Below are 57671 nucleotides of genomic sequence, written 5' to 3' on the forward strand. Positions count from 1 at the left end.
CGCGAGATCGTCGAGATTGCCTGCGTGCAGAACCACTACAACCTGGTGCATCGCGTTGACGACCCGCTCATCGACGTCCTGGCCAAGGACGGCATCGCCTACGTCCCGTTCTTTCCGCTGGGCGGATTCAACCCACTGCAATCGGCAACCCTGACCCGAGTCGCTACTGACCTTGGAGCGACGCCGCTGCAGGTCGCTCTGGCGTGGCTGCTGCAACGCTCGCCCAACATCCTGTTGATCCCCGGCACTTCCTCGGTCGCCCATCTGCACGAAAACCTCGCGATCGCTGCACTGGATTTGCCGGACGATGCGGTCGCTGCGCTGGACGGCATCTCGTCGGTTCAGTCATCGGGTATGGAACACGATACGTGACGCAGGAGATGACAATGAACAGTTGCAACAAGACAGGCACGGTTGACTTGAGCCAATGGGTGGGCCGGGGGGAATTGAGTGCCGACCGCATCGATCAACGTGTCGCCCAGGCGCTGGCCGCCACGCTCGATCTGGATCCCGATGGTTTGGTAGAGGGTGCCGAGTTGCCGCCCTTGTGGCACTGGGTGTACTTCACGCCAAACGCCCGAGCCTGCGAAATCGGCACCGATGGCCATCCGAAACGCGGGGGATTCCTGCCGCCGGTGGACCTGCCCAACCGTATGTGGGCAGGCGGTCGCCTGAGTTTCGAGCAGCCATTGCGGATTGGCGAGGCCGTCACGCGGATTTCCCGCATCGCCCGCTGCGAGCGCAAAACCGGACGCAATGGCGAACTGGTGTTCGTGACCGTGGAGCACACGGTCTCGGGTGAGCGTGGTGTCTGCCTGGTTGAGGAACAGGACATCGTCTACCGCCAGCCTGCGCCGAAAGGTGCGCCCCTGACCAGCGCGCCAGTTGAGGGCTGTGCCGAGTTTCGCCAGTCCGTTAACCCCGACCCGGTCTTGCTGTTCCGTTATTCGGCGCTGACGTTCAACGGCCATCGCATTCACTACGACCAGCCTTACGCGATTGAGGAAGAAGGTTATCCGGGGCTCGTGGTGCAGGGGCCGCTGGCCGCCACGCTGCTGCTCGAAGCCTATCGGACCCGACATCCGGCCAAACGCATTCGACGCTTTGCGTTTCGTGGGGTGGGTCCGCTTTTCGAAACGGCGGATTTTGATCTGTGCGGCCAGATCACCGGCCCGGACACCGCTGACTTGTGGACGGAATGCGCTGGCCGGCTGGCGATGAAGGCTGAAGTCACCGTCGACTGACCGGCTAACCAACCAAAACGATTCAACAAAAGGTGCCTCTGTGCAGAGGTGCCAAGGGCACTGCTGTGCCGCAATTGCCTTAGACAGGCCAGGAAACCGCCATGACCATGCTCTATACCCCTGACGAACACCAGGAAATCCGCGATGCAGTACGTGCCCTATGCAGTGAGTTTCCGGACGAATATTTCCGCAAGATCGACGAACAGCGTGCCTACCCGGAGGCGTTTGTCGACGCCTTGATCGGTGCCGGCTGGCTTTCCGCGATGATCCCCGAAGAGTACGGCGGCTCGGGCCTGGGGCTCACCGAGGCGTCCGTGATCATGGAGGAGATCAACCGCTCGGGCGGCAACTCCGGCGCCGTTCACGGCCAGATGTACAACATGAGCACGCTGCTGCGTAACGGCAGCCGGGCGCAGAAGGAAAAATACCTGCCGAAGATTGCTTCAGGCGAATTGCGCATCCAGTCGATGGCGGTCACCGAGCCGACTACCGGCACTGACACCACCAAGATCAAGACCAACGCGGTGAAGAAAGACGGCCGCTACGTCGTCAACGGCCAAAAAGTGTGGATCTCGCGGGTGCAGCATTCGGACCTGATGATCCTGCTGGCGCGCACCACGCCGCTGACCGAAGTGAAAAGAAAGTCCGAGGGCATGTCGATCTTCATCGTCGACCTCAAAGACTCGATCGGCAAAGGCCTCACCGTGCAGCCGATCCCCAACATGGTGAACCACGAGACCAACGAGCTGTTCTTCGACAACCTCGAGATTCCCGAGGAGAACCTGATCGGCGAGGAGGGCAAGGGTTTCAAATACATCCTCGACGGGCTCAACGCCGAACGCACGTTGATTGCCGCCGAATGCATCGGCGACGGTTACTGGTTCATGGAACGCGCGGTCAAGTACGCCAACGAGCGCGTGGTGTTCGACCGTCCGATCGGTCAGAACCAAGGGGTGCAATTCCCGATCGCCGACGCTTTCATCGAGATCGAGGCGGCCAATCTGATGCGCTTCAAGGCGTGCCAGTTGTTCGACGCCAACCAACCCTGTGGTGCCCAGGCCAACATGGCCAAATACCTGGCGGCCAAGGCTTCGTGGGAGGCAGCCAACGTCTGCCTGCAAACCCACGGCGGCTTCGGCTTTGCCAACGAATACGACATCGAGCGCAAGTTCCGTGAGACCCGGCTGTACCAGGTCGCGCCGATCTCCACCAACTTGATCTACTCCTACGTCGCCGAGCACCTGCTCGGGCTGCCGCGCTCTTTCTGAGGAATCTGCCATGGTGACCAGTAACCCGGGACTTCCACTTGACGGTGTAACGGTGATCTCGCTCGAACACGCAATCGCAGCGCCCCTGGCGACGCGCCATCTCGCCGATCTGGGTGCTCGCGTGATCAAGGTCGAACGCCCTGGCAGCGGCGACTTTGCTCGCGCCTATGACGCCCGCGTGGATGGCCTTGCCTCGCATTTCGTCTGGGTCAACCGCTCGAAAGAAAGCCTCGCTCTGGACCTGAAGCAACCCGAGGCTCAGGAGATTCTCATGAAGCTTCTGGGCGAGGCCGATGTGCTTGTACAGAACCTCGCGCCCGGCGCTGCTGCTCGTTTGGGACTGTCATTCGAGGCGCTCTCGGAGAAAAACCCGAAGCTGATCGTGTGCGATATCTCGGGGTACGGCGAGGGTGGCCCGTACACCGAGAAGAAAGCCTATGACTTGCTGATTCAGAGCGAGGCGGGCTTTCTGTCGATCACTGGCACGCCCGAGGAGCAGGTCAAGGCTGGCATCTCCATCGCCGACATTGCGGCGGGGATGTACGCCTACACCAATATCCTCGCCGCGCTGATCGAGCGTGGCAAAACCGGGCGTGGCCGCCGCATCGAGATTGCAATGATCGACGCGATGGTCGAGTGGATGGGCTTCCCCATGTACTACGCCTACGACGGTCAAGAGCCGCCGCGGCGTACTGGAGCATCCCACTCGACGATTTACCCCTATGGGCCGTTCCGCGCCGGCGACGGTCGCACTGTCATGCTCGGCCTGCAGAACGAGCGGGAGTGGGCCGTGTTTTGCGACAAGTTGTTGGGCGACGCCGCCCTCGCTACTGATGAAAGGTTCGCCAGCAACGCCCGGCGCACCGCCAACCGGGATGCCTTGAGCCAACTGATTGAGCAGAGCTTCGCCAATTTCACCGCCGAACAGATCATGACTCGCCTCGATGCCGCCGATATTGCCAACGCAAACGTCAGCACGATGAACGACATATGGAACCACCCGCAACTTGAGGCGCGCAAACGCTGGACCAGTGTGGACACGCCGACAGGCCCCGTGCCTGCACTGCAGCCGCCAGGCATGGGCGGTGACCGTCCCGCGCGTATGGGCCCGGTGCCGGCACTGGGCGAGCATACCGCTGCGATCCTTCGCGAACTCGGCTACACCGACCGCGCCGATGATCTGTGCGATAGGAAGGTGGTGTGATGGCGACCCGTCAATTGAATCTGGCTCGCGCGCGAACCTTTCTTTTCGTGCCCGCTAACCGACCGGAACGTATTGCCAAGGCGTTGTCCAGCGGCACTGACGTTGTGGTCGTCGATCTTGAGGACGCGGTGGCACCTGTCGACAAGCCGGCAGCGCGGATGGCGCTGACGACCTGGCTGGATGCCCACCCGGATGAGCGGGTCACCGTGCGCATCAATGCCGCAGATACGGCGTGGCATGAAGATGATCTGGCGGCCTGTCGCCATACCGGCATCGCCGCCGTGATGCTGCCTAAGGCGGACAGCGCTGCGCAGGTCGAGCACGCCCATGGCGCCAGTGGTAAACCGGTGTTGTGCATTGTCGAAACCGTGCAGGGCATCGACGCGTTAACGCATATCGCCGGTGCGCCGGGTTGCGCCCGCTTGATGTTTGGCAAGCTGGATCTGGCTGTCGAACTCGATCTGATACCCGACGAGTCAGACCCTGAGGAACTGGTGTTCCTGCCGTGGCGCGCAATGCTGGTGCTCGCCAGCAAGCGGGCAGGATTGCCGGCACCAGTCGACGGGGTATTCACCGCGATCGGCGACGAGGCGGGCCTAGCCCGTTACGCCGCCCGTGCGCGCCGGCACGGCTTCAGTGGGCAGTTGCTGATCCATCCCAGTCAGGTCAGCGAGGCGGCTGCGGCATTCACGCCCTCGGCACAGGACATCGAATGGGCGCAGGCCGTCTGCCGTCTGGCTGATAGTGCTGGCGGCGGTGTCGTTGTACTCGATGGCCGCATGATCGATGCGCCGGTGATGGCGCGGGCGAGGAACATTCTCGCGTTGGCGGCAGAGTATGGCCTCTGAGGTCGGCGGCTCTTTTCTATTTTGGAACAGCTCTTGGTCCAAATGACAAATTCTTAAAACCTGCCTCTCTCAATACTATCGAGGCGTGGAAACAGCAGCCGAATTTTACTGGCGGCGGTCATCCCGCCTCAGGCCAAACGTTACAAATGCAGGAGCAGTACCCATGGAAAATAACGCGAACAAAAAATCAACTGCCATGAGTGGAGCCCGGGTCGGCGTACGCAGCGGAGCTGACTACATCGACTCTCTCAAAGATGGTCGCTCCGTATGGATCGATGGCGAGCGCATTAAGGACGTGACAGAGGATCGCCGCTTCCGCGGCGCGGTCCAGTCCATCGCTGATCTATATGACATTCAGAGCGATCCGGCCTTGCAAGACAAGATGACCTTTGTCTCGCCGACTTCCGGTGCGCGCGTCGGGCGCTCGTTCATGCTGCCGCGCTCTGCCGACGACCTGCGCCTGCGCCGGGACATGATGAAGACCTGGATGGACGCCGTGGGCGGCATGATGGGACGCACCCCCGACTTCCTGAACGTCATGGTCAGCGCCCATGCCTCGGCCCATGAACTGTTTGCCGCCGGTGGCGCGCAGTTCGGCCAGAACATCCTGAAATACCATGAGTTCATTCGCGAAAATGACCTCGCACTGACTCACTCGCTGGTGTCGCCGGACATCGACAAGCGCCTGCAGATGTTCGAACAGCCAGGCGACATGGTGATGCGCGTCGTGCGCGAATCCGATGCCGGCATCTATGTTTCCGGCGCGCGTTCGGTGGCCACTCTCGGCCCCCTGGCCAATGAAGTACTGATCATGCCGGCGGCGGCGAAATTCCCTCTGGTGGCGGATGCTGAGGCCTACGCGGTCGGGTTTGCCTGCCCCATCGATACTCCCGGGATGAAGATGATCTGCCGTCCCTCGTTCCCCACCACGGGTCGCTTTGCTAATGACCCCCTCTCGGCGCGGATGGATGAGATGGATGCCGTGCTGTGGTTTGACGAAGCGTTCATTCCGTGGGAACGCGTGTTCATGTACCGCAGCATCAAAGCCGTGGAGTCGGCGATGAAGTCGCCTTCCGGCCCCCACGGCTCACACCAGTCGGCCACGCGCTCGCTGGCGAAAATGGAATTCCTGCTGGGCATTGCCTACAACCTGACGGAAGTGAACCACAGCCGCTTTCCTAACGTGATGGTTCAGCTGTCCGAGCTGGTGGCCTATGTCGAGACCCTGCGCGCCCTGATTCGCGTGGCCGAAATCGACTGCATTCCAGGCCCCGGCGGCACCGTTGTGCCCTATGAGCAGCCACTCAATGTGGTGCGCGCCCAGTACCCGGCGATGCACGCTCGGGCCCTGGAGATCCTGCAACTGCTCGGCGCCGGTAACGTGGTGGTGGCGCCAACGGTCGAGGATCTCTACAGCGAGAACGGTCCTGCTATCGAACGTTACTGCGCCGGCGCCGACATTCCGGCCGAACGCAAGATGCAGCTGTTGCGCCTGGCCTGGGATGCCTCCTGCTCGTCCTTTGCCGGTCGGCAGAATCTCTACGAGAAGTTCTTCTCCGGCGATCCATGGCGCAATGCGCAGATGCGCGGCGAGCGGTATCCGGGTGCCCGGGAGGCACAAGACCGGGTGTGGGCGTTCCTTGATCGCAATGGTGAGTGGGACCAGCGCATCAACGGCCAGTAATCCCAGGGTGCCGCAGTCGTGCTGCGGCAGCCGACATCCAACAATAATGTGCGGAGTTCCCTATGCCTCGTATTCACCTGCCAACCCCGGACGAAGAACCCGAAGCCTTTGCACTGCTTCGGGAAAAGCGCGGTCACGCACCCAACGCGCAGATCTTTCGGACCCTGGCCACATGCCCCGACATCCTAGAGGTGTTCATTCCCATGGCCGACGCCGTTCGCCAAGGCCAGGGCATCGACCCCAAGTTGCGCGAGATGGCCATTGTCATGGCATGCCAGACCATGGGCACCCACTACGAACACGATCCCCACTGGAATCGTGCGATCAAGGAGGGCGTCTCTAAGGAGCAAATGCTCGCGCTTTGGGATTTTGAAAAGAGCCCGCTGTTTTCAGAGCTCGAGAAGGCGGTTCTGCGTCTAGCTCGGGACGCTACCCGGGCGCCGGCGCAAGTCAGCACCGAAGTTTGGGAAGCCGTTTTCCACGGGTTGGGGCAAAAGCAGAGCGTCGCGCTGCTGTTCAATATTGGTTGGTACAACATGACCGGTCGGTTGACTGGCCCCCTCGAGTTGAGCAACGAGGCCGATTTCACTCGGCTCTGAATAGACACCAGGAGACTCACCATGCCACTGCCAAAACCGGTCTACTACCCACCGTTTAATATCACCCGCTCGAGCCACGCGGTCATCACCTCCCGCGACCTGGAAGCCAGTCGCGATTTCTACGAACAGGTCATTGGCCTGGTCCTGACCGAACGCGATGCCGACACCTTGTATTTCCGTGGTCTGGAGGAGGTGTGCCACCACAGTCTGGTGCTCAAGCGCCACAACGGCGAGCACCAGGCTGAGGCGATCGGGTTTCGGGTTTACACCGAAGAAGAACTGGACAAGGCGGAGCACTTTTACAGGTCCAAAGGCCTGCCTGCACGCTGGATCGAAGTGCCACACCAAGGGCGAACGCTGCTGGTCAACGACCCGGCCGGAACCCCCGTGCAACTCTGCGCCACCATGACCACCACGCCACGTGTGTACACGCAGTTCCAGGACTTCAAGGGCGGCGCGGCCATGCGCTTCGACCATTACCAGATCCAGGTTCCAAATGTGCAGGAGCAGACCGATTTCTATGCGGAAATGGGCTTCCGCATTTCCGAATACATGGCGCTGGACGAGAAGTTGATTGCGACGTTCATGTTCCGTAAACCCGGGACCCAGGACATCGTGTTCCTGGAAAATCCAGGCCCGCGCCTGCACCACTTTGCCTACACCGTGTCCGATTCCCACAGCATCCTGCGCGCCTGTGACATTGCCGGCAATCTGGGCATGGGCGATGTAGTGGAGCGGGGGCCTGGCCGGCATGGCCCGGCGGGGGTGTTGTTCGTTTATCTGCGCGATCCCGATGGCCATCGGGTGGAGTTGTTCTGCGATCACTACCTGCTGATCGATATCGAGGTCGAACCTGTCGCATGGGATGTGCGCAAGCCTGGCTTGTCGCTGCGCTGGGGCCTGCCTCCGCAGGAAGCCTGGTTCAACGAGACGACGGCGTTCAGCGGTATTGCGACCAAGGAGCTGGACCACGAGCGTGGTCCGTTGGTGACGCTTGAGACTTACCTGGCGGACAAGGCACGCGCCAGGGCCGCCAATAAGTAGCAGAGCAGGGGCCACTGCGGTGGCCCCTCGCGAAGGCGGTATCGATAACAAGAAGACTGGAGGTATTCGACATGACCACACAGACAGCAACCCAGACAGACCCTGCCAAAGCCAGCCCAGCCTTCGACGGCCGTGCCTTGCGTGACGCTTTCGGCTCGTTCGCCACCGGCGTGACCATTGTCACCACCGCCGGCCCAGGCGGCGTGGACATCGGTTTGACCGCCAACAGCTTTTCCTCGGTATCGCTGGATCCGCCGATGGTGCTCTGGAGCCTGGCGCGGACCTCCTTGAACATGGATGCTTTTCGCAACAGCGGGCATTTCGCCGTGCATATCCTCTCGGCCGATCAAGAGGCACTTTCGGGTCGCTTTGCGAGCAAAGGCATCGACCGTTTCGAGGGGCTGGCGCTTGATCGCGGACCGGACGGTATTCCAATGCTGAAGGAGTGCATGGCCCGCTTCGCCTGCAAGCTGGCGTATCAATACGAAGGTGGGGATCACGTCATCTTCGTCGGCGAGATTGTCGATTTCAGTCATTCCGCGCGTAAACCCCTGGTCTTCCACGGCGGGCGCTATGGCATGTTGTTACCTAAACAGCCTGTTACCTCGGCTGATGAGTTCAGCAACCTCACACCCGATGATTTGCTGTATCAGGTCTCCAACGCCTACTTCCAGACCCGGCAGACCGTGATTGAAAAACTTCAATCCCGGCAGTGGACTGCAGAAGAGTACGCCGTGCTCAGCATCATTGGCCGTGAGGACGGCTTGTGCGTGCCGGAGATCGTTGCACGCAGCGAAAAAGTCCGCGGCCAGGGGATTTCCGCGGCGATTGTGCAAAAGCTCATCGAGCGTGGGTTGCTGCATGAGGTCGACTCCAGCGATGGGCAAGTGGCAATCAGGTTGACCCCTGAGGGCCGTCTTGCGGTGCTGGAGCTGATCGCCATCCGCAAGTCGAGCGAGGCCGATGTCCAGGGCAACCTGGACCCGAGTGAAGTGCAACTGCTCAAGCACCTGCTGGCAAGGCTCGACGCATGAAAATTGCACGATACCAATCCGCCGCGGGGCCCGAGCGGCTCGGCATCGTCAGCTCAGTATCGGGCCGTGAGCTGCTCGTCGATGTGGCCAAGGCTGCCGCTGTTCGTGGCGTCCCAGGTACACCCGCGTCGGTAATGGCCCTGATCGAGGGCGGCGCACTGGCGATGGACGCCACGCGCGAGTTGCTCTCCTGGGCCGCGGAACGCCAGGACCCCATCTGGATGGAGGATCCGGCTTGCGTTGAGTGGCTGACGCCTGTGCCAGCGAAGTCGATGTTCTGTGCAGGCCGCAACTTTGGCCGGCACAAGCTGGAGTCGATGAAGGGCTATACCGCCAACGCCAGCAAGCTGCACAGTGACTTCCCGACCGGCTTCGTCAAGCTCGGGCGTACCCTGGTCCCGCACAAAAGCCAGGTGAAGCGGCCCGACGACGTGCAGGATTTCGACTACGAAGTCGAGATCGCCCTGGTGTTGGGCAAAACAATTGATGCCCACAGCGACATCGATCCCGCCAGCGCGATCTTCGGCTACACCATTTTCAACGACCTGTCGGCGCGGGAGTGGCAGCTTCGCGAAATGCAGAACGGCATGATCATGCTGGGGAAGAACTTCCCTGGCTTCGGCCCGATCGGCCCCTACATCCTCACCGCCGATGCCGTGCCCGACCCCACTGGCCTGGTGCTGTGGCTGAAGGTCAATGGCGAACTGCGCCAGCATTCCGACTGCCGGGACCTGATTTTTGGTTTTCCCGAGATGGTCGCGTTCTGGTCGCGGTTCGGCTTGGTCCCCGGTGACCTGATCAGCACCGGTACGCCTGAAGGTGTGGCCTTGCACCACAAGCCCGATCCACGCCAGTGGTATCTCAAGCCTGGCGACCGGGTGGAAGCGGGCGTGGACGGTATCGGTGTGCTGGAAACCTTCATCGCTTGAGCAACCCATTCCCCATCACTTCTGGAGTGTTTTATGAAATTGTATTTTTTGCCCGGTGCCTGCCAGATCGGTATCCACGCCTTGCTCGCTGAAATTGGCCGGCCGTTCGAGATCGAGAAGGCCGCCCGCCCGGGAACACCAGAGTTCGAGGCGTACACGCAGATCAATCCCAAGGGCAAAGTGCCGGCGCTGATTCGCGATGACGGATCGCTGCTCACCGAGTTCCCGGTGATCGCGCTCTATCTGGCGCGCACGAATCCCGAAAGAGAGCTGATCCCGACGGATATCGAAGGCGAGATTCGCGTGTTGGAAATGCTCGAATATTTGGTATCTACCGTGCACATGCAAGGCTACACTCGCGCTCGCCGGCCGGAGAAATTCACGCCGAGCGAATCAGACCACGTGGCTGTAAGGGCGCAGGGCCTGAAAACATTCCAGGCCGGTCTCGACCGCGCCGAACGACAGATCAACGGCAAAGACTGGTTATTCGAAAAAATGACCATCGCGGACTTCGCACTTTTCTATCTCGAGCACTGGTGTGTGCTCAATGGAATCGGCTCGCTGGGTCCAGGTTGCCAGGCACACCACGACCGCCTGTGGTCGAAGGTCGAAATCCGTCGCGCCGTCGAGTCTGAACTCATCACTTGATTCCGAGCGCTGCACCATGGACATGCTGTTGAAGCTGAAGGCTTTCGTCGTGACCGCCGACACCGGTAATTTTTCTGCCGCCGCGCGGACGTTGCATACTTCGCCCTCAGTCATCATGAAGCGGGTCGACGAACTCGAATGGGATTTCAAGACGACCTTCTTCGACCGCTCGACCCGCCGATTGACGCTGACCGACACGGGGCAGAGTTATCTTACCCACGCACGGCAACTGCTGCGGTCCTACAGCGACATGGTCAGCGGAGCAATCCTCAATCCCGGAAGCATCGAAGGCCCGATCAGGATCAAGGCCCCGGCCGTTCTTATCCGCCAGGGCCTAGGTGATCTGTTCATCCGTTACCGCGCCGAGCATCCGCTGGTCCAGCTCGAGATCATCGCGTCTGATCGGGGCGGCAATCCAGCGGAGGAGGGTTTTGATATCTCCGTCGGGATGGATCAGATGGCTTATTCAGAAGTTGTCGAGCAGGTCATCCGGCCCTTTCCGCGATTGCTATGCGCAGCACCTGCCTATCTTTCCCGCAGTGAAGCCTTGTTGCATCCGCGCGATCTGATCCATCACCCGTGCCTGACGTTTTCCCTGGCCGGCTCCATCTGGGGGTTCAATTCACCAGAGGGGCGCATAGAGGTGGACGTGCGCCCGGTCCTCATCACCAACGACGAGGGCTATCTGTGCGCCGCCGCCCGGGATGGCCACGGGATTGTCCAACTGGCGCTGCCGATTGTTGCCGACGCCCTGCAGACGGGGCAACTGGTGCCTGTGTTGGCGGAATTCTCCCTGGTGGAACGCTGGGTGAAAATCATGGTGCCGACTGCCCGACTGGAACTGACGCGGGTAAAGCTGTTGTTCGACAAAATGGCGATGCACCTGACTTCTGGTCGTGACGAAGGGTTAGTCCCGGAAGATCGTTGATGTTTGTCGCGTGCGTCGTACCTATCCGTTCATTCAACGCCTTCGGTGTTGACTCCTGCACCTGCGAATTGCACCCGGTCTGGTGACGCTGCAATGGCGCACTGGACTCACGCGCACGCCCATATTTCCCACCGCAATCCTTCCCATTAATACGCCAATCAGGCGGGCTCAGACGTGGATTTTTACTTCTCCCCCTGCCGAACACGCGGCCTGACTTGACCATCAGTTTTCTGGCTGCGGTGTAGCGGCTTTTATCATTGTTCAGGCCGAAAAGGGGCTGCATATACTCGGGCCAACACAGAAACACAGTCAGGGCTGAGGATAAGAAATCAATCTCAAACCGCGACTCTGTGTTGCCTGCACAACGATCCGCTCGTGCATGAATCAATCCGGTGCCACACATCATGGGAGGTATTTCTTGTGGGTCGCTGTGACTGGCCGATTCATGCAACCGGGCAGATCAGCAACCGGAGTTCATGCGTCACACAATCTCTCTAGGTAGCAATAATGCAAATAATAAAAATAAGATTTGCAGTACCGCACGACGTCTCTTACCACCAAAGCCTTCGGTCCATGGTGGTTGCGACCAGCCTGCTGGCTGCTGGCTCTTCACTGGCGGCGCCTATTGATCTCGGTAATCCCGATTTCAAACTGCGCTGGGACAACACGGTCAAGTACTCCGCCGGTATGCGTGTCGAGGGCCAGTCTGACAGGCTCACTCAGTTCGCGCCCCCACCTCCAGGTGGCGCAGGTGGTCCCGCGGCGTTGAACGGCGATGACGGCGACCGTAACTTCAAGAGTGGCCGGCTGATCTCCAACCGACTTGATTTACTGTCGGAAATGGACTTGGTTTTTCGCGACGATTACGGCATGCGGATCAGTGGTGCGGCCTGGTATGACGACGTCTACAACCACGATAATCAAAACAATTCCCCGGCGACCAACAACTCGCTGTCGGTGCCCTACAACGAATTCACCGATGACACCCGCGACCTGCACGGCCGCAAGGCCGAGATTCTGGATGCGTTCGTCTTTGGCGGCACGGACGTTGGCACAGCCCGCGTAAGCGGTCGCCTGGGTCAGCACACCGTGCTCTGGGGCGAGAGTCTGTTCTTCGGCTCCAACGCCATTGCCGGCACCCAGTCGCCGGTGGATGCGGTCAAGGCGTCTTCGGTACCAGGATCGACCACCAAGGAAATCATCCGCCCGGTGGGCCAGTTCTCCGGCCAGATCCAGTTTTCCCCGGCACTGACTGTCATGGGTTACTACCAGTACGATTGGGAGGCTACTCGCCTGCCTGCGGCCGGCAGTTACTTCTCGGTGAACGACTTCATCGGTGACGGTGGTGAGCGCATCCGCTTCGCACCTGGTGTGCCAGGCATTGGTCTGTCCCGTGGCGCAGACATCAAGGCCAGCGATCAAGGCCAGTATGGTCTTGGCTTGCGCTCGCAGTTGGGCGACTGGGAATTTGGTGTCTATGCAATCCGTTTCCATGCCAAGACGCCTGTGCTGTATTCCCATGCAGGTCGGACCCAGGTCACAGGTGCAGGCTTCGGTACTTACCAGTGGGTCTATCCGGAGGACATCAAGTCGTTCGGTGTCAGTGCCACCACGACCGTGGACACGGTCAACTTCGCCGGCGAGCTTTCGGTGCGTCGCGACACGCCGCTGACGAGCCTGCCGCAGGAGGTTGGAACCAAAGAGGCAGACAACAACAACCACGCGTTCTATGCCATCGGCAATACAGCGCATGCCAACGTGTCGATGATCTGGACGATGCCACGCAACTTCCTGTCCGACGAACCTTCTTTCAGCATGGAAGTGGCCTACAACCAGCTGACCAGTTGCACCAGCAACTGCAATGCCATGGACCCGGGGCTGGATCGACGCGCAGCAGCGGTACGCGGGCTGTTCGCGATTCCTCAGCGCAACGTGCTGGACGGCCTGGACCTGACGCCTTCCTTCACGATGGGCTACAACCATGGCAAGTCACCTGTGACGATCATGGGGCCCAACGATGGCGGCGACATGACCTTCACCCTGGCAGGTAACTACCTGACCGTCTGGGACTTCTCGATGGCGTATACCCACTACTACGGCGCTGAAAACACCGCCGTGTATTCGTCCACCGATCCCACCGTCAACGGCACGTTCACCTTCCAGCAAAGCTTGAAAGATCGTGATTTCGTCTCAGCGTCGCTGCGTCGCACCTTTTAAGGGAAAACAACATGACCATTTTCACTCGCATGACTTTGCTTGCCTTGGCATGCGCCGCTTTGGTGGCGCCGAATGTCCAGGCCGCTGTTTCTGCTGACGAAGCGGCCAAACTCAAGACCACTCTGACGCCGCTGGGCGCCGAGCGTGCCGGCAACAAGGATGGCAGCATTCCGGCGTGGGACGGCGGTTATCCGGTCGATGCGTCGTATACCTCGGCGGCGATTCCAGACCTGTTTGCCAAGGACAAGCCGCTGCTGACCATCACCGGGCAGAACGCCGCGCAGTATGCGGACAAGCTGACCGAAGGCACGATGGGCCTGTTGAAAAAATACCCTAACTTCAAGGTTGAGGTATTCCCGACCCGGCGCACGGCAGGGGCTCCCCAGTGGGTGTATGACAACACCTTCGCCAACGCTACCCGGGCGACCATGGACCCCACTGGCGAACTCGGTCCTTTCCCCAAGGGCGCCTACGGCGGCATCCCGTTCCCGATCCCGAAGAACGGCGAAGAGGCGATTTGGAACCACCTGCTGCGATGGACCAGCCCCGGCTACCAGACGGCGCCAAGCCTGGCGCGCGTGACGCCTGAAGGCAAGGTCATCCCGGTTTCGCAGAACGTGGCCAAGAGCTCGTTCCCGTACTACGACCCGAACAGCAATCTGGACAAGTGGCAGGCTGCCGGTTCCAACATGGTGGTGCGTCGTGTCGACACGTCCGGTCCGCCCATCCGCGCCGGCGAGATCCTTTTGCAGCGCGTCAACATCAATGACATCGAGTCCAAGACCTGGGTGTACCTGACCGGCCAGCGCCGTGTGCGCCGTCTGCCGCTGACTTGCTGCGACGTGCCTAGCCCGGTGGCGGGCGGCATCCTCAATTTCGACGAAGTCGAGGTGTTCTCTTCGTCCATCGGCCGTTACGACTGGAAGCTGGTGGGCAAGAAAGAGATGTACGTGCCGTACAACACCAACAGCTACCACCAGGCGACGTCGCTGGACCAGTTGATGAACGCGCAGACCGTGAATCCTGATTTGGTGCGCTTCGAGCAGCATCGAGTGTGGGTGGTGGAAGGCACGCTCAAGCAAGGCCAGCGTCACGTGATTCCACGCCTGCGTGTGTACCTTGACGAAGACACCTGGATTGCTGTCGCAGGCGAGCGTTGGGACGCCCAGGGGCAACTGTGGAAGGTGACCTATAACTTGGCAACCGTGTTCCCGGGGGCGCCAGGCACCATCGTCGCGGGCTACATGTCCTACGACCTGATCGGCGGTGGCTACTTCGCATCTGCCTATTTCCCCCGTGAACAACAAGTCAATCTCAAGGCCTCGTTGCCGGACCGGATCTTCACGCCCGAATCCCTTGCTGGAGAAGGTGTGCGCTAAAGACTGTATCTCGCTTGAACAATGAATCTGATGAGATAACCGGTATGAATAACAATAACAACAATGAAGGCGTCGACGGGGCGCGTCGGGGGCTGCTACTGCTGGGCATGGGCCTGGGTCTGCAAGTGCTGCTGGCCCCGATCATGGCTTCCACCACAGTGGCGTTTGCCTCGGCGGCCCTGAGCGGGCCGCTGCGCGAACCCGCCACCATGACCCCCCGGGCAGCGCGCGCTGTGCTGACCCGGGTGGTCCTGGCCGGTGACCGGCTGGTGGCGATTGGCGAGCGCGGTATGGTCGTACTGTCTGACGACGGTGGGCGCCAGTGGCGCCAGGCCCGGGTGCCGGTCAGCGTGACCCTGACTTCGGCGAGCTTCGCCGATGCTCGTCAGGGTTGGATCGCTGGCCACAGTGGTGTTGTGTTGCATACCTCCGACGGAGGCGAAAACTGGTCGCTGCAGACCGATGGGGTGGCGCTGGCCAAGGCTGCCCTGGAACAGGCCCAAGGCTTGCCTGCGACCAATGCCGACCGCGATCGCCGTATCCAGGACGCCCAGCGTCTGGTGGATGACGGCGCGGACAAACCCTTGCTGTCGATCTGCTTTGCCAACGCGCTGCACGGGATGGTGGTGGGCGCGTTCGGTCTGGCGGCCACCACTGACGACGGCGGCAAGACCTGGACGCCTTGCCGGGATCGCCTGCCCAATCCAATGAGCCTGCATTTGTACGCGGTTACCCGGCATGACAGGACCTGGGTGGTGGCCGGCGAGCAGGGCCTGCTGATGCATAGCGACGACGATGGCGCCAGCTTCCAGTCACTGGTTTCGCCTTCCGGGCGCACCTTGTTCACCGCGACGGCCACGCAAGAGGGCGGTTTTGTCTTCGCCGGCCTGTTGGGCGCGGCTTGCCGCATCGCGCCAGGCAGTACGGCCGTCAGCCCGATCGAGCTGTCGGCACCCCTGACGATCCTGTCCAGTGTGCAGCTGCGCGATGGTCGCGTGATGCTGCTGGCGCAGGGCGGACGAGTCCTGGCCAGTCGCGACGGGGGGGCGCATTTCGCCGAGCAACCGCTCGCGCGACGCGATCCCCTGACTTCACTGGTCGAAGCGTCAGACGGTGGTCTCGTTGCCACCAGCCTGGGCGGTGTCGCCCGGCTTGGCTGACGACATGCAATTTTTTGATTCCGCGACGCGCCACAACAAGAGTCCAACGACATGACCACTGTGACTACCACCGAGACCGCGGCTTGCCGGCTCGAAGACTTTGACCCGCGCTCCGGCTCCCGGCTGGAACGCGCCGTATTCAACCACCGCGTCCTGGTGCTGTTGCTGTGCGTGCTGGTCACAATCATGCTCGGCTTCAGCGCGTTGAGCCTGAAGCTCAATGCCAGCTTCGAAAAGACCATTCCAACCGGTCACCCGTACATCACCCATTACCTGGAGCACAAGAAAGAGCTCACCGGCCTGGGTAACTCGGTGAAGATCGCGGTGGAGGCCCGCAAGGGCGACATCTACAACGCGCGCTACCTGGAAACGCTGCGCCAGATCAACGACGCCGTGTTCATGTTGCCGGGCGTGGACCGCGCCTTCATGAAATCGCTGTGGACGCCCAACGTGCGCTGGACCGCCGTGACCGAGGATGGCCTGGACGGTGGCCAGGTAATCCCGGCGCACTATGACGGCTCGCCGGCCAAACTCGAAGAGTTGCGCATGAACGTGCAGCGCTCGGGTGAGATCGGCCAACTGGTTGCGGCCAACGGCGGATCCACCATCATCCAGGTGCCGCTGCTGGAACACGATGCATCCGGCACGCCGCTGGACTACGCGGCCCTGTCCGAGCAGCTGGAACAATTGCGCGCCAAGTACAGCAGCGACGAGGTGGCGATTCACATCACCGGTTTTGCCAAGTTGTCCGGCGACCTCATGGACGGCATGCAGGAGGTGATCGGGTTCTTCTTCGTCGCCCTGGTCATCTGTGCCGCCATGGTGTTCCTGTACAACCGTGACGTGATCAGCACCGCGCTGGTGGTGCTGACCTCGGTGACCGGCGTGCTGTGGCAACTGGGCCTGTTGCCACTGCTGGGGTATTCGTTGAACCCGTATTCCATGCTGGTACCTTTTCTGATCTTCGCCATCGGTATCAGCCACGGCGCGCAGAAAATGAACGGCATCCTTCAGGACATCGGCCGTGGCACGCATCGCTATGTGGCGGCCCGCTATACCTTCAGGCGTCTGTTCCTCGCCGGCCTGACAGCGCTGCTCGCTGACGCCGTAGGGTTCGCAGTGCTGCTGATGGTCGACATCCCGGTTATCCGCGAGCTCGCCATCGCCGCCAGCCTGGGTGTGCTGGTGCTGGTGATTTCCAACCTGATCCTGCTGCCTGTGCTCCTGAGCTACGTGGGTGTCAGCCGTAAAGCCGCCGAGCGCGCGGTGCGCCGGGAATCGGCCAACGCGGCAGGGGAGAGCAGTGCCTTCTTTATCTGGCTGGTCAGCTTCACCGAGGGCCGACGCGCCACGCTGGCGATCGTCACGGCGGCGGTTCTGGCGGTGGTCGGCGTTGCGGTCGGCACCCAGCTGAAAGTCGGCGATCTCGATCCCGGTGCTCCGGAACTGCAAGCCGATTCGCGCTACAACCGCGACGTGAACTATATGACGAAAAACTACGGTGCCAGCAACGACCTCTTTGCCATCATGGTCAAGACGCCTGAAGGCAACTGCAGCCAGTACAACGTGCTGCGTCGGGTCGATCAGCTCGAATGGGAACTGATGGACTTGCCCGGTGTTGAGTCGACCCAGTCGATTGCGCGGCTGCAACGTCGACTGATGGTCGGCATGAACGAGGGCAGTCCGCTTTGGTACGACTTGTCGGGCAACCAGAACATGCTCAACACCATCACAGCCCGGGCACCGCGCGAGCTGTACAACGAAGAATGTAATCTGCTGACGGTGTTCGCCTACCTGCGTGACCACCGCGCCGAGACGCTGCAGCAGGTGGTCGATCTGGTTGAACGCTTCGCCGCGAAAAACAACGACAAGGACGCAACGTTCCTGCTCGCGGCCGGCTCGGCAGGGATCGACGCCACCACCAACATCGTCGTGCACAAAGCCTGGTACCAGATGCTGTTCATGGTCTACGGGGCTGTGGCTTTGCTGTGCTTCATCACCTTCCGCTCGTGGCGGGCAGTGCTGGTGGCCATGTTGCCGCTGATGCTGACGTCCATCCTGGCCGAAGCGCTGATGGTGGCCCTGGGCATGGGCGTGAAGGTTGCCACGCTGCCGGTGATTGCCCTGGGCGTGGGCATAGGCGTTGATTACGCGCTGTACGTGCTCAGCGTAACTCTGGCCCGCATGCGTGCCGGCGCCACATTGAAACAGGCTTACGCCACCGCTTTGCAGTTCACTGGCCGGGTGGTGCTGCTGACCGGTGTGACCCTGGCGGCAGCGGTCGCGACCTGGCATTTCTCCAGCATCAAGTTCCAGGCCGACATGGGGCTGCTGCTGGCGTTCATGTTCCTGTGGAACATGCTCGGTGCCTTGGTACTGATACCTGCCTTGGCGCGCTTTCTGCTGCCAGGCGCCCGGGAAGGTTCGATCGTCGAGACAAGCCTTGCCGCGCCCCAGCCTGCAGCTTCAACGCCTGTCCCCGCAGGTCAGACTGAAAAACTGATGTACGAGAGATGCCTGCCATGACTCATTTGATGAATGCTCAACTAACAGGCCGCGCCCAGGTCAACGTCACCCAGGTCATTGAAGGCGGCCGATTCAACTCATTCAGCCTGCGAGTGGCGGTGATCTGTTTTCTGGCGATCGTGTTCGACGGGATCGACAGCGCGCTCTTCGGTACGCTGCTTCCAGCCATCATGGCCGACATGAAAATGGGTCCGGCCGAGGCGGGGATCCTGGCGAGCATTGGACACATCGGCGCCGTTGGCGGCGCCATTATCTTCGGCATTGCGGCGGATGCCATGGGCCGCAAGCGAATGATGCTGATTGGCATGACCGTATTCATCACCTTCACGGCAGCCTGCGGCCTGGCCCAGGGAACCGTTGATTTCGCCCTCTACCGCTTTATAGCCGGTTTCGGCCTGGCCGGGATCGTGCCGATTGCCGTGGCGCTGGTCTTCGAATACACGCCGGGCAAGTGGAAAGCGATGGTGTCCAGCGTGTCCTATACGGGCATCTCGGTGGGCGTGCTGCTGTCTGCGTTGCTGTCGATGGCGTTTCTGACCACGGTGGGATGGCGGGCGATATTGCTCGTTACCTTCGTCTGTATCGTTCTGGTGCCCGTCGCGCTGGTATGGCTGCCTGAATCAATGTCGATCCTGGTGAAAAAGGGTAAAAGCGCAGGCATCCGCAAGATACTGGTAAAGGCAGATCCGCAGTTTGTGGGCGCCGACAATGATGAGTACGTACTCAAAGAGCCACTGGCCGCCAAAGTGCCGCTCAAAAGCCTGTTTCAAGGCGGCTACGGGCGCAACACGGTGTTTCTGGGCATTGGCATGCTCTGCATCATGATGATTGCGGTCACCCTGACTACCTGGATTGCGCAACTGATGGTGCAACGCGGGTACTCGCTGACTACCGGTGTGTCGTTCATCCTCGTATTCACCTGCAGCAACTTCATATCCACACCGTTGGCCGGATGGATGGCAGGCCGAATGGGATACAGGAAAGTGTTCGCCATTTACATGCCTGTTCTGTTCGTCTCGATTGCCCTGATTGGCGTGATCCAGGACCCGGTTGGCGCGCTGATCTGCATGTTTTTTGCCGGGTTCGCGGCAATGGGCGCTACGTGCATTTTATTGCCCTATGTCGGGTCGTTGTATCCCCTGAGCTTTCGTTCTTCGGCCATGGGTGTGATTTACGCCATTGGACGGGTAGGGCCGATCATTGGCCCTGCAATTGCCGGTTTCATGTTGGCTGCAGGCATCAGTGTGCCGGTGATCCTGGTTTACATGGCTGCACCCAGCCTGGTGGCACTTTTCGCTTTTCTGCTGGTGAAAGAGGCTCCAATACTGACTGTTCAGCAGTAACAACGTTGAAGTTTTGAGGCGGGTTGTTTTTTGTGGCTTGCATAACGCAGCGTCGAGCACGGCTGTTTCGAATTAGATGTATCAAGTTTTAAAGTTTCATCTAGGTGTTTAACTAACTTGCAGTACTAACTGAAAACAGAGGAAATAATATGGATCGCTACATCAACCGCTTGTTCCACGTCTGCATCACCGTTGCCGATATCGAAGCGGCACTTGAGTTTTATTGCAATGTGCTCGGCCTTGAGTCCATCGGCAAACTGCGTGGCGAAAGGGCGCCCGGCGAAATCCTCGGCTTCCCGGGTCAAATCATCGAAATCCATGCTGACCACCTCGTCGGCAAGGAAAAGGAAAACGCCACCGTTATCGATCTGATCGAGTTCGTTGAGCCAAAGACCGTCGTCAGCTCTACCGCTTCTGCACCGCTGAACCACGCCGGCATCAACCGCATGGCGTTTGGTGTGGACAACACCGATGCCATCTATGAGAAGCTGAAAGCGCGTGGCGACATCGTTTTCCTTTGCGAGCCACAAACGGTGATTGCTCCAACCGGCGGCAAATTCAAAATCCTGACCTTCAAAGACCCCTTCGACAACGTCCTGGAAGTCATTGAATACTGCAAGTAATAGGTCGTTTGTTTCGAAGTGCCAGTTGGCTGCGACTTTACTTACCCTGGCAAAACGGAGAGTTTTAAATGAGTGTTACACAAGATAAATCCGAAATTATTGACGTCATCAACCTCTATGGAGTCGCGCTTGACGCTCACGCCTGGGACTTGCTGGACGAGGTGTTTACCGAAGACGCCCATGCAGATTTCGGTCCGGCCGGCGCTGTATGGAAGTCGGTGGGTGCGCTGAAGTTCGCCTTCAAGGACTTCCACGAAACCCTGACCAACCACATGCACACGATGACCGGTTCCTGCGTTCACGTGGATGGCGACACCGCCTATGCACTGACTTATGGCGACTGGCTGCTTTCCCGCGATTCAGCTGTGGGCGGTCCTGACTGGGTTGGCCGTGGCTGGTACGACGATGTACTGGTCCGCACCGACAAGGGCTGGCGCATCAGCAATCGTGTCTGCCGATTGATTTCCTGGACGGGCAATCCGAATGTGCCTGAGCCGGCTTATGAACAGCACCCGGTAATGACGACCCACACGCTGCGCAGTCATCGTGAAGAAGGCAAAGTCCGATTCTTCGAAGCCATCGCCAAAAAGTAATAACTGATTAGCAACTACGGATCCACTTCCGATTTTCGGACGGGAGTGGTCTGGGGTTTCTTTTGTCCGAATTCCCATTGTGTTGTTCTTGATTAGAGCAACTTTTACATCGGAAGCTGAAAAATGAATGACCAGACGGTTATCTGGACAGTGGGTATCAATTGCCCGGCGGAAGACGAAGACAAGTTCAATACCTGGTATGACGAAGTTCATGTGCCCATGTTGTTGCAGGGCGACTGTGTCAGGAAAGTCACCCGCTTCAAGCTGGCCGAAGAAACCTATCACGTCGGCACCACCACTCAGCCTTGCCCAACTTACCTGACGATCTATGAGTTCGATAATCAGGCCAGGTTTGAAGCCTGGATGAGCAGCCCGGCGCGCACGGAAGCCGGGGAAGATAAAACGAAGACCTGGGGCGAGAAAGTCTATGACGTCCAATGGGCCACACGCTACAACCTCACCAATGCCTGGAATGGTTAATTAACGGATGGTAAACAGTTATGAACGCATTAGTAAAAAAAATTCTTCATGTTTGCATCACCGTTCCAGACGTCGATCAGGCGCTGAAGTTTTACCGTGATGTGCTGGGCTTCGTTTCCACCTTCGAAACAAGGACCGACGAAGCGGACGGGCCACTGCTGGGTTTTGCAGAAGATGAAATCAGTATCTATGCGCACCACATCCTGACGGCAGGCGCAGATGCAAAACACGCCACTGAAATCAACCTGATCGAATACACCAAACCCGCCACCATCCTCGGTGATGGTCCTTACGAACTGATGAATCAGGTGGGCATCACCCGTCTGGCACTGCTTGTGGAAAGTACCCGCGAGGCCTTCGACAAGATCAGTGCGTATGAAGGCGTTGAAGTCGTTTGTGAGCCCAAAGACATCATTATCCGCAAGCCTGGCGGCAATCTGACGATGACCTGGTTCAGCTTCAAGGACCCCTACGGAGTGTTCATCACCATTGCCGAACCGCCAAAGGCCTGAGCAAGATTTCGTTCAACGTTGTGGTTCAGCGTCGGATCGCCCAATTGCAGTTCAATAGAGTCCGGGAGATAACATGCAGATCGATGTGCTGGTCGATGTAAAAACGACCATCGGCGAAGGTCCTCTATGGGACGTGCAAGAGCAACGCTTGTACTGGATCGACGTCGTTGGCTGTCGCGTGTTTCGCTGCACCGCTGATGGACGCGAAGTTCGCTCATGGGACATGCCGGACACGATCGGCTCCATGGCGCTGCGTCGCGATGGCGGTGCAATCGTGTCACTTGGCTCGGGGTTTCACTTCCTCGACTTCAACACGGGCGACACGCAGCTGATCGTTAACCCTGAGGCAGATAAACCTCACAACCGGTTGAACGATGGCAAGGTGGATGCGCGTGGGCGCTTCATCGTTGGTAGTATGGACACCCGAGAGGGCTTTGCGGACGGCAATCTGTTTCGCGTCGACCCCGACTTGTCGGTGCACAAACTCGACGAGGGGTTCGCGATCTCCAACGGACCGTGCTGGAGCCCGGACGGGTCGACGTTCTATTTCTCGGACACCTTCTCCGGTGAAATCTGGGCGTATGACTACGACCTGGAAACCGGCGCTATCGCCAACCGTCGCACCTTTACCAAGGCAGGTTTCACCCCGACAACAGCGACTGATGGCTCGACGGTCGACGCCGAAGGGTACCTCTGGAACGCCCAGGTCTACGCGGGCAAATTGTGCCGCTTCGCGCCTGACGGCAGCCTGGATCGGGTCATTGAAATGCCGGTGAAGAAGGTCACCAGTGTCAACTTTGGCGGGCCAGACCTGGACACGCTGTTTGTCACCTCCATGGCCAAGCCGCCGTTGCCGCGCTATCCCGGTGACAATCAGATGCGCGGCAGTCTGTTCGCCATCCATGGCCTGGGGGTGAAAGGGCTACCGGAACCGCGCTTCGGTGGCTGATCGAGTTAGCGCCGAATGAGATTCGGCGCGCCTTTTAAGTGAAACTTCAAAAGTTACAGGATCGCTGCGATGGCCGAGTTCAAAGACAAGGTAGTGCTGATTTCAGGAATCGGTGGGCGCATGGGGCGAATTGCTGCCCAGATGTTTGCCAGGGAAGGCGCGAAGGTGCTCGGATGCGATATCGCAATCCAGCGATCTGAAGAGACCTGCAGGCTGGTGAGGGCGGAGGGTGGCGAGATTTTTTCGCTGGAGCCTCTCGATCTGGCCAATCCCCTGGATGCGCAGCAATGGGCCGATGAAGCCGTATCGCGCTGGGGCCGAATCGACGTCCTGTATAACAACGCTGCGGGCGTCAGCATTGCACCTTTCGAAAACGCCTCGATTGAGCATTGGAATTACACGATTCGCAATGAGCTGACGATCGCCTATGTGGCCGCTCGCGCGGTCTGGCCGCAAATGCTGGCCCAGAAAAAAGGCGTGATAGTGAACGTGGCATCGATTGCCGGCCACCTTGAGCTTTCCGGCTTTCCTGCCGTTGCGCATGGTGTGGCTAATGCAGGCGTCCTTGCGCTTACCCGTATGCTCGCCGCCGAAGGCGCACCACACGGCATTCGCTCGGTGAGCATCAGTCCAGGGCTGGTTTCGAATCCAGACGCACCTCCCTCTCCACTACTGGATGAGTACGGTTTACCGACAGCGCGGCCACTGTGGCGGCATGCGGCACTGGGCCGGCCGGCCCGAGCGGAAGAGATTGTCGAAACCGCGCTCTTTCTTGCGTCCGACCGAGCGTCCTACATCACCGGCACTGACGTTGCGGTAGACGGTGGAATGTCCAGCATCATCTGGAGATCAGAGGCATGAGCAGTCACACGCACGACTTTTCACACAAATCTGCAGACGCTAGAGGTGAAGAAACAATGCAAACCCATAAAAATCGCGTCGCCGTAGTTTCGGGGGCCGCAAAAGGCATTGGCCAGGAACTGGCGGTTCAACTCGCGCAGCGCGGTGCCGTGTTGGCGCTGCTGGATATCGCCGATCTTTCGCAGACTTGCGATCTGATCGAGAAGGCCGGCGGCAAGGCCATCGCCATTCATTGTGATGTCAGTAAAGAACAAGACTGGAACGCTGCTGGCGAGGTCGTGAAGCAGGAATATGGTCGCTGTGACATCCTAGTTAACAATGCCGGGATCTACCCCAATGTGCATTTCGATGACCTGGATTTCAAAACCTGGCGACGGACGTTTGAAATCAATCTGGATAGCATGTTTTTAAGCGCGAAAGTCTTCGTACCGATGATGCGAGAGAATCATTGGGGGCGCATCGTCAACGTCTCTTCGACATCGATCGTCACCAACGCCGTAGGTGTCAGTCATTACATGGCAAGCAAGATGGGCATCATTGGATTTACCCGCGGGCTTGCCAACGACTTGGGTAAAGACTTCATTACCGTCAATGCCCTCGCGCCAGCACTGACCGCGACACCGGGCACCAGCCATTTACCCGATGTGGTACGCGATAACGTTGTCAATCAACAAGCTTTTAAAAGAATGGCAGTACCGCACGATATCGTCGGGCCGATCCTGTTTCTGACCAGTGAGGACGCGCAATTCATGACCGGTCAGTTGCTCGCCGTCGATGGCGGCATGATGAAAACCAGTTAAGCGAAAAGCAGCCTGCCGCTACATTTGCCGGTCCTCGGAGGCGCAAGGGGCAGCACAGGATTGGCAAGTGTGCGCAGTCTTGCCGTCGCTCCGAGAAGCGCTCCAGACATTCCGTCTCCACTCCAAGGCCTGGACCGTCTAACTCTTCCCGCTCAATGTACTTGCGTCTATTCATCTACGCACTGAGTAGAGCTGGCAAGCCATTCCCGATATGGATAGAGTACGAGCCTTCTATAAATTGCTGATTCCGCTCAGTAAGAAATAATAAGAGACGATCCAGCGCATGATGCTCCCGAAGTTGATGCACATTCGCATGTTTGTTGCCGTGTACGAGGAAGGCTCATTCACCGTAGCCGCCAGCCGAGAAGGGTTGGGACAGTCCGGCGTGTCTGCGCACGTTCGGCAGCTGGAAACTCAATTGGGTGTGCGGCTTTTTGCCCGGGACCGCGCGATTATTCCCACGCCAGCCGGCCATGCTTATTACCGGCAATGTGTGCAGTTGCTTCGCCTGCATGAAAGCGCATGCAACGCGGTCGGTCATCGCGCAGAGCCCTCAGGCGGCTCGCTTCGCATCGGCATGATTCCAACCATGAGCCGCTCGGTGTTCAGCCGGGCACTCCAGGCTTTCGAAGCGGCATATCCCAACGTTTCCGTGCATCTTACCGAAGGTGCCGGCAGCGTGATTGCGACCGCGGTACGCCGCGGAATGCTGGATTTCGCCATCACCCAGCGTATGTCATACGAGGCTGGGGCCGCCGGGCTGGTCACATCGTTGTTCACCAGGACACCGGCGTTCCTGGTGTCCTCGCCGGATTCAGGTTTGCCCCATTGCGAGCCGGTACGCTTGAGCGACATCAAGGACTTGCACCTAGTTCTGCCCATCGGGAGACGACCGTTGCTGGAACAGTACCTGATCGACCATAAGGTCGAGGTCGTACAGCGGCTCAACTGGTTCGAGTCCATGCTCGGGGCCATGGATCTGGTGCGTTCCAGCCACTGGACAGCCATTATTTCCGGCCTGTTCATCGCCGATGATTTGCGCCGCCGACGCTTCACGCTCAATCCGCTGGCCGATCCCATCCTTTGGGACGATCTGCTGCTGGTGGAACCGGCGCGAAAGCCCTTGTCCATGGTTGCCCAACTCTTCATCGAGTTTTTGCGAAAGGCCACCGAGGATATCAACGCAATCCCGATTCGTATCGCCCATGGCGAGCAGTTGCCAAACGTCGACCTCTCGTCTGCCCTTAATGAGATAACGCGCCATGAATGACTCGCTACCCGGCCTGCGGGAGATGCAAATGTTCGTGGCGGTGTACGAGACACGATCGTTCACCGCGGCCGCGGCGCGTGAGTTCGCTACTCAGTCGGGCATCTCCCAGCACGTAAAGCAGATCGAAGAGATGCTCGGTGTGCAGCTGTTCGACCGGCAGAAAGGCGTTGAGCCCACCGCGGCGGGCACCTCCTTTTACCAGCATTGCCTAGAGGTGCTAGCGGCCAATTCCAGGTCCTTGTTGGCCATAGATAGCTTTGAGCAGGGATTGTCCGGCGAAGTCCGGCTCGGGGTAACTCCGACACTGGCGACCTATCAGCTCGCACCGGCCTATCTGCGCCTGATGTCGCAAAACCCCAACGCCTCTATCGCTGTGATCGACGCACCCAGCAACATGCTGATCGACATGGTCCGGGCTGGCGAACTCGACTTTGCAATCATTCCGTCGATTTCGCAGCCACCGGCGGATCTGGCGACGACCGTGTTTGCCGCTACACCTGCATTTCTAGTCTCGTCAATTACCCATGACAGTGGCTTCGAGCATGGTGAGCTTATTGAACTCGACGAGCTGACGGGCTTAAAGCTGCTGGCGCCTGACAGTCGCGAGTATGCGCAGTGGATCGGTTCGCAGCTGGAAGCGCTTTCGGGGCCTGGCCCTTGTTATCAGCTCGACGCTGTGCTGGCCACGCTCGACCTGATCAGGCAGAGCGAGTGGATGGCGATTCTTCCCGGCCTGCTGTTCGTTCACGACTTCAGTGCAGACCCATCGGAGCGGGACTTCAGACTCAACCCTTTTTCCGGTACGGGCCTGACGCTGGAGCTGCTGCTGGTGCAGCCGGCGCGGGTAACACCTTCAGAATTGATGTTGGCAGCGATCAATGCAATCCAACAGGTCACCCATGAGCACATCAAGCTGCTGGGCAGTTTTCAGTCAGGCAACCGGCAGGCCGTTCGCAGGCTGCAATGAAAAAGAGGGCCAGAGGGGCGTTGCCCCCCTGGCGGTCGCGGTCAGGCGTCGGCGAGTGATTTATCTGCCATCGGGGTGCCGGAAAAACCGGCGACCTTGCGCAGTACCCGATCAGTCCCGTCACGCGGGCTGCCGGAAGCATCCGGATGGTCGTCAAACCAGTTGCCCCTCGGATAGCGGTACATCAAGTCGACCATCAGACGACGCTCGGCGATCAGCCAGACACCGTCGCGACGTTCAAATCGGTCAAAATACCGCGCCCACAATTTAACCGTATCGCCTTTCCAGTGATGCCGCTCTGAGGCGGCGTGATCAGCTTGCAGATAGGTTTCGACATAGGCGATCTCGGGGCCATCGAATTCCACCAGGCTGTTACCGAGGAAATGCTGGGTGCGGTTGAATCGTGGCATTTCGTCAGTCAGGAACTGAAAGAATCCCTCAGCACCTCCGACGTGCAGGCTTTCCGGAAAATGGATGTAGGCGTCCTTGTGGAAGGCGCCACGTACCAGTGACATGTCGATTCGGTCCAGACCACGGCAGTAGCGCAGCAGAACATCGTGGATTTCGGTGCGTGCGACAAGTTCTTCGAGCGTCATGGGTATCCCCTGTTTTCATTGTTGTTGGACATGCGGATTTCGACTCGCGGCCTCGCGCCGTGACGAGCCCGCGATGGCTATTGAATCAATATTCGGTATTGCTCAAGTGACGGTGGGCAGACTTATGAACCCTTCGCCGGAACGATGGGCAGCTGGATAAAGCCCGGGCGATCAGGCCCGGTGTAGATCGTGTTTCGCGCGCCGTCGTGGTAGTCACTGTCATAGCCGTGGCGGGGGCCGTGGTCGACGCCGTCGAAGGGCTGGATATCCACGCGCAGGCGGTAGCCCTTGCGGATCAACGCCGTGTTGGGAATGATCTCGATTTCAACCGGCACCACTTCGTTGTTTTCAAGCGGTGCATAGTCGGCTTTGAGGTGGGTGTGCTTGACCGTGTATGGGGTCGAGCGCGCTGCATCGATCTTGCGGTGCGACGCCTTCAGCCAGCCCTTGGCCAGCGGGTAGTTGGGTACGTTCATGCCCATGGTGGTCGGGCCGGCGTAATCGACCTCGCGGCCGGTCTCATCGAGTACCCGCAGGCTGACATAGATGTCCATGTCCTCACTGGTGGAGGATACCCACAGCCTGGCCTTGCCATAACCGGCGAACACCATGTCTTCTGTCACCGGATCACTGATGAACGAGATGCCAGTCTTCCAGATGTCCAGGACCGATGGCGGCTTGACGGGCAGGAAGCAGGGCGGCATGCCCGTGCGCAACGCCAACGGAATTTCTGCAGAGTAATCCGCTTGGCCATCGACAGTCGGCGGTGTCAGCGACAGGCGCAGGAAGTCATCGCGATACTCGTCACCCTGCCAGCCCGATGGCGTGGCGTCGAAGTACCATCGAGGGTAGGTCGTCCTCGCAATCGGCCATTCCAGTTCTTCCTGAATCCAGGAGGCGCCATTGCCGCTGCGGATTTCCAGGCGTACCGGCGGCGTGTCCATGATGCCATTGTCGACACCTTTCAACCAATGATCGAAAAACGCCCGGTGATCGGCGATAGCGGTTCGCGAATAGGCCTTGGTGAACCAGTCTTCCCAGAAATCGATCTTTTTCGAGGCGGTGTTCGTGGCGAGGTACGCTTCACTGCTGCCGAGTTGATGGAAGTGCGCCATATGGGTTGTGCAGGCGATGGCCCAGAGCGGTACCTTGACCTCGCTCATGTCAGGACTCATCAGGATCGTCGATCTGGGTCCGAAAGCCATGGTGGTGTCGGAGTCCCTGAACGTGGCGTCTTTTAGCATCCCGATAAAGTCGACGGCATTCGGTTCACCGCACACGGCAGCCAACACGCCGGCCTTGTACCAGTGGCTGAAAAATTCTTCGTTGAGGATGCCGCCGGTATAGGCAACTTCATCGTACAGATCAACATCGGTGCCGATGGCGATCATCGCTTTCAGATGCCGTGGTTCAAGGCTTGCCGCGGCATGTTGGCTCATGGCGTAGTACGACATGCCCCACAGCCCGACGTTGCCGTTGGACCAGGGCTGCACACCTGCCCAATCAATTGCATCGCGAAACGCTTCGGCCGTCTCAATACCAAATGGCGCGAGTGTTCCGGGGTTCTTGCCTGAGCCCGGGCCATCGACACGCACCAGTACGTAGTCGTGGGGCACCCAATCCACGGTGTTGGCGGTTTCGTGATTCTCAAACACCTGCCCTTCAGGATTACCGTGGAAGTAGCGTTCCTCCATCTCTTCATGGGCATCGAAGCCGGCGTCGTCCGCGATCGAGTGATGGTAGAACGCCCGGCCATATGGACCGCAGTTCATGATGACCGGGAACTGGCCTTCCTTTGCCGGGCGGAACACATCGGCGTACACGTACAGGCCGTTTTGCAGCGGGATCCTGACGTCCTTGAAACGCTGAATGCCCAGAATATTGCGTCGCACTTCATTGCGTGCAGTCGCCGCATTGCATAGCTTGCGCGGGGTGCGGTCGGTGAAAACGCCGGCTCCCGAAAGCTCGGCGAGCAGGGTTGCGATCAAGGGGTCTTGTTCGAACTCCAGGACAGGGTTCAGCGCAAGGCCGGCAAAGGAAATGTCGTGGCGCAAATTGATGCGGTATTGGCCAATGACTTCGTGGGCTGCGGGGTCAATGCAGATGCCGCCGTCCAGGTTGCCATCGCGGTCAAGCGAGCACAGCAAGCGTGCAATGTTGGTCAGCCCCGCATCGAGCAACTTGTGGATGTTGCCATCCACGCGACTGACTATTTCTGCAAGGTTGATGCGGGGGGCGCCGAGTGCAGAACCGATCGAGATGTTGCCGACCAGGAAGGCAATCCGTTCGCCCTTGCGGTAATGGAACTCGCCCTTATCGTTGGTCAGCCCGCTGAGGGTAGGGGTCTGGTATCTGAGGCCAGCCACAGGCCCGGAAAAAATGCCGGTTTGCAGCGTGCTTGAGTCGTTCCCGGTGTTGTTAACCGGCAGCGGATGGGCATGATTAAACGTCTGCGGGGTATCGCTCATGAAGAGGTCCTCTTGTTGTGCAGATCTTGGTCTTGCTCAGTGCAGCGAGGCGAGTGTAGGTCCAAAAAATTAATAACTCAACACGCGTTGAGTTGTTCGGTGTAACCTTTATCCATCGCGAAACAACGAAGAACAGGAATCGTCGGTGCCATGAAAAACACAGAAGAACCAGGGTCAGCGGCAACCCGTGAAATCAGGACTGGGCGGCGTAAAGGCTCGGGCAGCAGTCGGCAGGCAGTGCTGGATGCTGCGCGTGCCCGTTTCGCCAGCGATGGATTTGCGGCGACCACGATTCGGCGCGTGGCAGCCGATGCCGGCGTTGACGTGTCCATGGTGATGCAGTTTTTTCGCTCGAAAGACGAGCTGTTTGCGGCTGTGATGAATATCCCCGAGTCGGCCCTGGAAAAGCTGGGCACGGTTTTCGAGGGCTCGGACAACCAGTTGGGAGAGCGGGTTGTTCGCGCTTTTCTGCAGGCTTGGGAGGGGGCGCCAGAGGAGTCGGAGCCGCTCATGGCAATGCTCAGGAACGCGATGGTCAACGAACAGGCGCGACAACATCTGCGGGACTATATCGAGTCCAGATTGATGACGGGGGGCATGGAAACTCTTGGGCCGGACGCGCGCCTGCGGGCGGGCCTGGCGTTATCCATGCTCGTGGGGTTGGTGACCGGGCGACAGATCATAGGCGTGCCGGTGCTGGCCACGGCAGACAGGGAAACCCTGGTGGCGATGCTCGCCCCGGCGATCCAGCACACGCTGTTGCCGGGCAACAACGGTGCGACTGGCACTGGATGATCCGATGGTGTCCACTTCATTGCGAGGTAGACACCATCGTTGCCATTGGACTCGTCTAGGGAACGATAGGAAGTTGCAGGTAGCTAGGGTGCTCCGGCCCGGTGTAGATCCGGTTCACGGCATCGACGTGATAGCTCTTGTCATAGGCACGAACCGGTACCCCTGCCGGCGCGTAGGGCTGGATGTCCACCAGCAGGCGGTAGCCTTTGCGGATCATCGCGGTGCTGGGATTGAGCCCGACTTCGACCGGCACGATTTCTCCCTTTTGCAGTGGCGCGCAGTCCTTCTCCAGATGGGTATGCACTGGCCAGTACTCGGTCGAGCGTTCGGCATCGAGCTGGCGTCGCGACACTTTCAACAGGCCATGACCCACCGGGTGAATGTGCACCGGGTCCACTGGAAGCACCACGGATTCGTAGCGTATCTCCCGGTCTTGCTCGTCCAGGACGCGCAGGGACACAAAGACATCCATATCCGCACTGGTCGATTCCACCCACAGACCGACCTTCATGTAGCCGGCGAGCACCATGTCTTCGTTCATTGGCTCACTGACAAAGGAGATACCCGTTGACCAGCGCGGCGTGCCGTCACTTGAGCCCGCGGGCGCAAGAGTGGGAGTACCGAGGTCAAGATGGGCGTCATAGCCGGCGCTGCCTTGCTCGGCCGGTAAGGTTTCGCTGATTCGCAGCATGTCCGGGCGGCGCTCATCGTTCTGCCAGTCTGAAGGTCGGGCATCGAGGTACCAGCGGCGGTATTGGGTGCGTGCAATCGGCCATTCATTTTCGTGCAGGACGAAGTGGGCGCCGTTGCCGGTGCGAACCTGCACCCGCACCGGGGCCTCGTCCTGCACGCCGTTGTCGATACCCTTGAGCCAGTAGTCGAAGTAGCGCATGTGTTCGGTGATCGACTTGTTGCTGTAGGAACCCGGGAACCAGGCATCGGTGAAATCGAACTTGCGCGCCTTGGAAGCGGTGGAGCGGATGTAGGTTTCGCTGCTGCCCAATTGATGGATGATGGCGCCCACCTGCGGACCAACGATCCACACTGGCGCGGTGGCCTTGCTCATGTCCGGGATCATGAAGATGCTGCCGCGTGGACCATAGGCCTCGGGGTCGTTGAACGGGGTGGCCAGCACGCGGGACATCCAGGGGGTTTCAGGGCGGTCACCGCAGTGGTTGTTACCTGACCAAACCTTATGCCACCAGTTCCAGAAGCCGGCGCCGAAGATACCGCCTCCGTAAAGCGCTTCGTTATAGATGTCGGCATCGGTACCTTGCGCAATCATCGCCTTGAGGTGCGAGGGCTGCAGGCTGGCCACGCTGTGCTGGGCCATCGCCAGGTAAGACATGCCCCACAGACCGACATTGCCGTTGGACCAGGCTTGAGTGCCGGCCCATTCAATGGCGTCGTGGTAGTCCTCGGCTTCCTGCACGCTGAAAGGCGCCTGCAGGCCCGGGCTCTTGCACACGCCGCGTGCGTCGACCCGGATACACACATAGCCTTCCGGCACCCAGACCGAAGTGTCGACGGTCTCGTGGTTTTCATACTGGGCGCCATCCGGGTTACCGGAGAAATAACGATCCTCCATTTCCTCCTTGCGCACGGCGTCGGCGTCGTTGCAAATGCAGTCGTGATAAAAGCTCTTGCCGTAGAAACCCTTGCTCATCACCACCGGGTATTGACCCGGGTCCGCCGGACGGAAGACGTCGGCGCAGACGTAGGAGCCATCGCGTAGTGGAATTCGCACATCCGTCATCTTGATGATGCCGCGGATATTGCGCCGCAATTCGTTACGGCTGGTGGCGGCATCGCACAGTGTGCGTGGCGTTTTCGCAGTAAATACACCGGGTGTGGCGTTGAGCCTTTCGAGGAGCTGGAGGAGGGTGGGATCGTTGGCAAAGTCGCCCGCGCCACCTTGGCCCATCGGCATCACGGGCGGGCTGAAGTTGATCGGTGCCGAGCCGATGAGTTCATGCACCACGGGTGCAATCTTCACCCCTGACTCGATTTTGCCTTCCTGATCCAGGGTATGGACGAAGCGCGCCAGGTTGGTTACCGAAGGGTCCAGCAGCTTTTCAAGCTTGCCGTCCACGCGGTTGGCTAGTTGCGCCAGGTTCAAGCGCGGCGCGGCCTCTATGGCGCCCAAAACGATGCCGCCAATCAAAAAGGTAATGGCTTCTTCGGCCCGGTACTGGAATTCGCCCTTGTCAGTGGTGACACCGGAAAGTGTCGGCGTCTGGTATTTCAGCCCGGCAATCGGGCCGGCAAAAACACCGGTCAAAACAGGGCTGAGCGAGTGTGCTGAAGACTTGTTCATGGGTATGTCCTGAAGCGTGAGCATGGGTAGGCTCAGCGCGTTCGCAGCTGCAAACAGCGCCGAGTCGGTCTATCAATCTGCCGCCGGGCTGGGCCCTGTTAATCCGCCAGAATCGGCAGTTGCAGATAGGAGGCGTACTGTCCACCGGTGTGAATCACGTGCTGCCCGCTGTTGGCGCCAACGTATTCGGCAATGCCAGGCATCAGCGATCCCGAGAGGTTGCGCGAGCTGATGATGAAGCGCAGTTGTTCACCCGGGTGGAACGCCATACCGATGGGGAGCAGGTCGATTTCGATGTTCACCACTTCGCCAGGTGTTAGCTTCTCCACGCGGTCGAAGCTGTGGGCGGGGACATCGTCAGTGGTCAAGCTGTGGTCGAGATGCCGAGTCGACACCCGCAAGCGCCCATCCGAACCCTTGTAGCGCAGGACAGTAGCACCGTGATCGGTGAGGTCATGTACCCTGGCGCTCTGGTTCGCTGCGGTGAACTGCTGCAAGGGGGATCCGTATTTATCGAGTTTCTGGATGAGCACGAACAGGTCCATGTCATCGGCACCCCGTGCCTCGACCCAGAGATACGCCTTGGGATAGCCCACCATCACCGTTTCTTTGTCGAAGCGGGTGATGAAGGAAACGACATCGGGGTTGACGCCGACGTCATACACCGCAGGCACCTCGTTGCTTGGTGCGGCAGGGCCGAGAATACGTGCGGCGCCGTCGAGGTACAGCTTGGTGGAGATCGCTTCCTTCGGCGGGAAAGTATCTGCAGGCACATTGACCTGATCGCCGCCCTGGAAGTCATGAACCGCGTAGCGCACGCGGGGCGTGGCCTCCCAGCCATTGTCGTGGTCCTTGAGGTAGCGGTCGAAGAACCGCCGCAGATCTTCCACGTTGGCTTCGTCGTAGTAGTCCGGCCATTCCTGGCTGTTGTGGATACGAAGCCACTTGTCTGGCGATGCCAGGCGACGCCAGGCGCGGAAAGTACCCGCCGTGTGCAGCGTATTGGAATAACTGGCGACCACAAAGGCGGGCACCTTGATACGCTCGAATTCGGGAATCTTGTTGGCCCACAGTTCGTTCATCAGCGGGTAGTGCTGCGCCTCGGACAGGACATCTTCCTTGCGGTTCTTGCCGAAAAAACTGCCTTCCTGGAGCAGGCGGGTAAAGCCGGTGTCAGGCATACCGCCGCGCATCACCAGATCGCGGTAGACATCACTGACGCCTTCCCAGGGATTGATCGCTGCCAGGTGTTTGGGCTGCTCGGCCGCGGTGAACCATTGTGAAACAGCGAGGTAGGATGTGCCGCTCATGCCGACCTTGCCGGTGCACCAGGACTGTTCGGCCAGCCATTCGATCAGGTCATGGCAGTCGCGACCTTCCTGGCGATCCCACAACGCGCTGTCGCCTTCAGAGTCCACCACGCCACGGATGTCGGGGTTACAGATTGCATAGCCGTGGGCACACCAGTAGGCCGGGTCCGGTGCCTCGAACTTGGCCAGTCCGGAGACCACCGAATTGCTCAGGCCGACCAGGCCAAAGACCCCCATCACGCTCATGGACGTACCCTGGCCCTTGCCATAGGGGCTCCACGCCACGATCACCGGTACTTTCTCGGTGCCGGCGGGACGGAATACGTCGACGTAGATGGTCACGCCGTCGCGCAGGGTCACGGCTACGTCTTTCTCAAAGACGATGTCGACAGGCAGTGGCCGGAATGGCGGCGCGACTTGAAAGCCTGCCTTCAGTGTTTGGGTACCTGGCTCAAACGCAGTGAAAAGGCCGGTTCTGCCCGCCGGTAGCGGGTGGGACGGCACGAACATCTTCTGGCAGTCAGTCATGCGAACTCCTTATATTTGTTCTTGATTACGGGACCGATTCCAGTAAGGTACGGCGATCAATGAATTAATTCAACACGTGTTGATATATGCGATGCGTAGAAATAACAGGATGTGACCATGAGTGAAGAAACCCCTTCCACGCCGCGCCGTGGACGCCGGCCAGGACCCAACAGCACGCGGCAGGTGGTGCTTGACGCCGCACGAGCGCGCTTCGCCAGCGACGGTTTTGCCGGCACCACCATCCGCCTGGTGGCGGCGGATGCTGGCGTCGATGTGGCGCAGGTGATGCAGTTTTTCCGCTCCAAGGACGAACTATTTGCCGCGGTGATGGCGATCCCGGGTTCCGCGCTGCAGCGGTTCGACGCGCTCTATGAAGGGCCGGACGAGCATTTGGGTGAACGGGTGGTCCGCGCTTTTCTCGCCGGGTGGGAAGGCATAGCCGAGGAATCCGAACCCCTGATGGCGACGCTTCGTGGGGCGTTCGTCAACGACCATGCTCGCGAGCAGCTACGGGGCTTCATTCAATCCCGATTGCTGACGGGCACCAGCGAACGTCCCGATCCTGAAGCCATGCTCCGGTCCGGCCTTGCCGCCTCATTGCTCGTCGGTCTGGTCGTCGGCCGGCGAATCATCGGGGTGCCAACTCTTGTTGCGGCGGATCCGGAAGAGCTGGTCAGGATTGTCGGTCCCGCCATTCAGAAGATTCTCGTGCCATAAGCTGAGCATTCTTGTTGAACACCCAGGCGAGAACCTGCAAGACGATCCGTCTACGCATCGAAGGGGATTACATGGACGATTTTTCCGCCACCGGTTTCCAACCGGTGCAGCTCGGCATACTCCTTGGGCGGGCTGCCGCGCTAAAAGATCGCCTGCTGGATCGGCATCTAACACCTCTGGGCATCACCGCTGGCCAACTCAAAGTGTTGAGGATTATTCGTCACGGGGAAAACACCGCGGTCGCGTTGTGCCGACACCTCTCCATCCATAGTGCCGCGATGACTCGCATGCTCGATCGCATAGAGCGCAAAGGCCTTATCGTTCGACTTCCGGACGATCAAGACCAACGCAAGATTCGCCTGGCGCTGACAATTCAGGGGGAAGCCATAAGCTCAGTGCTGCCGACGATGGAGGTGGCTGCGATGAACGAATTCACCGCAAGTCTCACATCGGAGGAACTGCTGCTCCTAGAGAGCCTGTTGGAAAAGATGCTGTGCGCTGGATAGCCTAGTTTCTCCATGCCACACATTCGCACATAGTAGAAAGTAATGGCACCTTGCGTCGTATCCCACCTATTGACTGAAGAAGGAGTCTGTTGCGACTCCGAAATCTTCGCTGGAAGCACCGCAATTTATATTCTGGTGACTTTGTTTTACTTTCTGCTGAACGGACTGGATGATCGGATCAATCAACAAATCGAATGACTGCTTCTGGCCGTTTTTTGCCTGTCGCGAAGGACGGCATCCGGCTGTGGCTTCAACCGGTCGTCACTATGGCGAGAGGTGGATAATACGGATGCAAAATCATTGTCAGGTTGAATGCAATTACAAACTCAGGTAATGAGTGCGTGACCGCGCTGGTAGATCAGTCGTGAGCTTACCCTGATCACGTTCCCATAGCGTGATCACGGAGAAACGACTGTTGAGCATCCCCAAAACCCCAAAGCAGCGTCAGAAGACGCGCCGCGACAACCTTAAATTAGCGGGCGTTATCCGTATGACGGTCGCGATGGACATAATTACGGTCCACATCCTGCGATCGCTGGCGGTCGAGCACAGAGTGACCCAGTCCGAAGTGCTTGAGATGGGTATGACGCTAGCGCGCAATGCGCTGAAGGAGTTTGCGGGTCGTCAATTGCCTTGTATCTGCTCTTTAGCGCCAGTTGAGCCTGTCGCCGTGCTGGCTGATCAGGTTTGTCAGTTTGCCCAGCTACAAGTTGAGGATGAGCTAGATGCGAAGGCTTGTCCGCGCATGACAGCGGCAGAGGTTCGTGACGTTTCACTATTTGGGACCCATTCCCCTGAGATGTTCGAGGTGCGTCCATGAGCGTTGCTGCTGAAATTTGTGCGGATGCTGAGCCCCGCGCTGATGGAGTCGAATACCTTCAATGGGTGCCGGGCAAGCGTCATTTCCGTTGTGAGAAATTATGCGGCACCTGGAGTACCGACGACTGCTCGAGTCGGTACATGCGGGCCATGGCAAGTGATGAGCGCGTGTCGGCTTGCCGCTTTTGTCCAATTGGTGCAGTTCACGCCGGGAAGGTTGACCCCGATCAGACTGCAATATCTTCCGCTAAGGTCAAGATCACCGGGCGCCCAGATCATGACTCAAGATGTACGCGTTGCGGGCGACTCAATTTGCGTATCATCCATTCGGGAGCCGAAATCTGTGTGAGCTGTTGGAACCGTCAGCGTGAGTGGAGGCTCGGTAGGAATTCCAAAGGGAAGGCGCCGATCACCTTCGTTCCGCTCCAGGTTCGTCGTGTCGGTATCATGGTTGATGGCGTGCCCAGCTATCAAATGATCGCCGACACGCAGAATGAGGTCGAGCCTCTCGCCAAATGCATCCGCTTCGCTCGTGAATCCGTTGCCTTCCATGATGAACAGCCAGGCATAACTGTATGGAACGCACAGACTCGGAGTTTCGAGTACCGCGATCGGGCCAACCCTAGCAGGGTAATGCTTGAGCTGAAGCAAGACGGTGTGATTCGCTACGTCTCGGCAGCAACTGACAACCTATGTCCTGGAGACATAGCGGCGGTAGTGCGAATGCCAACGCTCCGCTTGAGTGTTTACACTGCGGTGGACTGGCTAGGTATGGACGAGGAGGGTGATGGTGCGGCGATCACAGTCGAGTGGCGCCCGCAGGCGATAGTTTGCGCGTCCTGCAACATTGCGCTGGTGCAGGCCCGCCGCTTTGCCGGGCGCATTGAGTGCCGCTGCCCCGCATGTAAATCGTCATCAACTGTCCATTAGGCGCAGTGTTGTGCAGAAATGAACTGTTGAGCAATTCGTTGAGCGGAAACAAAAAAGGCCAGCTAAGCGCTGGCCTTTTTTGCTGATTTTACTGGCTCCACGACCTGGACTCGAACCAGGGACCCAGTGATTAACAGTCACTTGCTCTACCAACTGAGCTATCGCGGAATGGCGTGTATGTTACTGATTCAAAAAGAGAAGTCAAGCACCTGTTAGCAGTTTGACGGGTTCATGAGGACGGACGGTGGTTTATCGACCGTGGGCGGTTACCAGAATCGCCTCAGAGGTCTACCATGGCCGCCCGGAAGTGGTTACACGCGCTGCCGGCCATTCGCCGAAAAGGTACGCGCCATGAATCACCCAACCAACACACCTCGCCACAACGGGGTGTTCGCATGAGCATTGCTCAGATCAGCCTGCCCAAAGGTGTCGGCCCGCACGCCGAAAAACTGTACGACGCGATCACTCAGGCCAGCACCGCTGACGAATTGAACCGTGCCGGTGGCAAGGCCGAAGGGTTTGTCCTGGGCCTGGAAAGCACCAAGGCCATCAAAAGCCAGGTTGCCGAGTCGCTCTACGTCGCCTATGACGACGCTGCCAGCCAGCGCGCAACCGAACTGGCCTAACCGCCGAAGGTGACGGTGGCGAGCATCAGTTTGGCGTACAGCATCGTTGCGGCCAGTTGCACCAGCCACAAGGCCAGGCCACCGAGAAACACACCGGCAGCGACTTGTATCACCAAGTTGTTACTGGGTTTGGCCGGGGTGCGAGGTACGAAGTGGTCCAGCTCATCTCGGTCGGCGCATAGGTCATCGTTTTTCATATCGGCTCTCACCAGTTGATAGGTATGCAGTCTAGAGCGCCCGGTCGCCGGGTTGAGAATTTTCTGAGGCAAATAAAACGGGAAGCCCAAGGGCTTCCCGTTTTTTTACCGCTCGACGATTCAGATCACCGCAACGATGGCCTTGGTTACGACGTCGATGTTGCTCTGGTTCAACGCGGCCACGCAGATGCGGCCGGTGTCCAGGGCGTAGATACCGAATTCGGTGCGCAGGCGGGTCACTTGCTCAACCGTCAGGCCGGAGTAGGAGAACATGCCGCGCTGACGACCGACGAAGCTGAAGTCACGCTGTGGCGCTTGCTTCGCCAGCTGCTCAACCATCTGGACGCGCATGCCGCGAATCCGCAGGCGCATTTCAGCGAGTTCTTCTTCCCACTGAGCGCGCAGTTCCGGGCTGTTCAGTACAGCGGCGACGATGCTTGCACCGTGGGTCGGCGGGTTGGAGTAGTTGGTGCGGATCACGCGTTTGACTTGCGACAGCACGCGCGCGCTTTCTTCTTTCGATTCGCTGACGATCGACAGGGCGCCCACGCGCTCGCCGTACAACGAGAACGATTTGGAGAACGAGCTGGAGACGAAGAACGTCAGGCCCGATTCAGCGAACAGGCGCACGGCAGCGGCGTCTTCGTCGATGCCATCGCCAAAGCCCTGGTAGGCCATGTCGAGGAACGGCACGTGACCTTTGGCTTTCACCACGTCCAGAACGTTTTTCCAGTCCGCCGGGCTCAGGTCCACACCGGTCGGGTTATGGCAGCAAGCGTGCAGCACAACGATGGAGCCGGACGGCAGGGCGTTCAAGTCTTCCAGCAAGCCAGCACGGTTCACGTCGTGGGTCGCGGCGTCGTAGTAGCGATAGTTTTGCACCGGGAAACCGGCGGTTTCGAACAGCGCGCGGTGGTTTTCCCAGCTCGGGTCGCTGATCGCCACGACGGCGTTCGGCAGCAGTTGCTTGAGGAAGTCGGCACCGATTTTCAGTGCGCCAGTACCGCCAACGGCTTGGGTGGTGATGACACGGCCAGCGGCGATCAGTGGCGAGTCATTGCCAAACAGCAGTTTCTGTACGGCCTGGTCGTAGGCAGCAATGCCGTCGATCGGCAAGTAGCCACGGGAAGCGTGTTGAGCGACGCGAATCGTCTCGGCTTCGACAACGGCGCGCAGGAGTGGAATTCGCCCCTCCTCGTTGCAGTAAACACCGACCCCCAGGTTGACCTTGTTGGTACGGGTATCGGCGTTGAATGCTTCGTTGAGGCCCAGGATTGGATCACGTGGTGCCATTTCGACAGCGGAGAACAGGCTCATTTTGCGGCGGCTCTGAATGGAAAGTGGAGGGACGTGTCGCGCTCCAGCCGAATGCACTAGAGCGGTGCACAAACGGGGAGCTAGTATAGAGGCCATCCGCGATTGATGGCGACAGACGATTCGTCTTTTACGGTAAGTTTTTCCGATTATTTCTCGACCGTTAGTCGATTGGCATCGTCAACGGTTTTACCCGATGTAAGACGTTTGCCTTGAAAGCGCGGGCAATCGGCTCCACATTGAGCACAATCCAGTTTTTTCCTAGGGCGACATCGGTCGTTTGCGGTCTTTCCCGTTACTGCCCGGTTCGCCCGGACAGGCGCGAACCCAGAGGTTTTTCATGTCTGAATTCCAGCTAGTCACCCGCTTCGAGCCCGCTGGCGATCAGCCGGAAGCCATCCGCCTGATGGTCGAGGGCATCGAAGCCGGGCTGGCGCACCAGACGTTGCTCGGTGTGACCGGCTCGGGCAAGACCTTCAGCATCGCCAATGTGATCGCCCAGGTTCAACGTCCAACCTTGGTGCTGGCACCCAACAAGACCCTGGCCGCACAGTTGTACGGTGAGTTTAAGGCGTTCTTCCCGAACAACGCCGTCGAATACTTCGTTTCGTACTACGACTACTACCAGCCCGAAGCCTACGTGCCGTCATCGGATACGTTCATCGAGAAAGACGCCTCGATCAACGATCACATCGAGCAGATGCGGCTGTCCGCGACCAAGGCGCTACTAGAGCGCAAGGACGCGATCATCGTCACCACGGTGTCGTGCATCTACGGTCTGGGCAGTCCGGAAACCTATTTGAAAATGGTGCTGCACGTGGATCGCGGCGACAAACTCGATCAGCGTGCGTTGCTGCGCCGTTTGGCGGACCTGCAGTACACCCGCAACGACATGGAGTTTGCCCGTGCGACCTTTCGGGTCCGCGGTGATGTGATCGATATTCACCCGGCGGAATCCGATTTCGAAGCGATCCGTATCGAGCTGTTCGATGACGAAGTCGAAAGTCTTTCGGCCTTCGATCCGCTGACCGGCGAAGTGATCCGCAAGCTGCCGCGTTTCACGTTCTATCCGAAAAGCCACTACGTGACCCCGCGAGAAACCTTGCTGGGTGCCGTCGAAGGGATCAAAGTCGAGTTGCAGGAGCGCCTGGACTACCTGCGCTCCAACAATAAACTCGTTGAGGCGCAGCGCCTCGAGCAGCGCACCCGTTTCGACCTCGAGATGATCCTCGAACTGGGTTACTGCAACGGCATCGAAAACTACTCGCGCTACCTGTCGGGCCGTGAATCCGGCCAGGCGCCGCCCACCTTGTTTGACTACCTGCCGGCTGACGCCTTGCTGGTGATCGACGAATCCCACGTCAGCGTGCCGCAGGTCGGCGCCATGTATAAGGGTGACCGTTCGCGTAAAGAGACGCTGGTGGAATACGGTTTCCGTCTGCCGTCCGCGCTGGATAACCGGCCGATGCGCTTCGACGAGTTCGAAAACATCAGCCCGCAGACAATCTTTGTCTCGGCCACGCCGGGCAATTACGAGGCGGAGCACGCCGGTCGCGTGGTCGAGCAACTGGTGCGTCCGACTGGCCTGGTCGACCCGCAAATCGAAATCCGCCCGGCGTTGACCCAGGTTGACGATTTGCTTTCGGAGATCGGCAAGCGCGTGGCGCTGGAAGAGCGGGTGCTGGTCACCACGCTGACCAAGCGGATGTCCGAAGACTTGACCGATTACCTGGCCGACCACGGCGTGCGGGTGCGTTATCTGCACTCAGACATCGACACGGTGGAGCGGGTCGAAATCATCCGCGATCTGCGTTTGGGCACCTTCGATGTGCTGGTGGGGATCAACCTGTTGCGTGAAGGCCTGGACATGCCGGAAGTCTCGCTGGTGGCGATCCTTGATGCGGACAAAGAAGGCTTCCTGCGTTCCGAACGCTCGTTGATCCAGACCATCGGCCGGGCTGCGCGCAACCTCAATGGTCGGGCGATTCTCTATGCGGATCGCATTACCGGTTCCATGGAGCGGGCGATTGGCGAAACCGAGCGTCGTCGCGACAAGCAGATTGCCTTCAACCTGGCCAATGGCATCACGCCCAAGGGCGTGTTCAAGGACGTGGCCGACATCATGGAAGGCGCCACCGTGCCGGGTTCGCGCAGCAAGAAGCGCAAAGGCATGGCCAAGGCCGCTGAGGAAAACGCCAAGTACGAAGCGGAACTGCGCTCACCGGGCGAGATCGCCAAGCGTATCAAGGCGCTGGAAGAGAAGATGTACCAACTCGCCCGCGACCTGGAATTCGAAGCGGCGGCGCAGATGCGCGACGAGATTGGCAAGTTGCGGGATCGGTTGATTACCGTCTGATTTGCAGCGCCTGAACTGGCCTCATCGCGAGCAAGCTCGCTCCCACAGGGTTTGTGGGTGGACACAAATTATGTGAACACCCTCAATCTTTGTGGGAGCGAGCTTGCTCGCGATGGGGGCGCCTCGGTCTCAATGTGCTTCGCCAGTCTTGAGTCCCGCCGGCAACGCCTTGGTCAGCAACACCGCCAGCATGCTGATCCCCAGCGCAATCCCGACAAAGTGAAATGCATCGTTGTAAGCCATGATCGACGCCTGCTGATGCGCAATTTCACTGAGCTTGCCCAGCGCGGCCGTCTCACTGCCAAGCCGATCCGTCAGCGACGTCATGCGCTCGGCCACCTGCGGGTTGGTCGGCACAATCGCTTCACGTAAATAATCAAAGTAAGTCTTGGTTCGCGCATCCAGCAACGTGGCGAGGAGGGCAATGCCGATCGCGCCGCCGAGGTTGCGCAGGATGTTGAACAGGCTCGACGCCGACCCTGCGTCTTGCGGCAAGATGTAGGCGGTAGCGATCAACGAGATGGTCACCATGATCAGCGGCTGGCCCAGCGCGCGGATGATCTGGATTTGATTGAACTGCGGCCCGGCGAAGTCCGGGTTCAGTACGCCCGATGAAAAACTCGCCAATCCAAATAGCCCGAAACCCAACGTGCACAGCCATTTCGGCGAGACGTACTTCATCAGCTTCGGCACCAGCGGAATCAGAAACAGCTGCGGCACGCCCATCCACATGATCACTTCGCCGATTTGCAGGGCGTTGTAGTTCTGGATCTGCGCCAGGTACAGCGGCAACAGGTAGATCGAGCCGTACAATCCGACACCCATCCCGACACTGGAAATACTCGATAAACCAAAATTGCGATTGCGCAGGATGCCGAGGTTGATCAGCGGATTGGGCTTGGACGTCTGCACGATCACAAAGGTGATCAGGCTGACGAGCGCAATGCTACCCAGGCTCACGATCAGGCTCGATTCCAGCCAGTCCTTGCGATGGCCTTCCTCCAGAAACACTTGCAAACAACCGAGGCCGACGCCCAGCGTGAGAATGCCCAGGTAGTCGGTGCTTTTCAGCAGTTCCCAGTGAGCTTCTTTCTTCTCCAGGCCGTACATCAGGCCGGCGATCATGATCAGGCCCGGCGGAATGTTGATGTAGAAGATGTATTCCCAGCTCCAATTCTCGGTCAGCCAACCGCCGAGGGTCGGGCCGATGGAGGGTGCGAACGTCGCGGTCATGGCGAACATGGCCATGCCTTTGGCGCGGTGGTGTTCGGGGAGTTTGATCAGGGTGAGGGTGAACGCCAGTGGGATCAAGGCGCCGCCGGTGAAGCCCTGCAAGGCACGGAAGACAATCATGCTTTCCAGGCTCCAGGCCATGGAGCAGAGCAGGGAAGCGGCGAGAAACCCGAGTGACACCCATACTGCCAGCCGCCTCGCCGACAGCAACTGCACCAGCCACGCCGTCAGCGGGATCATGATGATTTCCGCCACCAGGTAGGAGGTGGAAATCCACGAGCCTTCTTCCAGGGTCGCCGACAGCGCGCCCTGAATATCCTTGAGCGACGAGTTGGTGATCTGGATGTCGAGCACCGCCATGAAGGCGCCGAGCATCACGCTCATGACCGCGATCCAGTCCCGCCGGGTCGGTTCGCCGACCGGGCGGATCAGTTGATCACCGGCCATCGTCAGGGGCGTCTTTGATGTTCACTTTGGCGGTGACCGACATGCCCGGACGAATTTTGCCTTGCAGCGGATTGTTCGCGGCGAAGGTCAGTTTTACCGGAATCCGTTGTACGACTTTGGTGAAGTTGCCGGTGGCATTGTCCGGCGGCAACAGGCTGAACTGCGCACCCGAAGCGGCAAACAGGCTGTCGACTCGTGCTTCGATGGGCGTGTTGCTGTAGGCATCGAACGTCAGCTCGGCTTTTTGGCCAGGCTGCATTTGACCAATCTGGGTTTCTTTGAAGTTGGCCTGAATCCAGATGTCCTGATCCGGGACGATCGACATCAGGTAAGCGCCCGCCTGCACATACTGGCCTTCACGGGCGGCGCGCTGGCCGATCAGGCCGCTGATGGGCGCGTGGATTTCGCTACGGGTCAGGTTCAGTTCGGCCTGGGCCAGATCGGTTTTGGCGTTGGCGATCATGGCGTCGAGGCGTTTGATCTCGGCGGCCAGGGAGTTGATTTGTTGGCGCTGACTTTGGGCGTCCGCCTGGGCCTTGGTCACTTGCGAGCGGGCGATGTGGTTGTCGGCGGAGAGGGTGGTCACCCGTTCTTCCGAGACGTAGCCGGGTTTGCGCAGGGTTTGCGCGCGAGACAAATCGATCTGCGTACGACCGAGGCTGGCCTGGCTGGACGCGACTTGCGCCTCGCTGGCGGCGATCAGGCTAGCTTGCTGAGTCAGTTTGCTTCGGGCTTGCAGGCGTTCGGCTTCACGGGTGGCGAGGGTGGCGTTGGCGCGGTCGACGGCGAGGTGGAAGTCATCGCCTTCGAGCTTGATCAGCAACTGACCTTTCTCGACGTGCTGGTTGTCCTGCACCAGTACTTGATCGATACGTGCGCCCAGTTGGCTCGACACGCGGGTGATCTCGCCCTGAACATAAGCGTTGTCGGTGCTTTCATAAAAGCGCCCCTTGAAAAACCACTGGGCGAAAAAGCCCCCGGCAATCAGCAGGACGAGCAGCAGGAAAGTAAACAGGCGACGCTTGAGTTGGGCAGGCATGGGCAGACTGTAGTTGAGAAATTGTAAGGAAGTTATCAGCGGTCGAATCTGGCATACAGCGAATGATGGGTAAATGCCATCGGCTGATAATCGGCCATTCACCGCGGCTAGAGCGCGTTGTAGACGCAACCTTGGCTTAAATGCCCTGCTCACTGGAGCCGGGCGGGCAACGCCTGTTACCATTCGCCCTTTGTTTTATCTTCATTTCGAGACTTGCCATGACCACCGTCCGCACTCGCATCGCGCCATCGCCTACCGGGGACCCCCACGTAGGTACCGCTTACATCGCTTTGTTCAACTACTGCTTTGCCAAGCAGCACGGCGGTGAGTTCATCCTGCGGATCGAAGACACCGACCAATTGCGTTCGACCCGCGAGTCCGAGCAACAGATTTTCGACGCCCTGCGCTGGTTGGGTATCGACTGGAGTGAAGGCCCCGACGTCGGCGGCCCGCACGGCCCTTATCGTCAGAGCGAGCGTGGCGACATCTATCAGAAGTACTGCCAGCAGTTGGTCGAAATGGGCCACGCTTTCCCGTGCTTCTGCACCGCTGAAGAACTCGACCAGATGCGCGCCGAGCAAATGGCCCGCGGCGAAACCCCGCGTTACGACGGCCGTGCGCTGTTGCTGTCCAAGGAAGAGGTCGATCGTCGCCTGGCCGCCGGCGAGCCACACGTGATCCGCATGAAAGTGCCGAGCGAAGGCGTTTGCGTGGTGCCGGACATGCTGCGTGGCGATGTCGAGATCCCGTGGGATCGTATGGACATGCAAGTGCTGATGAAGACCGACGGTCTGCCGACGTACTTCCTGGCCAACGTCGTCGATGACCACCTGATGGGCATCACCCACGTTCTGCGCGGCGAAGAGTGGCTGCCATCGGCGCCGAAACTGATTCTGCTGTACGAGTACTTCGGCTGGGAACAACCCGAGTTGTGCTACATGCCACTGCTGCGTAACCCGGACAAGAGCAAGCTGTCCAAACGCAAGAACCCGACCTCTGTGACGTTCTACGAGCGCATGGGTTTCATGCCGGAAGCGATGCTCAACTACCTGGGCCGAATGGGCTGGTCGATGCCGGACGAGCGCGAGAAGTTCTCGCTGCAGGAAATGGTCGACCATTTCGACCTGAGCCGCGTCTCCCTCGGCGGGCCGATTTTCGACATCGAGAAGCTGTCGTGGCTCAACGGCCAGTGGCTGCGCGACCTGCCGGTGGAAGATTTCGCTTCGCGCCTGCAAACATGGGCGCTGAACCCGGAATACATGATGAAGATCGCGCCGCACGTGCAGGGTCGGGTTGAAACCTTCAGCCAGGTCGCACCGCTGGCTGGGTTCTTCTTCGCCGGTGGTGTGAACCCGGACGCCAAGCTGTTTGAATCCAAAAAGCTGTCGGGCGATCAGGTGCGTCAGTTGATGCAGTTGATTTTGTGGAAGCTGGAAAGCCTGCGTCAGTGGAAGAAGGACAGCATCACCGCAACGATTCAGGCGGTGGTCGAATCCCTGGAGTTGAAGCTGCGTGATGCCATGCCACTGATGTTTGCCGCGATCACTGGCCAGGCCAGTTCAGTGTCGGTGCTCGATGCGATGGAGATCCTCGGCCCGGACCTCACGCGTTTCCGTCTGCGCCAAGCCATTGACCTGCTCGGTGGCGTGTCGAAGAAGGAAAACAAGGAGTGGGAAAAACTCTTGGGCAACATCGCCTGAGGTTGTTTGATCCTGCGTAGGAGCTGCCGAAGGCTGTGAACTTTTGATCCTGCTCTTCGGCGCCACCCCGGTTTTTCAGAGGGAGGGCGGTAAGTGATTGTTATGGCGACAAAAAATTTTGGAAATTGTTAAAAATAAGTTTGACAGCCTTCCGATGCGCCATTAAGATTCGCCCCGTCCTCAGCGATGAGGGGCTATAGCTCAGCTGGGAGAGCGCTTGCATGGCATGCAAGAGGTCGACGGTTCGATCCCGTCTAGCTCCACCAATTTACACTTCAAGGTCTGGCCACACCGGTCTTGAAGCGATCAACACTCAGCGTTGATCATGTGTATAGAAGGGTTTGCGTCCCCTTCGTCTAGTGGCCTAGGACACCGCCCTTTCACGGCGGTAACAGGGGTTCGAGTCCCCTAGGGGACGCCAGTTTTACAGAAGCGATGTTGCAAGATGTCGCTCCGCCGCGAGGCGAAAAATCCGGGGCTATAGCTCAGCTGGGAGAGCGCCTGCATGGCATGCAGGAGGTCAGCGGTTCGATCCCGCTTAGCTCCACCAATTTTACAGTTCAAGGTCTGGCCACACCGACCTTGAATCGATCAGCTCTCAGCACTGATCAGTTGTATAGAAGGTTTTGCGTCCCCTTCGTCTAGTGGCCTAGGACACCGCCCTTTCACGGCGGTAACAGGGGTTCGAGTCCCCTAGGGGACGCCACGATTACCCGCTCTGCGGGATTTTATAGGGTCATTCAATTATTGAATGGCCCTTTTGTTTGTCTGGCGTTTAGCCAAATCCCCCAATTTCTTTCAAACTGTTCTTCAGACCAGCGGTCACATCTACGACTTGCGGAAAATTATTATGAGAATAATATTCTAGTCGTAATATTCGGAGGCAACGATGAACGATAAAAAAGCTCAAACCCGCGAACGCATCCTCAAGGCTGCCAGCGCAGCGCTGATTCAGCGCGGCCCGGCCGAACCGAGCGTGGGCGAAGTGATGGGCGCGGCCGGCCTTACGGTCGGCGGCTTCTACGCGCACTTCGAAAGCAAAGACGCGATGATGCTGGAAGCATTCAAGCAACTGCTCGGTCATCGTCGTGGTTTGATCGCCGACATGGACGCCGAATTGACCGGCGAAGAGCGTCGTGCGTTGGTTGCTGCGTTTTATCTGTCACGCAAACACCGTGATTCTTCTGAGTCAGCCTGCCCGATTCCGGCTTCTGTCGGTGAGCTTGGGCGCCTGCCGGACGCGTTTCGCGTGGCGCTGAATGAGCATGTGGAAATGATGGTCGCGCAGTTGGCGGCCAGCCCGGAAGACACCGACAAAGCCTTGGCCGACATGGCCTTGATGGTCGGTGGTTTGGCTTTGGCTCGCGCGTTGGGGCCAGGAGAATTGTCCGATCGATTGCTGCGCGCCGCCAAGTCTGCGGTGCTGTGACCTAAAGGCATTAGCCTGAGGAGTGAGAGCGATGAGCACGTTGAAGTGGGTTCGTGGCGTTAATGGCACCTTGGGCTGGTTCGCACCGAAACTGGTTGCGAGCAAAATGCGACTGGCATTCATGACGCCGCGGGAACTGCCGCCGCGTGATTGGGAATTGCCGTTGCTGGCGAAGTCCGAGCGAATCACCCTGCGCTTCGGCCTCTCGGCGCTGCGTTGGGGGCAAGGGCCCGCGGTGTTGCTGATGCACGGTTGGGAAGGCCGGCCGACACAGTTTGCCAGCCTCATCACTGCGTTGGTCGATGCCGGTTACACCGTGGTTGCGCTGGACGGTCCGGCCCACGGTCGCTCGCCGGGTCGCGAGGCCAATGTGGTGCTGTTCGCCCGGGCCATGCTTGAAGCCGCTGCCGAGTTGCCGCCGCTGCAAGCCGTCATCGGCCACTCCATGGGTGGCGCCAGTGCCATGCTTGCCGTTCAGTTGGGCTTGCTTACCGAAACCCTGGTCACTATCGCTGCCCCTGCGCGGATTCTCGGCGTACTGCGCGGTTTCGCACGCTATGTGCGGCTGCCACCGAAAGCCCGCTCGGCGTTCATTCGTCAGGTCGAAAGAGACGTCGGCATGCGCGCAGCGGCGCTGGATGTCGCGCACTATCAACTCGACATGCCCGGCCTGATCGTTCACGCCGAAGATGACTGCTACGTTCCGGTCAAGGAATCGCAGCTGATCAACGAAGCCTGGTTCGACAGCCGTCTGTTGCGCCTGGAAGCGGGAGGTCATCAACGGGTGCTGGCTGACCCTCGGGTGATCGAAGGTGTTCTCTCGTTGCTCGCCGGTCGCAGTCTGCAATCGCGCCAATCGGCCTGAGCATCCGTTACACTGCCCCGGTGAAAATTTTCTGACCGGGAGTGGGGCATGGGCTGGGATCGGGCAACGCCATTTATCATTGATCTGGAAGTCGGCGCAGAGGACATCGATGGGTTGGGGCACGCGAACAACGCGGTGTACGTGACCTGGCTCGAACGCTGTGCCTGGCGCCACTCCCAGCGGCTTGGCCTGGACCTGGTCGAGTATCGTCGGCTGGATCGGGCGATGGCGGTGGTGCGGCACGAGATCGATTACCTGGCGGCCGCCTATGAAGGCGATGAATTGCAATTGGCGACCTGGATCGTCGATTGGGACCAGCGCCTGAAAATGACCCGCCACTTCCAGTTGAAGCGCCCCAGCGACAACATCACGTTACTGCGGGCGCAGACCACTTTCGTCTGTATCGAACTGTCGACCGGCAAGCCCAAGCGCATGCCGGCGGAATTCATCGAGGGCTACGGCCCTGCGTTGCAAGTCGCGATCTAATCGACGCTTTCGAGTAAACTGCCGCACGTTTTTCGTTGAGTGTGTTTTTCATGCAAATTGCTTTGGCGCCCATGGAGGGGTTGGTCGACAACATCCTGCGGGACGTGCTGACCCGTGTGGGCGGTATCGATTGGTGCGTGACCGAGTTCATTCGGATCAACGATCAGCTGCTCACGCCTGCCTATTACCACAAGTTCGGCCCGGAACTGTTGACCGGCGCCCGCACCGCATCCGGCGTGCCGCTGCGGGTGCAGCTGCTCGGTTCCGATCCGGTATGCCTGGCGGAAAACGCTGCGCTGGCGTGCGAACTGGGGTCGGAGGTCATTGACCTGAACTTCGGCTGCCCGGCCAAGACTGTGAACAAGTCCCGTGGCGGTGCGGTGCTGCTCAAAGAACCTGAGCTGTTGAACCAGATCGTCGAACATGTCCGTCGCGCCGTTCCGGCGCACATTCCGGTGACTGCCAAAATGCGCCTCGGTTTCGACAGCCCGGACGGTGCGCTGGTGTGTGCCGAGGCCCTGGCCGAAGGGGGCGCGGCGCACATCGTGGTTCATGCGCGGACCAAAACTGACGGCTACAAGCCACCAGCCCATTGGGAATGGATCCCCCGGGTGCAGGATGTAGTCAAGGTTCCGGTGTTCGCCAATGGCGACATCTGGAGCGTCGAAGACTGGCGTCGTTGCCGTGAAATCAGCGGCGTCGAGGACATCATGCTCGGTCGCGGCCTGGTCTCGCGCCCGGACCTGGCACGGCAAATCGCAATGGCGCGGGCCGGTGAGGATGTCGTAGAGATGTCCTGGGCCGAGCTGCTGCCGCTGATTCAGGATTTCTGGCTGCAAGCCAAGGCGCAGATGACAGCACGGCAATCGCCGGGTCGCTTGAAGCAGTGGCTGGCGATGCTGACCCGCAATTATCCCGAAGCGGTCGAGCTGTTCACCGTCCTGCGTCGTGAGACCGAACTGGATCAGGTCTCGCGTTTACTGGGTCTTCAGGTGTCTGAAGCCGCCTGAAAAAAATCTGTGTCATTTGAGTAGCTTTTGAAACGCCTCAACCGACAGGGGCGGACTGTGCAAATAGCCCTGATAAAAATGGCAGCCCAGCCCCTGCAAGAATTCCAGCTGCTCCGGTGTCTCCACCCCTTCGGCAATCACTTTCAATTCCAGGCTGCGGGCCATGGCAACGATGGCGCGGATGATCTCGGCATCGTTGGGGTCGGTGGTGGCGTCGCGGATGAACGATTGGTCGATTTTCAGGGTGTCGACCGGCAGACGCTTGAGGTAGGTCAGTGAGGAATAACCGGTGCCGAAATCGTCCATGGCGAAACTCACGCCGAGTTTTTTCAGGCTACGCATTTTGTTGATGGTGTCTTCCAGGTTCTGGATCACGATGCCTTCGGTGATTTCCAGTTTCAGCAGCGAGCAGGGCAGACCGTGGCTGGCGAGGCTGTGTTCGATGCGTTCGACAAAGTCATTCTGACGAAATTGCCGTGGGCTGATGTTGACGCAAAGGCTGAAGTCCAGCGGATCGACCAGGCCTTTGGCGATCAGCTGTTTGAAGGCGCTGCAGGCCTCGTCGATGATCCATGTGCCTACTTCCAGAATTAGCCCGCTGTCCTCCAGCACTTTGATGAACTCGGTGGGTGATTGCGCACCGAGTTCCGGATGATTCCAGCGCACCAGTGCCTCGGCGCCGACAATGCGGTCGTTCCGGGCGTCGACCTGAGGCTGGTAATGCACGCGGAACTCACCCCGGGAAAGGGCCAGGCGCAGGTCGGTTTCCATGCGCAAGCGTTCGCTCGCAGCCTTCTGCATGGCGTTGTGGTACATCTGCGTGGTGTTGCGGCCCGAATCCTTGGCCCGGTAGAGGGCGATGTCGGCGCGTTTGAGCAGGTCGGTCGGGGTCGAACCGTGATCGGGAATCAGCGCGATGCCGATGCTCGGGGTTACTTGCAGGCGTTGTCCGTCGAGGAACATCGGCTCCGACAGCAGTTCACGCAAGGTGTTCGCCAGTTGCAGGACTTGTTCGCTGACCTCGTTGCGCGAGCCTTCGAGCCCGCTGAGCAGTACCACGAATTCGTCACCGCCCAAACGCGCGACGGTGTCTTCCATGCGCACGCTGGCTTCGAGGCGCGCGGTGATGATTTTCAGCACGGTATCGCCCACCGGATGACCGAGCGAATCATTGATGTGCTTGAAGTGATCAAGGTCGAGAAACATCAGGGCGCCGCGCAGGTTGTGGCGCTTGAGCAAGGCAATCTGCTGACTCAGGCGATCCATCAGCAGGGCGCGGTTGGGCAGGTTGGTCAGCGGGTCGTGGTAGGCCAGGTGGCGGATCTGCGCTTCGGCGTTTTTCAGCAGGCTGACGTCCCGCGCGGTCAGCAGCAGGCAGGCGGTTTCGTTGAGGGTGATCGGTTCTACCGAGACTTCGACGGTCAGCAATTCGCCGCGTTTATTGCGTCCGAGCATTTCCTGGTGATGCACCCGGCCCTTGATCTGGAGTTCGGTGAGCAGCGCCGAACGTTGTTTTTCCTCGGCCCAGATGCCGACCTGATACACCGTGCGACCGACCACTTCATCGGCGCGGTAACCGGTCAGGCGGCAGAAGCCATCGTTAACCTCCAGATAACGCCCGGTGTCGCGCTCGGTGATGGTGATGGCGTCGGGGCTGGAGTGGAAGGCTTTGGCGAACTTCTCTTCGCTGGCCTTGAGCGCGGCTTCCGAGCGTTGCTGTTGAGTGATATCACGCAGGTTGGTGACAATGCACGGCTGCTCGCCGACGCTGATCTGGTGGCTTGAAATCACACAGGTCAGGTCTTGCCCGTCTTTGTGCTGAACCAGGATCGCTACGTTGTTCAGACCTTGTTCGCGGATGACCTGCTCGATCCGTCGCAGGCTTTGCACCGAAGCGTCCCATAGACCGATTTCGTCGGCGCTACGGCCAATCACATCGGCAGCACTCCAGCCGAAGGTCTGGGTAAAGCTGGAGTTGATCTCTATGAATTGACCGGTGTCCTGACGGGTCACGCAAATCGGGTCGGGGCTGACCTGGAACAGGGTGGCGAACTTCTCTTCGGACGCCACCAACCGCTGCTCGCGCTCTACCTGATCGGTGATGTCGAGCAGCGTGCCGGCCATGCGCAGCGGGGCACCGTTTTCATCGCGATAGAGCCGGGCGCGGCTTTCCAAGTAGCGCGAACTGCCGTCCGGCAGTTGTACGCGATAGGTCAGTTGATAATTGCCGGCAGGGCCTTCTCGCAGGCTGTGATAGGCATCGCGCATGGAGTCGCGTTCTTCCCCGGGAACGCCTTCGAAAAACTCGTCGAAAGATTCATGGAAAGGGATGGCTTCCAGCCCGTGCAGTTGGGCGGCGCGTGCCGAGCCGTACAGCATGCCGCTGGGAATATGCCAGTCCCACGTGCCGAGTTGCGCTGAATCCAGCGCCAGGTCGAGGCGCTCCTGGCTGTCTTTCAGGGCGTGTTCGGCGACTTTGCGTTCGGTGGTGTCTAGAAACGTACTCAGCAGATAAGGCTGACCTTCGAGCTCGACCTTTTGCGCGCTGAGGATGCCGTCATGGACCTGGCCGTTACTGGCACGAAATTGCACCTCCATGTTGATCAGTTCGCCCTTGGCCTTAGTGGCTGTGACCAGTTGCGCCCGTTGCTCCGGATGCACCCAGAGGCCCAGTTCCAGGGTGGTGCGACCGATAGCGTCCTGTACTGGCCAGCCAAACAGGCTTTCGAAATACTGGTTGGCTTCGCTGATCAGGCCGTCTTCCTGGCGGGTCAGCAGGACCATGTTCGGACACAGGTGGAACAGCGTGGCGAAGCGTTTTTCCGAGCTGCTCAACGCCTGTTCGCGCTGGCGCTGGTGGGTGATTTCACGGATGACGCCAATCATCCGTGGCCGGCCGTGTTTGTCCGGCAGCAGGCTGCCGTTGATCTCCAGCCAGTGCAGGCTGCCGTCGGGCCAGCGGATGCGGTGATGCATCGCCTGTTCCAGCGGGGCGCCGGCGATCACCGCGTCGAAGGCGCGAATGGTTTTCGCCCGATCCTCTGGCGGCAACAAGTCGAGGTATTCCAGATCCGCCGGCAGCGGTTGCCGGGGATCGAAGCCGAACAGCGCCTGGGTACCCCGCGACCAGCTGATCTGCCCACGTTCGATGTCCCAATACCAGGCGCCCAAACGTGCACCGTTGAGGGCGGCCAGCAATTGTGGGGCGCTTTCCCAGCTCTGCTCGGACCGTTTTGGGTCAAGCGCCTGTATACGCGGCATCGTCGGAATACGGTCAACAGATTTCGGCATTGGCAAGCCTTGGCTGAGTGGGGTGTCAGGTTCAGTGACTCGAGGCCCTATAGGCGTAGCACAGCTTAGCCGAGAGTCCCTGGCAGATCGATTTGTGCATCCAGCAAGGCCATGAAGGCCCGTGCCGCATTCGACAGCGTCCTTTCTGTGTGCAGGATATAGCCTAGCTGGCGAGTGAGTTGTATGCCTGGTAAAGGTATTCGCGCAACCTGATCATCAAGCATGGTGCGCGGCAACACGCTCCAGGCCAGGCCGATCGAGACCATCATCTTGATGGTTTCCAGATAATTGGTGCTCATGGCGATGTTCGGCGTCAGGCCTTGAGCTTCGAACAGGCGCCGGACGATGTGGTGAGTAAAGGTGTTGCCGCCGGGGAAAACCGCCGGGTGCAGGGCAATGTCCGCCAGGCTGACCGGGCCGTGGCTGATCAGCGAGTGCTCCGGGGCGACCACGAAGTCCAGTGGGTCGTCCCACACTGGCGTGGCCTTGACCAGTGCGTGGGGCTCCGGCGCCAGGGTGATGACCGCCAGTTCGGCGCGGCCATGGAGGATTTCTTCGTAGGCCACTTCCGAATCGAGGAACTGAATATCCAGCGCCACTTGCGGGTAACGTCGGGTGAACTCCCTTAATAAGGGGGGCAAGCGGTGCAGGCCGATGTGGTGGCTGGTGGCCAGTGTCAGGCGGCCGGTCACTTCGCCGGTCAGATTGGTCAGGGCGCGGCGTGTGTCGTCCAGCACGTTCAGAATCTGATAGGCCCGCGGCAGCAAGGCGCGTCCGGCCTCGGTCAGGCTGACTTCACGGCCCAGGCGATCGAACAGGCGCACCTTCAATTGCTGCTCCAGTCCTGCGATACGCTTGCTGATGGCCGGTTGCGTCAAGTGCAGCCGTTCGCCAGCGCCGGAGAAGCTGCCGGTCTCGGCAATCGCGATAAAAGCATTGAGGTTGGCGAGGTCCATTGCGGTATTCCAGTTGGTTATCCAAAGCATAAAAAATATGAATTTGAGTTATTTAATGTAACCCCCTAGGATCGACCTCACAAGCCAAGGGGTTATTGAATCCTTCAAGACCCACGGCATAGAAACAAGCTGATGAGGACCGTCTGATGGCCGGCAAAACGCTTTACGACAAGCTCTGGGATTCCCATGAAGTGAAACGGCGCGACGATGGGTCGTCGCTGATCTATATCGACCGCCACATCATCCATGAAGTGACTTCGCCCCAAGCTTTCGAAGGCCTGCGTCTGGCCGGGCGCAAGCCTTGGCGTGTCGACTCGATCATCGCGACCCCGGACCACAACGTACCGACCACTCCGGATCGCAAGGGCGGCATCGAAGCGATTACCGACCAGGTCTCACGATTGCAGGTTCAGACCCTCGATGACTACTGCGACGAATATGGCATCACTGAATTCAAAATGAATGACGTGCGTCAGGGCATCGTTCACGTGATCGGTCCGGAGCAGGGTGCCACGTTGCCAGGCATGACCGTGGTCTGCGGCGACTCGCACACCTCGACCCACGGCGCGTTTGGCGCATTGGCCCACGGCATCGGGACTTCCGAGGTCGAGCACGTGTTCGCCACGCAGTGCCTGGTCGCCAAAAAGATGAAAAACATGCTGGTGTCGGTCGAAGGTAAATTGCCGTTCGGCGTGACCGCCAAGGATATCGTGCTCGCCGTCATCGGCAAGATTGGCACCGCCGGCGGTAACGGTCACGCCATCGAGTTCGCCGGCAGCGCCATTCGCGATTTGTCCGTCGAAGGCCGCATGACCATCTGCAACATGTCCATTGAAGCCGGCGCTCGTGTTGGCCTGGTGGCTGCCGACGAAAAAACCGTGGCTTACGTCAAGGGCCGTCCATTTGCGCCGAAAGGCGCGGAATGGGACATGGCGGTCGAAGCCTGGAAAGACCTGGTGTCCGACGCCGATGCGGTGTTCGACACCGTTGTTGAGCTCGACGCCGCTCAGATCAAGCCGCAAGTCAGCTGGGGCACTTCGCCCGAGATGGTCCTGGCGGTTGATCAGAACGTGCCAGACCCAGCGAAGGAAATGGACCTGGTCAAACGCGGTTCCATCGAGCGCGCCTTGAAATACATGGGTTTGAGCGCCAATCAGGCGATCACCGACATTCAACTGGACCGCGTCTTCATTGGTTCCTGCACCAACTCGCGGATCGAAGACTTGCGTGCTGCGGCGGTGATCGCCAAGGGCCGCAAAGTGGCTTCGACCATCAAGCAAGCCATCGTGGTGCCGGGCTCGGGCCTGGTGAAGGCGCAAGCCGAGGCCGAAGGCTTGGACAAGATTTTCCTCGAAGCCGGTTTCGAGTGGCGTGAACCGGGTTGCTCGATGTGCCTGGCGATGAACCCGGACCGTTTGGAGTCGGGCGAGCATTGCGCCTCGACCTCCAACCGCAACTTCGAGGGGCGTCAGGGCGCCGGTGGCCGTACGCACCTGGTCAGCCCGGCCATGGCTGCGGCAGCTGCCGTCCACGGTCGTTTCATCGACGTTCGCGAACTGATCTGAGGAACCGCACATGAGAGCTTTTACCCAACACACCGGTTTGGTCGCGCCATTGGACCGTGCCAACGTCGACACCGACCAGATCATTCCGAAGCAGTTCTTGAAGTCGATCAAGCGCACTGGTTTTGGTCCGAACCTGTTCGACGAATGGCGCTACCTGGACGTGGGCTATGCCTACCAGGACAACTCCAAGCGTCCGCTGAACAAGGACTTCGTGCTCAACGCCGAGCGTTATCAAGGCGCCAGCGTGCTGGTGGCCCGCGAGAACTTCGGTTGCGGCTCGAGCCGCGAACACGCGCCATGGGCGCTGGAAGAGTACGGTTTTCGCAGCATCATCGCGCCGAGCTACGCCGACATCTTCTACAACAACAGCTTCAAGAACGGCTTGCTGCCGATCATCTTGAGCGACGCTGAAGTGGATGAGTTGTTCCAGCAGGTCGAGGCGAATCCTGGCTACGAGTTGACGGTCGACCTGCAAGCCCAGACCGTCACCCGGCCTGATGGCAAGGTCTACAGCTTCGAACTTGACGAGTTCCGCAAGCATTGCCTGGTCAACGGTCTGGACGACATCGGCCTGACCTTGCAGGACCACGAAGCGATCGCGGCGTTTGAAGCCAAACACCGTGCGAGCCAGCCTTGGTTGTTTCGCGACGTTTGATTTTGCGTAAGGCGATATGACGCCATCGCGAGCAAGCTCGCTCCCACAGGGTTTTTTGTACGCCGCAAATCCACTGTGGGAGCGAGCTTGCTCGCGATGAGGCCCGGATAGTCACCACAAGGCTAAACCCCAAAAAGGAAGTCCCATGACCAGCACTGCCCAGCACACTCAGGTTGTACAAAAGCAATTCGGTGAACAAGCCTCGGCCTATCTGAGCAGCGCTGTACACGCTCAGGGCACCGAATTTGCGTTGCTACAGGCTGAACTGGCAGGGCAGGGCGATGCCCGTGTGCTGGACCTGGGTTGCGGCGCCGGTCACGTGAGTTTTCACGTGGCCTCGCTGGTGAAAGAAGTGGTGGCCTACGATTTGTCGCAGCAGATGCTCGACGTGGTGGCCGCTGCGGCG

General features: G+C 59.4%; 51 protein-coding genes and 5 tRNA genes (2 of these 56 cut by a window edge). 45 read left to right on the plus strand and 11 right to left on the minus strand.

The features are described 5' to 3' along the window. The 26 genes from MO767_RS18350 to MO767_RS18475 form a co-directional block, all read left to right on the plus strand. Positions 1-372 carry the end of an aldo/keto reductase family oxidoreductase gene (locus MO767_RS18350; protein WP_282481656.1) on the plus strand. 519 nt of this gene lie to the left of the window's left edge, so the window shows 372 of its 891 coding nt (coding positions 520-891); its start codon lies beyond the left edge, outside the window; its stop codon occupies positions 370-372. Between the two features lie 14 nt (positions 373-386). Continuing rightward, on the plus strand, positions 387-1244 hold the full coding sequence (locus MO767_RS18355) for a MaoC family dehydratase N-terminal domain-containing protein (RefSeq protein WP_282481657.1): 858 nt from the start codon (positions 387-389) through the stop codon (positions 1242-1244). Positions 1245-1351: 107 nt separating this feature from the next. Then, positions 1352-2512, plus strand: a complete 1161-nt coding sequence (locus tag MO767_RS18360; protein ID WP_282481742.1) for an acyl-CoA dehydrogenase family protein — start codon at positions 1352-1354, stop codon at positions 2510-2512. Between the two features lie 10 nt (positions 2513-2522). After that, positions 2523-3716 (plus strand): CaiB/BaiF CoA-transferase family protein, encoded by a 1194-nt coding sequence (locus tag MO767_RS18365; protein WP_282481658.1) that lies wholly within the window; start codon positions 2523-2525, stop codon positions 3714-3716. Then, the gene (locus tag MO767_RS18370; RefSeq protein WP_282481659.1) at positions 3716-4564 is read left to right on the plus strand and encodes a CoA ester lyase; all 849 of its coding nucleotides are present in this window, start codon (positions 3716-3718) and stop codon (positions 4562-4564) included. Before MO767_RS18365 ends, MO767_RS18370 begins: the two co-directional genes overlap by 1 nt. Before the next feature lie 163 nt (positions 4565-4727). After that, positions 4728-6248: a 4-hydroxyphenylacetate 3-hydroxylase N-terminal domain-containing protein gene (locus MO767_RS18375; protein WP_282481660.1), complete on the plus strand. Its 1521-nt coding sequence runs from the start codon at positions 4728-4730 to the stop codon at positions 6246-6248. Between the two features lie 62 nt (positions 6249-6310). Next, on the plus strand, positions 6311-6847 hold the full coding sequence (locus MO767_RS18380) for a carboxymuconolactone decarboxylase family protein (protein WP_282481661.1): 537 nt from the start codon (positions 6311-6313) through the stop codon (positions 6845-6847). 21 nt (positions 6848-6868) lie between these two features. Further along, positions 6869-7891: a VOC family protein gene (locus MO767_RS18385; RefSeq protein ID WP_282481662.1), complete on the plus strand. Its 1023-nt coding sequence runs from the start codon at positions 6869-6871 to the stop codon at positions 7889-7891. 71 nt (positions 7892-7962) lie between these two features. Further along, positions 7963-8925 carry a flavin reductase gene (locus MO767_RS18390; RefSeq protein ID WP_282481663.1) on the plus strand — a complete coding sequence of 321 codons (963 nt, stop codon included), beginning with the start codon at positions 7963-7965 and terminating at the stop codon, positions 8923-8925. Beyond that, positions 8922-9854, plus strand: a complete 933-nt coding sequence (locus MO767_RS18395) for a fumarylacetoacetate hydrolase family protein (RefSeq protein ID WP_282481664.1) — start codon at positions 8922-8924, stop codon at positions 9852-9854. Before MO767_RS18390 ends, MO767_RS18395 begins: the two co-directional genes overlap by 4 nt. 33 nt (positions 9855-9887) lie before the next feature. After that, positions 9888-10502 (plus strand): glutathione S-transferase N-terminal domain-containing protein, encoded by a 615-nt coding sequence (locus tag MO767_RS18400; protein WP_282481665.1) that lies wholly within the window; start codon positions 9888-9890, stop codon positions 10500-10502. 16 nt (positions 10503-10518) lie between these two features. After that, a complete protein-coding gene (locus MO767_RS18405; RefSeq protein WP_282481666.1) occupies positions 10519-11430 on the plus strand; it encodes a LysR family transcriptional regulator in 912 nt (303 codons plus the stop codon). Positions 11431-12003: 573 nt separating this feature from the next. Beyond that, positions 12004-13647, plus strand: coding sequence for a DUF1302 family protein (locus MO767_RS18410; protein ID WP_282481667.1), 1644 nt, complete (start codon positions 12004-12006; stop codon positions 13645-13647). Positions 13648-13658: 11 nt separating this feature from the next. Then, positions 13659-15026, plus strand: a complete 1368-nt coding sequence (locus tag MO767_RS18415; RefSeq protein WP_282481668.1) for a DUF1329 domain-containing protein — start codon at positions 13659-13661, stop codon at positions 15024-15026. A 44-nt stretch (positions 15027-15070) separates the two neighbouring features. Further along, on the plus strand, positions 15071-16186 hold the full coding sequence (locus tag MO767_RS18420; RefSeq protein WP_282481669.1) for a YCF48-related protein: 1116 nt from the start codon (positions 15071-15073) through the stop codon (positions 16184-16186). 51 nt (positions 16187-16237) lie between these two features. Then, positions 16238-18712 carry an MMPL family transporter gene (locus MO767_RS18425; RefSeq protein WP_282481670.1) on the plus strand — a complete coding sequence of 825 codons (2475 nt, stop codon included), beginning with the start codon at positions 16238-16240 and terminating at the stop codon, positions 18710-18712. Positions 18713-18720: 8 nt separating this feature from the next. Beyond that, entirely contained in the window at positions 18721-20055 is a 1335-nt protein-coding gene (locus MO767_RS18430; RefSeq protein WP_282481671.1) for an MFS transporter, read from the plus strand. A 149-nt stretch (positions 20056-20204) separates the two neighbouring features. Next, positions 20205-20678 (plus strand): VOC family protein, encoded by a 474-nt coding sequence (locus MO767_RS18435; RefSeq protein WP_282481672.1) that lies wholly within the window; start codon positions 20205-20207, stop codon positions 20676-20678. A 68-nt stretch (positions 20679-20746) separates the two neighbouring features. Beyond that, the gene (locus MO767_RS18440; protein ID WP_282481673.1) at positions 20747-21271 is read left to right on the plus strand and encodes a nuclear transport factor 2 family protein; all 525 of its coding nucleotides are present in this window, start codon (positions 20747-20749) and stop codon (positions 21269-21271) included. A 123-nt stretch (positions 21272-21394) separates the two neighbouring features. Continuing rightward, positions 21395-21751 carry a DUF4286 family protein gene (locus MO767_RS18445; protein WP_282481674.1) on the plus strand — a complete coding sequence of 119 codons (357 nt, stop codon included), beginning with the start codon at positions 21395-21397 and terminating at the stop codon, positions 21749-21751. 20 nt (positions 21752-21771) lie between these two features. Next, positions 21772-22263 (plus strand): VOC family protein, encoded by a 492-nt coding sequence (locus MO767_RS18450; RefSeq protein ID WP_282481675.1) that lies wholly within the window; start codon positions 21772-21774, stop codon positions 22261-22263. Positions 22264-22336: 73 nt separating this feature from the next. Then, on the plus strand, positions 22337-23212 hold the full coding sequence (locus MO767_RS18455) for an SMP-30/gluconolactonase/LRE family protein (RefSeq protein ID WP_282481676.1): 876 nt from the start codon (positions 22337-22339) through the stop codon (positions 23210-23212). A gap of 69 nt (positions 23213-23281) precedes the next feature. Beyond that, the gene (locus tag MO767_RS18460; RefSeq protein ID WP_282481677.1) at positions 23282-24073 is read left to right on the plus strand and encodes an SDR family oxidoreductase; all 792 of its coding nucleotides are present in this window, start codon (positions 23282-23284) and stop codon (positions 24071-24073) included. A gap of 56 nt (positions 24074-24129) precedes the next feature. Next, a complete protein-coding gene (locus MO767_RS18465) occupies positions 24130-24873 on the plus strand; it encodes an SDR family NAD(P)-dependent oxidoreductase (RefSeq protein ID WP_282481678.1) in 744 nt (247 codons plus the stop codon). Between the two features lie 283 nt (positions 24874-25156). Next, entirely contained in the window at positions 25157-26143 is a 987-nt protein-coding gene (locus MO767_RS18470; protein ID WP_282481679.1) for a LysR family transcriptional regulator, read from the plus strand. Further along, a complete protein-coding gene (locus MO767_RS18475; RefSeq protein ID WP_282481680.1) occupies positions 26136-27110 on the plus strand; it encodes a LysR family transcriptional regulator in 975 nt (324 codons plus the stop codon). The genes MO767_RS18470 and MO767_RS18475 overlap by 8 nt, the downstream gene beginning before the upstream one ends. Before the next feature lie 41 nt (positions 27111-27151). Here the strand turns inward: MO767_RS18475 and MO767_RS18480 are convergent, their stop codons facing one another. Both MO767_RS18480 and MO767_RS18485 read right to left on the minus strand, forming a co-directional pair. Further along, entirely contained in the window at positions 27152-27706 is a 555-nt protein-coding gene (locus tag MO767_RS18480) for a nuclear transport factor 2 family protein (protein WP_282481681.1), read from the minus strand. A gap of 122 nt (positions 27707-27828) precedes the next feature. Next, the gene (locus MO767_RS18485) at positions 27829-30174 is read right to left on the minus strand and encodes a CocE/NonD family hydrolase (protein ID WP_282481682.1); all 2346 of its coding nucleotides are present in this window, start codon (positions 30172-30174) and stop codon (positions 27829-27831) included. Between the two features lie 150 nt (positions 30175-30324). On the opposite strand from MO767_RS18485, the gene MO767_RS18490 reads away from it, so the two are divergent. After that, positions 30325-30969 carry a TetR family transcriptional regulator gene (locus MO767_RS18490; protein ID WP_282481683.1) on the plus strand — a complete coding sequence of 215 codons (645 nt, stop codon included), beginning with the start codon at positions 30325-30327 and terminating at the stop codon, positions 30967-30969. Between the two features lie 55 nt (positions 30970-31024). Here MO767_RS18490 and MO767_RS18495 read toward each other — a convergent pair whose 3' ends face one another. Next, complete coding sequence (locus MO767_RS18495) at positions 31025-33286, minus strand: CocE/NonD family hydrolase (protein ID WP_282481684.1); 2262 nt, start codon at positions 33284-33286, stop codon at positions 31025-31027. Between the two features lie 98 nt (positions 33287-33384). Continuing rightward, positions 33385-35124 (minus strand): CocE/NonD family hydrolase, encoded by a 1740-nt coding sequence (locus MO767_RS18500; RefSeq protein ID WP_282481685.1) that lies wholly within the window; start codon positions 35122-35124, stop codon positions 33385-33387. A gap of 117 nt (positions 35125-35241) precedes the next feature. Between MO767_RS18500 and MO767_RS18505 the strand changes: the two genes are divergently transcribed. The 4 genes from MO767_RS18505 to MO767_RS18520 all read left to right on the plus strand — a co-directional run bounded on the left by MO767_RS18505 (position 35242) and on the right by MO767_RS18520 (position 38096). Then, positions 35242-35841 carry a TetR family transcriptional regulator gene (locus MO767_RS18505; RefSeq protein WP_282481686.1) on the plus strand — a complete coding sequence of 200 codons (600 nt, stop codon included), beginning with the start codon at positions 35242-35244 and terminating at the stop codon, positions 35839-35841. A gap of 71 nt (positions 35842-35912) precedes the next feature. Further along, positions 35913-36347, plus strand: coding sequence for a MarR family transcriptional regulator (locus MO767_RS18510; RefSeq protein ID WP_282481687.1), 435 nt, complete (start codon positions 35913-35915; stop codon positions 36345-36347). Between the two features lie 415 nt (positions 36348-36762). Next, entirely contained in the window at positions 36763-37167 is a 405-nt protein-coding gene (locus MO767_RS18515; protein WP_282481688.1) for a hypothetical protein, read from the plus strand. Next, positions 37164-38096 carry a hypothetical protein gene (locus tag MO767_RS18520; protein WP_282481689.1) on the plus strand — a complete coding sequence of 311 codons (933 nt, stop codon included), beginning with the start codon at positions 37164-37166 and terminating at the stop codon, positions 38094-38096. Before MO767_RS18515 ends, MO767_RS18520 begins: the two co-directional genes overlap by 4 nt. 92 nt (positions 38097-38188) lie before the next feature. Here the strand turns inward: MO767_RS18520 and MO767_RS18525 are convergent. After that, positions 38189-38264 (minus strand) — tRNA-Asn (locus MO767_RS18525). Positions 38265-38491: 227 nt separating this feature from the next. Here MO767_RS18525 and MO767_RS18530 point away from each other — a divergent pair. After that, the gene (locus MO767_RS18530) at positions 38492-38722 is read left to right on the plus strand and encodes a hypothetical protein (RefSeq protein WP_282481690.1); all 231 of its coding nucleotides are present in this window, start codon (positions 38492-38494) and stop codon (positions 38720-38722) included. Here the strand turns inward: MO767_RS18530 and MO767_RS18535 are convergent. Further along, complete coding sequence (locus MO767_RS18535) at positions 38719-38919, minus strand: hypothetical protein (protein WP_282481691.1); 201 nt, start codon at positions 38917-38919, stop codon at positions 38719-38721. The two genes, MO767_RS18530 and MO767_RS18535, sit on opposite strands and share 4 nt — an antisense overlap. A 120-nt stretch (positions 38920-39039) precedes the next feature. Beyond that, positions 39040-40236, minus strand: a complete 1197-nt coding sequence (locus tag MO767_RS18540) for an amino acid aminotransferase (RefSeq protein WP_282481692.1) — start codon at positions 40234-40236, stop codon at positions 39040-39042. Positions 40237-40573: 337 nt separating this feature from the next. On the opposite strand from MO767_RS18540, the gene uvrB reads away from it, so the two are divergent. Beyond that, positions 40574-42589: an excinuclease ABC subunit UvrB gene (gene uvrB, locus MO767_RS18545; protein ID WP_282481693.1), complete on the plus strand. Its 2016-nt coding sequence runs from the start codon at positions 40574-40576 to the stop codon at positions 42587-42589. Positions 42590-42718: 129 nt separating this feature from the next. On the opposite strand, the gene MO767_RS18550 is transcribed toward uvrB, so the two are convergent. Together MO767_RS18550 and MO767_RS18555 are read right to left on the minus strand one after the other, a co-directional pair. Then, the gene (locus tag MO767_RS18550) at positions 42719-44269 is read right to left on the minus strand and encodes an MDR family MFS transporter (protein WP_282481694.1); all 1551 of its coding nucleotides are present in this window, start codon (positions 44267-44269) and stop codon (positions 42719-42721) included. After that, complete coding sequence (locus MO767_RS18555; RefSeq protein ID WP_282481695.1) at positions 44259-45308, minus strand: HlyD family secretion protein; 1050 nt, start codon at positions 45306-45308, stop codon at positions 44259-44261. Before MO767_RS18555 ends, MO767_RS18550 begins: the two co-directional genes overlap by 11 nt. Positions 45309-45526: 218 nt before the next feature. Between MO767_RS18555 and gltX the strand changes: the two genes are divergently transcribed. The 9 genes from gltX to MO767_RS18600 all read left to right on the plus strand — a co-directional run bounded on the left by gltX (position 45527) and on the right by MO767_RS18600 (position 50798). Further along, positions 45527-47008, plus strand: a complete 1482-nt coding sequence (gene gltX, locus MO767_RS18560; RefSeq protein WP_282481696.1) for a glutamate--tRNA ligase — start codon at positions 45527-45529, stop codon at positions 47006-47008. Positions 47009-47198: 190 nt separating this feature from the next. Further along, positions 47199-47274, plus strand: a tRNA-Ala gene (locus tag MO767_RS18565). A 79-nt stretch (positions 47275-47353) separates the two neighbouring features. Next, positions 47354-47429: transfer RNA gene (locus MO767_RS18570), tRNA-Glu, on the plus strand. A 53-nt stretch (positions 47430-47482) separates the two neighbouring features. Then, a tRNA-Ala gene (locus MO767_RS18575) sits at positions 47483-47558 on the plus strand. A gap of 80 nt (positions 47559-47638) precedes the next feature. Beyond that, a tRNA-Glu gene (locus tag MO767_RS18580) sits at positions 47639-47714 on the plus strand. A gap of 183 nt (positions 47715-47897) precedes the next feature. Further along, complete coding sequence (locus tag MO767_RS18585) at positions 47898-48437, plus strand: TetR/AcrR family transcriptional regulator (protein WP_008028313.1); 540 nt, start codon at positions 47898-47900, stop codon at positions 48435-48437. 31 nt (positions 48438-48468) lie between these two features. After that, positions 48469-49302 (plus strand): alpha/beta fold hydrolase, encoded by an 834-nt coding sequence (locus MO767_RS18590; RefSeq protein WP_282481697.1) that lies wholly within the window; start codon positions 48469-48471, stop codon positions 49300-49302. 48 nt (positions 49303-49350) lie between these two features. Next, positions 49351-49788, plus strand: coding sequence for a thioesterase family protein (locus tag MO767_RS18595; RefSeq protein ID WP_282481698.1), 438 nt, complete (start codon positions 49351-49353; stop codon positions 49786-49788). Positions 49789-49838: 50 nt separating this feature from the next. Beyond that, positions 49839-50798: a tRNA-dihydrouridine synthase gene (locus MO767_RS18600; RefSeq protein WP_282481699.1), complete on the plus strand. Its 960-nt coding sequence runs from the start codon at positions 49839-49841 to the stop codon at positions 50796-50798. A gap of 12 nt (positions 50799-50810) precedes the next feature. Here the strand turns inward: MO767_RS18600 and MO767_RS18605 are convergent, their stop codons facing one another. Then, positions 50811-54089, minus strand: a complete 3279-nt coding sequence (locus MO767_RS18605; protein ID WP_282481700.1) for a bifunctional diguanylate cyclase/phosphodiesterase — start codon at positions 54087-54089, stop codon at positions 50811-50813. A gap of 65 nt (positions 54090-54154) precedes the next feature. After that, entirely contained in the window at positions 54155-55045 is an 891-nt protein-coding gene (locus MO767_RS18610; protein ID WP_008151271.1) for a LysR family transcriptional regulator, read from the minus strand. A gap of 146 nt (positions 55046-55191) precedes the next feature. Here MO767_RS18610 and leuC point away from each other — a divergent pair, with 146 nt between their 5' ends. The 3 genes from leuC to MO767_RS18625 form a co-directional block, all read left to right on the plus strand. Then, entirely contained in the window at positions 55192-56610 is a 1419-nt protein-coding gene (gene leuC / locus MO767_RS18615) for a 3-isopropylmalate dehydratase large subunit (protein ID WP_074875226.1), read from the plus strand. A 10-nt stretch (positions 56611-56620) separates the two neighbouring features. Next, on the plus strand, positions 56621-57265 hold the full coding sequence (gene leuD, locus MO767_RS18620; RefSeq protein WP_282481701.1) for a 3-isopropylmalate dehydratase small subunit: 645 nt from the start codon (positions 56621-56623) through the stop codon (positions 57263-57265). A gap of 145 nt (positions 57266-57410) precedes the next feature. Then, positions 57411-57671, plus strand: partial view of a class I SAM-dependent methyltransferase gene (locus MO767_RS18625; protein ID WP_282481702.1) — the beginning only. 507 nt of this gene lie beyond the right edge of the window; the window shows 261 of its 768 coding nt (coding positions 1-261); the start codon lies at positions 57411-57413; the stop codon falls past the right edge of the window.

It is taken from the genome of Pseudomonas sp. UYIF39, assembly GCF_029963765.1.
Lineage (GTDB): Bacteria > Pseudomonadota > Gammaproteobacteria > Pseudomonadales > Pseudomonadaceae > Aquipseudomonas.

What these genes read in the sequence shown, in the direction of transcription:
- MO767_RS18380 (WP_282481661.1), top strand. Translation starts at nt 6,311, where the DNA reads ATGCCTCGTATTCACCTGCCAACCCCGGACGAAGAACCCGAAGCCTTT.
- MO767_RS18410 (WP_282481667.1), top strand. Translation starts at nt 12,004, where the DNA reads ATGGTGGTTGCGACCAGCCTGCTGGCTGCTGGCTCTTCACTGGCGGCG.
- MO767_RS18455 (WP_282481676.1), top strand. Translation starts at nt 22,337, where the DNA reads ATGCAGATCGATGTGCTGGTCGATGTAAAAACGACCATCGGCGAAGGT.
- MO767_RS18385 (WP_282481662.1), top strand. Translation starts at nt 6,869, where the DNA reads ATGCCACTGCCAAAACCGGTCTACTACCCACCGTTTAATATCACCCGC.
- MO767_RS18475 (WP_282481680.1), top strand. Translation starts at nt 26,136, where the DNA reads ATGAATGACTCGCTACCCGGCCTGCGGGAGATGCAAATGTTCGTGGCG.
- MO767_RS18555 (WP_282481695.1), bottom strand. Translation starts at nt 45,308, where the DNA reads ATGCCTGCCCAACTCAAGCGTCGCCTGTTTACTTTCCTGCTGCTCGTC.
- MO767_RS18450 (WP_282481675.1), top strand. Translation starts at nt 21,772, where the DNA reads ATGAACGCATTAGTAAAAAAAATTCTTCATGTTTGCATCACCGTTCCA.
- MO767_RS18535 (WP_282481691.1), bottom strand. Translation starts at nt 38,919, where the DNA reads ATGAAAAACGATGACCTATGCGCCGACCGAGATGAGCTGGACCACTTC.
- MO767_RS18495 (WP_282481684.1), bottom strand. Translation starts at nt 33,286, where the DNA reads ATGAACAAGTCTTCAGCACACTCGCTCAGCCCTGTTTTGACCGGTGTT.
- MO767_RS18500 (WP_282481685.1), bottom strand. Translation starts at nt 35,124, where the DNA reads ATGACTGACTGCCAGAAGATGTTCGTGCCGTCCCACCCGCTACCGGCG.
- MO767_RS18405 (WP_282481666.1), top strand. Translation starts at nt 10,519, where the DNA reads ATGGACATGCTGTTGAAGCTGAAGGCTTTCGTCGTGACCGCCGACACC.
- MO767_RS18360 (WP_282481742.1), top strand. Translation starts at nt 1,352, where the DNA reads ATGCTCTATACCCCTGACGAACACCAGGAAATCCGCGATGCAGTACGT.
- MO767_RS18520 (WP_282481689.1), top strand. Translation starts at nt 37,164, where the DNA reads ATGAGCGTTGCTGCTGAAATTTGTGCGGATGCTGAGCCCCGCGCTGAT.
- MO767_RS18430 (WP_282481671.1), top strand. Translation starts at nt 18,721, where the DNA reads ATGAATGCTCAACTAACAGGCCGCGCCCAGGTCAACGTCACCCAGGTC.
- MO767_RS18600 (WP_282481699.1), top strand. Translation starts at nt 49,839, where the DNA reads ATGCAAATTGCTTTGGCGCCCATGGAGGGGTTGGTCGACAACATCCTG.
- MO767_RS18480 (WP_282481681.1), bottom strand. Translation starts at nt 27,706, where the DNA reads ATGACGCTCGAAGAACTTGTCGCACGCACCGAAATCCACGATGTTCTG.
- MO767_RS18595 (WP_282481698.1), top strand. Translation starts at nt 49,351, where the DNA reads ATGGGCTGGGATCGGGCAACGCCATTTATCATTGATCTGGAAGTCGGC.
- MO767_RS18425 (WP_282481670.1), top strand. Translation starts at nt 16,238, where the DNA reads ATGACCACTGTGACTACCACCGAGACCGCGGCTTGCCGGCTCGAAGAC.
- MO767_RS18375 (WP_282481660.1), top strand. Translation starts at nt 4,728, where the DNA reads ATGGAAAATAACGCGAACAAAAAATCAACTGCCATGAGTGGAGCCCGG.
- MO767_RS18530 (WP_282481690.1), top strand. Translation starts at nt 38,492, where the DNA reads ATGAGCATTGCTCAGATCAGCCTGCCCAAAGGTGTCGGCCCGCACGCC.
- MO767_RS18490 (WP_282481683.1), top strand. Translation starts at nt 30,325, where the DNA reads ATGAAAAACACAGAAGAACCAGGGTCAGCGGCAACCCGTGAAATCAGG.
- MO767_RS18355 (WP_282481657.1), top strand. Translation starts at nt 387, where the DNA reads ATGAACAGTTGCAACAAGACAGGCACGGTTGACTTGAGCCAATGGGTG.
- MO767_RS18395 (WP_282481664.1), top strand. Translation starts at nt 8,922, where the DNA reads ATGAAAATTGCACGATACCAATCCGCCGCGGGGCCCGAGCGGCTCGGC.
- MO767_RS18590 (WP_282481697.1), top strand. Translation starts at nt 48,469, where the DNA reads ATGAGCACGTTGAAGTGGGTTCGTGGCGTTAATGGCACCTTGGGCTGG.
- MO767_RS18440 (WP_282481673.1), top strand. Translation starts at nt 20,747, where the DNA reads ATGAGTGTTACACAAGATAAATCCGAAATTATTGACGTCATCAACCTC.
- MO767_RS18470 (WP_282481679.1), top strand. Translation starts at nt 25,157, where the DNA reads ATGATGCTCCCGAAGTTGATGCACATTCGCATGTTTGTTGCCGTGTAC.
- MO767_RS18420 (WP_282481669.1), top strand. Translation starts at nt 15,071, where the DNA reads ATGAATAACAATAACAACAATGAAGGCGTCGACGGGGCGCGTCGGGGG.
- MO767_RS18390 (WP_282481663.1), top strand. Translation starts at nt 7,963, where the DNA reads ATGACCACACAGACAGCAACCCAGACAGACCCTGCCAAAGCCAGCCCA.
- MO767_RS18460 (WP_282481677.1), top strand. Translation starts at nt 23,282, where the DNA reads ATGGCCGAGTTCAAAGACAAGGTAGTGCTGATTTCAGGAATCGGTGGG.
- MO767_RS18605 (WP_282481700.1), bottom strand. Translation starts at nt 54,089, where the DNA reads ATGCCGAAATCTGTTGACCGTATTCCGACGATGCCGCGTATACAGGCG.
- MO767_RS18415 (WP_282481668.1), top strand. Translation starts at nt 13,659, where the DNA reads ATGACCATTTTCACTCGCATGACTTTGCTTGCCTTGGCATGCGCCGCT.
- MO767_RS18585 (WP_008028313.1), top strand. Translation starts at nt 47,898, where the DNA reads ATGAACGATAAAAAAGCTCAAACCCGCGAACGCATCCTCAAGGCTGCC.
- MO767_RS18435 (WP_282481672.1), top strand. Translation starts at nt 20,205, where the DNA reads ATGGATCGCTACATCAACCGCTTGTTCCACGTCTGCATCACCGTTGCC.
- MO767_RS18445 (WP_282481674.1), top strand. Translation starts at nt 21,395, where the DNA reads ATGAATGACCAGACGGTTATCTGGACAGTGGGTATCAATTGCCCGGCG.
- MO767_RS18370 (WP_282481659.1), top strand. Translation starts at nt 3,716, where the DNA reads ATGGCGACCCGTCAATTGAATCTGGCTCGCGCGCGAACCTTTCTTTTC.
- MO767_RS18505 (WP_282481686.1), top strand. Translation starts at nt 35,242, where the DNA reads ATGAGTGAAGAAACCCCTTCCACGCCGCGCCGTGGACGCCGGCCAGGA.
- uvrB (WP_282481693.1), top strand. Translation starts at nt 40,574, where the DNA reads ATGTCTGAATTCCAGCTAGTCACCCGCTTCGAGCCCGCTGGCGATCAG.
- MO767_RS18540 (WP_282481692.1), bottom strand. Translation starts at nt 40,236, where the DNA reads ATGAGCCTGTTCTCCGCTGTCGAAATGGCACCACGTGATCCAATCCTG.
- leuD (WP_282481701.1), top strand. Translation starts at nt 56,621, where the DNA reads ATGAGAGCTTTTACCCAACACACCGGTTTGGTCGCGCCATTGGACCGT.
- MO767_RS18465 (WP_282481678.1), top strand. Translation starts at nt 24,130, where the DNA reads ATGCAAACCCATAAAAATCGCGTCGCCGTAGTTTCGGGGGCCGCAAAA.
- MO767_RS18610 (WP_008151271.1), bottom strand. Translation starts at nt 55,045, where the DNA reads ATGGACCTCGCCAACCTCAATGCTTTTATCGCGATTGCCGAGACCGGC.
- gltX (WP_282481696.1), top strand. Translation starts at nt 45,527, where the DNA reads ATGACCACCGTCCGCACTCGCATCGCGCCATCGCCTACCGGGGACCCC.
- MO767_RS18485 (WP_282481682.1), bottom strand. Translation starts at nt 30,174, where the DNA reads ATGAGCGATACCCCGCAGACGTTTAATCATGCCCATCCGCTGCCGGTT.
- MO767_RS18365 (WP_282481658.1), top strand. Translation starts at nt 2,523, where the DNA reads ATGGTGACCAGTAACCCGGGACTTCCACTTGACGGTGTAACGGTGATC.
- leuC (WP_074875226.1), top strand. Translation starts at nt 55,192, where the DNA reads ATGGCCGGCAAAACGCTTTACGACAAGCTCTGGGATTCCCATGAAGTG.
- MO767_RS18550 (WP_282481694.1), bottom strand. Translation starts at nt 44,269, where the DNA reads ATGGCCGGTGATCAACTGATCCGCCCGGTCGGCGAACCGACCCGGCGG.
- MO767_RS18400 (WP_282481665.1), top strand. Translation starts at nt 9,888, where the DNA reads ATGAAATTGTATTTTTTGCCCGGTGCCTGCCAGATCGGTATCCACGCC.
- MO767_RS18510 (WP_282481687.1), top strand. Translation starts at nt 35,913, where the DNA reads ATGGACGATTTTTCCGCCACCGGTTTCCAACCGGTGCAGCTCGGCATA.